The organism is Siminovitchia sp. FSL W7-1587 (assembly GCF_037963795.1).
GTDB classification, from domain to species: domain Bacteria; phylum Bacillota; class Bacilli; order Bacillales; family Bacillaceae_C; genus Siminovitchia; species Siminovitchia thermophila.
On the sequence record NZ_CP150169.1, the window covers coordinates 1,614,800 to 1,672,470 of the forward strand.

Here is a 57,671-nt window from a genome sequence, read left to right on the forward strand (position 1 = left end):
GTAATCCGTAGTTCTTGGTCTTCAAGCCAATAAGTAAAACGAAGCCATTTTATAAAGCCGGAAACGATCATCGTCACGATTAAAAGGATAAAAATAAAAAGCGGCACTTTATTCCAAAAAGAGTCATCACCTGAATTTCCAATGATAACAAATAAAATAAAGGGAATGATCAATTCTTTTAAGGCACTCATGATTTCGTAAAAAATAGTAATGGGATGGAGACGTTTTGGTTCAGACATCATCTTTTGCCACCCTTGCCAAAGCCGAAATCAAACGGCGTAATTCCTCCGCTTCCCCTACATCGACTGCCGGTATTTCATGTGTGGTCGCCGCAGTCGAAATAGAAACGGTCGCTAAATCGTATTTTTTTAAGAGCGGTCCTTGTGAGGTATCGACATGTTGAACCCTCACCATCGGAACAAGCGTCCGGTGTACAAAAATGACGCCGTGCTGCAGCTCCAATTCATGCTCATTTACCTCATACCTCCAGCGTTTCCAACGGATTGAAGGAATGATCCAAACGGCGCTGACTGTTTCTATCAAAGCCAGCAGGCCGGTTACTACAACGATCCAAACAGGCCAATCCAAGAAATAAGCCGCTACTCCCACACCAATTGCAATCGCCCATGCGATAAGCGAAAAAATGACGCCCATCATCCTCCATACTTTTAATCCGCGCTTCGATATTCGTTTTGCCGGTATAGTGATCTCCATGAAATTCTCCCCTCAGTTTGCATCAATACATACGAAATGATCGTACCATGTCATTGCCTATTTTACATCTTGCACAATAAAAATGTAGCTAATTTCCAACAAAAAAACAATCGGAAGATTCAAACCCTCCGATTGTTTATAACATATGTTGACCGCCTACGCTTTTTGAGCGTGTTCTTATATGCCGCCTCTTGCACGGACGGTTATAAGCGAGTAAATATTGCGTTTCTTACTTAATAAGATGTTCTGCGGCCGCTAGGACGGCGCTGCGGTTTCCGGTGGCCCTTGTATGATTGCTGCCCCGGCTTTCCGCGTCTGCTTCGCCCTCCGCCGCCAAAATGCTCCCTTTTAGAAGGAAGCGGACGTTCTTCCGAAATATGGACCGGCGTTTTGTCCGGTTCCTTTGTGATGACTTTGAGCGCAGCAGCAATGATTTCAACAGGATCATCATGCTCAGTCAATAAATCTTTGGCACTCGTTTTATACTCATCCAAATCGCCTTCCTGAATTGCTTCGCTCAGTCTTTCCATCGCGATGCGCTGCTGTCCTTCGAGCGCCTCATCCCAGGTTGGCGGGCGCATCGGCTGCATCCGTTTTTTCGTTGTCTGTTCGACAATACGCAAATAACCCATTTCCCGCGGGCTGACGAATGTAACAGCCATCCCTTCTTTTCCGGCCCGCCCTGTCCGGCCGATCCGGTGAACATAGCTTTCCGGATCTTGCGGGATGTCATAGTTATAAACATGCGTGACACCCGAAATATCCAGGCCCCTGGCGGCAACGTCGGTCGCGACCAGGACGTCGACTCTGCCTTCTTTAAATTTTTTCAAAACGGATATGCGCTTCGCCTGGCTTAAATCACCGTGAATTCCTTCTGCTGTATAGCCTCTGACTGTCAAGGCGTTCGCCAGCTCATCCACACGGCGTTTCGTCCGGCCAAAGACGATGGCCAATTCGGGTGATTGCACGTCAAGAAGCCGGGAAAGAACGTCAAATTTTTCCCTTTCAGGCACCTTAATAAAATATTGTTCAATTAAAGGCACCGTCATCTCGCGGGCTTGAACCCGAACTGTTTCAGGCGATTTCATAAACCGTTCGGCAATCCGGCGGATCGGGTCCGGCATCGTTGCTGAAAAAAGCAACGTTTGCCTTTCATCCGGAACGGTTTTCAATATGGCTTCAATATCATCAATAAAGCCCATATTCAACATTTCATCTGCTTCATCCAAAATAAGCGTATGCACATTGTTCAGTTTGAGTGTTCTCCGGTTGATATGGTCAAGAATACGCCCCGGAGTTCCAACGATAATATGCGGGCCTTTTTTCAATGCGCGGATTTGGCGTTGAATATCCGAGCCACCGTAAACGGCAAGGACTCTTGCACGGGAATCCATACCGATTTTATATAGCTCTTCCGATACTTGAATCGCGAGTTCACGTGTCGGAGCGATAATGATCCCTTGAACCGTCGGGTTTTTTGTATCGATTTTTTCAATAAGGGGAATACCAAATGCGGCCGTTTTTCCCGTACCTGTTTGGGCTTGGCCGATCAAATCTTTCCCTTCCTTGCTGAGAGGAATTGTTTTTGCCTGTATCGGTGTCGCTTCTTCAAAGCCCATTCTATTGACTGCTTTTAAAATAGCCGGGCTTAAATTCAAATCTGAAAACTTCGTCAAAGCTTCTCAATCTCCTTTAAAAAGTATGAGGCAAAATGCCCCACTCACTTTAAGAACCGCTGCAAAAAATTGTAAACGATGTGCTTATTCTATCATTAAAACGAGTCGATTACAATTTTTTGCGACAAAGCCTTTCAGGCATTTTACCATGATTTGTATAATGTTATTCGTCAACTTCCAGCGTCAAAGCTTCCACAACTTTTTCCATTTTCATGCCTCTGGAAGCTTTTACCGCTATGATTTCTCCTCCTGTTAGCTTCTCTTGAAGGGCGGCAGCCAGCTCGTCTTGATCTTGGAAAGAAAATACCCGCTCTTCCGGGAAGTTTTCTTCTGCCCCCTTCGCAATACTTTTCCCTAACCTTCCGTATGTATAAACATACGTTATTTTTTCGGGACTGATTTCTTCGCCTATTTCCCGATGGAATTTTTCTTCATCTTCCCCGAGTTCCAACATATCGCCCAACACGAGTATTTTCCTTCTTTTTTCATCCATTGATTCAATTAATCCAATCACCGCACGGAGTGCTGTTGGGCTAGAGTTGTAGACGTCATTTAAAATGGTGGAACCTTTCGGGCCTTTTCTCCATTCCATTCTCATCGTAGACAGTTTTACAGATTTCAAACCCTCTTTTATATCAGAAAATGGGACAGAGAATTCTCTAGCCGCATGCAGGGCAGCCATGGCGTTCATCATATTATGCTTTCCTGCTATCGGAAGAAACAATGGTTCATCTGGATAACTGGAAACGACAAAAGTGCTTCCTCTTTCTTCCATTTGTATATGTAGCGGATAAAGATCATTGTCCGGCGTTTCTCCAAACGTTTTGAGCCTTGTCTGTTTTAACCTGCTTGCTCTTTGCACAAGCAGCGGTTCATTTCCCGGATAAACGAACAGACTGTCTTCTTTCAGTCCTTCCGTAATTTCAAACTTTGCATCAGCAATGGCTTCCCTTGACCCAAGATCTAGCAAGTGAGCTTCTCCGATATTGGTAATAATCGCCACATCCGGTTTGGCAATATCCGTTAAAAGGGAAATTTCCCCTCTTCCACTCATGCCCATTTCAAGGATGGCAATCTCCGTATCTTCTCTCAAAGATAGAATCGTAAGTGGCAAACCGATATGATTATTCAAATTTCCTGCTGTTTTTTGCACACGGTATGTTTCGCCCATCACAGATGCCGCTATATCTTTTGTCGTTGTTTTTCCATTGCTGCCGGTAATACCGACGACCTTGGCAGGCAGTTCGTTCCGGTAGGCCTTGGCCAGATCCTGCAGCGCTTTTAAAACATCTTTTACCACAATCAGCGGATATCCTTCCGGGGGATGGGGAACGTCCTCTTGCCATAGGGAAGCGGCGGCTCCTTGTTCAAAAGCTTTTTCAACAAATTGGTGGCCGTCCGAATTATCGCCTTTCAAAGGAACGAAAAGGTTGCCGGGAATGATTTTTCTGGAATCAATGGAAGCTCCTTTCAACATAACATGGGCATATGGCGAAAGGTCGTTCATTACATTGATCATGGTGGAGATCTGTCCTATCGTTCTTTCGATCAACGGAATACCTCCTTAAAAAGTATGGGTAATCTTTTGTTTTTCCTCAAAACGCTCTATGCCCAAGTCAATGAGACGCTCAATCAGTTCAGCATATGGAAGACCAGTGTGTTTCCAAAGCAGCGGGAACATGCTGAACGGTGTAAATCCGGGCATTGTATTCACCTCATTGATCAGTACCTGGCCATCTTCTGTTATAAAAAAGTCAACCCGCGCCAGCCCTGAACAATCCAATTCTTTATATGCGGCAATCGCCATTTCACGGAGCTCCGCATACTGCTCTTCGGAAATATCGGCCGGAATGACAAGTTCGGTCGATCCGTCCTGATATTTTGCCTCATAATCGTAAAATGCTTTTTTAGGAACAATCTCCCCCGCAACCGAGCAGGAAACTTCATCATTTCCAAGCAGGCCAATCTCAATTTCGCGTGCCGTTACCCCCTGCTCAATGATGATTTTGCGATCATAGCGAAAGGCCTCTTCAAATGCCGCAACCAATTCTTCCCGGTTTTCACATTTGCTAATGCCGACACTCGATCCGAGATTGGCCGGTTTTACAAAACACGGATACCCAAACCGGGCTTCCACTTCATTATAAGCGGTATCGCGGTCTGCTTCCCAAACGCTGCGAATATACGAAACATATTTTACTTGCCGCAGCCCCGCCTGTGCGAACAAATTTTTCATCGTCACTTTATCCATCCCGGCAGACGATGCAAGCACGCCATTTCCCACATATGGAATATTCAACACTTCCAGTAATCCTTGAATCGTGCCGTCCTCTCCATTCGGACCGTGCAAAAGCGGAAAAACAACATCGTAACCAGACTGAAGAGAAGATGGAATCATATCTGTAGATTTATGTGAAAGCTGATCTTCACCAGTGCTGCTCAGCCCTTCGTTAGAATTGTTATTTAAAAGCTGCAGTTGGGCAACATCTGTGATTGTGTCTGTAATTTTCGATCCTTCGGCCCACTGCCCTTGCTTGGAAATATAAATAGGATAAATATCAAACTTGTTTTTATCAAGCGCTCCGATCACCGCTTTGGCTGTTTGCAGTGAAACCTCATGCTCTGCGGATTTTCCTCCATATAATAAACACAATTTCATTGCTTCTTACATCCCCTATCTTCATGACATGTCTTTTATTTTAACATGATTTGCCGAAAAACAAATGGTTTTCATCAGCCCAGTTTAAAATATGCATTTGGGCAAGCAGGCGTGCAAAGCCTTGGTGTTCAAGAAGGGATTCACTATCATTTTTCCAAAATTTAAAACTAATCGAAATCCTCAAAAATTATGCTATAATAATGCAGACGCCACTCTCACGTTCCCTTAAAAAAAGATTTTTATAAAGGAGGTTTATCTTGAAAAAGATTGGTTTATTGCCCAGAATTATCATCGCGATTGTCCTCGGCATTTTGATTGGTCTTGTTTCTCCCGAATGGCTTGTGCGTATATTTGCAACATTCAACGGACTCTTTGGAAACTTTCTTAACTTTATTATCCCATTATTAATCATTGGATTTATCGTTCCCGGAATTGCGTCCGTTGGAAAAGGCTCGGGAAAACTGCTGGGGTTTACGGCTGGGATTGCTTATCTTTCCACCATTGGAGCCGGACTGCTCGCCTTTCTTACAGCTAAAATACTATATCCCAACTTGTTGAACAATCAATCTGTCAAAGAGTTCACCAACCCGGAGGAAGCACTGGCATCACCCATGTTCACCGTTGAAATGGCACCAGTGATGGGAGTCATGTCGGCATTGCTATTCTCATTTGTAATAGGAATCGGTATTGCCGCTCTCAAACTCGAAACCATGTTAAAGTTCTCCGAGGATTTTCGATCCATCATTCAATTAACGATTGAAAAGGTCATTATCCCATTACTACCTGTCCATATATTCGGCATCTTCGCCAATATGACGCATGCAGGACAAGTTGGAGCTATTTTAAGCGTCTTTATAAAAGTATTTATCATGATTATCCTGCTTCACCTAACGTACCTAATGATTCAATACACGGTTGCGGGCACGACAAGCAGGCAAAATCCGTTTTCGATGTTAAAAACGATGGTCCCCGCCTACTTTACAGCCCTGGGAACACAATCATCTGCAGCAACGATTCCGGTGACATTAAAACAAGGCAAAAAAATTGTAAAACGAGAGCGCATTGCTGATTTCGCCATTCCACTGTGTGCTACGATCCACCTGTCGGGAAGCACGATCACCATTGTCAGTTGTGCCATGGCTGTCATGTTTATGCAGGGTCATACCTACACATTAGCATCTTTAATGCCGTTCATTTTGATGCTTGGAATCACAATGGTTGCCGCTCCCGGCGTTCCAGGCGGAGCCGTGATGGCAGCGGTTGGCCTGCTGGAATCAATGCTTGGATTCGGACCGGCAATGACCGCCTTGATGATCGCCCTTTACATCACGCAAGACAGTTTTGGAACTGCGTGTAATGTTACAGGGGATGGAGCTATCGCAGTGCTCCTTGACAGTACGGTAGACAAAAAAGCAACGGCTTAAAGCCGTGTAAAAGAGGAAAAATGGGCGGAGAAATGCGACTTCCCGCCCATTTTTTAATAGATGATCGCCTGCCATTCACTGTTTCTTCGGTCAAGGACAAGCCTTCCCGCAGGTGCTCTCCTGCTTCGAACCTCAAATTCCTCCATCATTTCATCCATGTCCTGAAAGTCACCCATCACCCAAATCGGAATAACGGCTCTTTGCCTGTCAACGGTGACTTTTTCAAGGGAAAAAGCGAGCCCTTCACACATGAAGTCAGTATATACTTGTAACACTTCAAACGGGACCGGAGGAATGGATCGGCTCCGCAATCTTCCAAAAAATGAACGCTCTCTTTTCGGACTGATCTTGGTGGACAACACACCCCCAAGCATGCCGTAAAAGTGCTCCCAGTGTTTATAATAAGTTCTATTGAAGAAGCCGTCTTCCTGGGTAAGATAGGCATACTGGTTTCCAAGAATTCGATAAAATGGCGGCCTGAGCGGAGCTTTCATATGGCTTAAATACAAAAGCTCCGCCAATGATTGGCTTTCCATTTCATTTAAATCATCCTCATCCGTAAAATCAATCCAGCAAAAATCACCATATCGATCGACATGATCATTCATCAGTTGCTGAATGCTATCTTCCGATGCGTAATGAAGAAGTGTATGCATATTAAAATATCCGTCCTCAAATTTATGCTTCAATAGCAAAAGATTCGCAGGCTTAAATGGAATGCTGTCCATAAACTCTGGAAACTCAATCCCATATGACAATACATACTTGTGCGTATAGTTCATATGTACGTATATTACATTTTTACCGCCAGAATGATTTCTCAACGATACATCCTCCACATCAGATTAACGATGAACCTATTGGTATATCTATATAATAGCAAAAATAACTTGTTGTAGTATTACATATTTACTACAAATTTCACCAATTCAAAAACCAATAGTTTACAGGCGTTCCATTTGGGGACATGTCAACATTGAATACGTGTATATCAATTAAATGGAAATGGGGCGTTTTTTATCACAAACAACTTCTTCCAGGAAACAAATTCCTTTTTGTGGAAAATAACTAAAAAATCTGCCGGAATCATGATAAGAATCTCCATTTAGAGGGTAAAGTAGGGATACAACGAACAGACTTTTCCAATAGGAGGTGAAGTCCCATCCGGATGAAAAAAGAATCCGGTAGTGGGATGCTCCATTGCTTGTTATCAACATTTTACTCGTCATCTTACTCATTGGTTTAACAGCATTTTTCGTAGCATCAGAGTTTGCCATCGTAAAAGTCAGGAGTTCACGCCTCGATCAATTGATGGCGGAAGGAAATAAAAAGGCCGCTATAGCCAAGCGCCTTGTGGCAAATTTAGACGGTTATTTATCAGCAACCCAGCTGGGCATTACCGTAACTGCCCTTGGACTTGGTTGGCTTGGAGAGCCAACGGTTCAAGTCATCGTAACACCTATCTTTGAGAGCCTGAATATACCTGAGCCATTGTCAGGAGTCCTTTCTTTTGTCATTGCCTTCAGCCTGGTCACATTTCTCCATGTCGTAATCGGAGAACTCGCTCCAAAAACATTTGCCATCCACAAGGCAGAAGAAATTACTCTTGCGGTGGCGATACCGCTTATCTGGTTTTATAAAATCATGTTTCCCTTCATTTGGCTGTTGAATGGAGCGGCACGCCTAATAGTGGGGTTATTTGGAGTCAAGCCCGCTTCGGAAGGAGATATTGCCCATTCCGAAGAAGAACTCAGGATTATTTTATCGGACAGTTTAAAAAGCGGGGAAATCAATCAGTCGGAATATCAGTATGTGAATCGGATTTTTGAATTCGATAACCGGGTAGCAAAAGAAATCATGGTTCCAAGAACAGAGATCTTGACAATTGATAAATCAGCCACTGTTAGTGAAATGATGAAAATCATTAAGAAGCAGCGTTTTACCCGCTATCCTGTTATTGACGGAGATAAAGACAACATAATTGGGGTCGTCAACATCAAAGAATTTCTAACCGACTGCATGGAAGACAATTGCACTGACAACCAGCCGATTTTACCATATGTAAAGCCGGCCATCCGTGTCATTGAGACAATCCCGATCCAACAGCTCCTTGTTAAAATGCAAAAAGAACGAAACCATATAGCTGTTTTATTTGATGAGTACGGAGGAACCGCAGGCATTGTGACGGTTGAAGATATACTAGAAGAGATTGTTGGAGAAATCAGAGATGAATTTGATGAAGATGAAATGCCATACATTCGCAAACAGGGGGAAAAACATTACCTGCTTGATGCCAAAGTTTTAATAGAAGAAGTGAACGATCTTTTGGCGACCCATATCGAATGTGAAGATATTGACACCATTGGCGGCTGGCTTTTAACACAAAAATACGATTTGCAGGAAGGGGATGTAATCGAAGCGGAAGGATATCAATTTCATGTAAAATCCATGGACGCTAAACATATTCATGTGATTGAGGTAACTCCTTCTGGATGACCATTTTATTACCCAGGAAATGATGCATTTCGACAAAATGATTATATAATATTAATGTGGAAAGCACCAAAAAACGCATGAATAAGGGGCTGGGACAAACCCTGTAAAATGAAATAAATCGCATGGAATCAAGTTTAAAAACCTTGATTTCACGCGGTTTTATTCTCACGATCTTTACGAATATGAATCAGCTTTTAATTTATGTCCCGGCCCCTATTGTGTTAAAAAATCCCTATCATCGCTACATCAACATATTTCGCTTTCCGCAGGTCTCTTCAGCTTTCTCGGATAGCAAAGGCCGCTTTCCTGCGGGATCTTCAGCTCGAACTATTCCCGCAGGAGTCTACCTATTTTGACTACGCTAAAAGCTTACGCATTATACACTGGGACAATTTATCCCGCTTGTAAGGTGCCGCAAGACTTCCACTTCAAAATCTTGAGTGAATACAAGAGAAAACGGCACCTAAATGCCCGATTGGTTCAACTAACATTCAGTAGGAGCCCTACTGAATGAAGTTTCACTTTATTGTTCGTTTTTTCATCAGCTGATTTTGTTGTGTCCCAGTCTCTACTACTCTATATCTAAAATTGGCATTCAGTATAACCTGGCATTGTCTCGATTTCAGCAAAGACTTCCATTAGTTCAAGCCTTGACTTCGTCTTTGAAATGTTCACTCCCATCTCCATAAGACTATTGATCATTTGTTCCAATTGCTCATGATCTCTTTGCAAAAAGACCACCTCATTTAGAATTTCCACTAATGACATTTTACCTTAAATTTTATGTAGTGTGTATCGCTTACAAAATAATTCACAAAATTTCTATCAAATGTTAAAAGTTTTCTTTATATATCCCCTATTTTTTATCGAATAAACCTGTTTTTTTGAAAAAGGGCTATTCCATCAATATGCTGGAATAGCCCTCCCTTTTATTCGCTTGGGTTCATATCCGAAAAGCGGTCTTTTGCTTCTTCATATTTTTTCTTTGCTTCTCCTTTTGCCTTGTCCCATTTTCCTTCCGCCTGAAGCCGCTTGTTATCCGTCGCTTCACCAAAAGTATCTTTCGCTTCGCCTTTCACTTTATCCCAAGTTCCTTCTATTTTTCTATTCTTGCTCATAAGGTTTCCTCCTTTTAAAAAAGAATTATATTTTATACGTACCCGCTGTAAAAAACGCAAAACCAAATAGAGCAAACGAATCCGTTTGCTCTATTTACGGAGATATTTTTTTTCCGAGAAGGTCATGAATGAACGAAAAAACGCAATGGCTCTTCTTTTCTTTTTATTTCGGCTTGCTTCTAAACGTTCAAGCAAAAGCTGGTCACGTTCTCGATCCTTTATTTTTTCGGCCAGTTTTTCTACTTTCATTGTCAGCTTTTCATTAATATTTGCCAGTTCGGCTTGTTTTTCTTCTAAATAATGGATTTTTTCCGTCAACTTTCCAATTGTTATTTCTTTTTCTGCACTAGGGAGAACCTGCTCACCCCGGCTGGCCACCTGTGCTGCTGTAGCTTCTGCCGCCTGCTCCACTGTCCAGCCTTCCTTGGAAATGCTGTCGATCATTTCTTTTATGTTATCCAAATCCTTTTTCCGAAAAATCCGTCCGTTATTTGCTCCACGTTGAAAACCGTAACCCTTTGACTCCAGAATGACTGCATAATTTCTGAGGGTGCTGACCCCAATTCCCAATGCCTTGGCTGCCTCGGAAGTAAATACTTCTTTTTCCACAACAGACCCTCCCCGATTTTCACTTGTACTAATACATATTCTTCATTCGGAAAGATTGTCCTCTCTCTAATAATGTAGATTGGAAGGAAGTTTTGTCACGCCCTTTTTCAAAAAAAGACAAGGAGAGCACTTTTTTTACATAAGAGTCAACAGCGATAAAAACCAAACTGCATGGTTCTGCTCATCTGCGGCGGCCCTTCGAAACACATGCCTCATATATGGGTGGTTTGCCCGATCCGCGACATGAAGATAAAAATCAACGGTGTCTTGTTCATCTTCAAAAGCGAACCTTAATCCCTCACGATATCGATCCGGACATGGTTCGCTTATCTCTGGTACTGGTTGACGTTTGATAAGGAACATATACAGTGCAGAAAACTCATGAAAATGCCGAATTTCATCTTCCCGAATCTCCGTTATGATCTTTTTTTCTTTCTTTGTCGGTGCCATCTCGATCAGTTTCGTATAACACTGTATGGCGCTGTACTCCCCATTGACAGCTCTTGCAACCTCCTTCAAAAGTCCTTGGTCGACCGTAAAACTTTTCAACGGCTATCTTCCTCTCTTTTTTTCTGTTGTATCATATGCCGTCGCTGTACCAAGGTGCTTGCCCGAAGCACAAGGAGCTATATGCGCCAACATTTTGCCGCTATCTACAAGTAAGCAAGAAACATCAGCCACTATTCGTCTTTTTGCTGAATGAGGAATTTGTTAGGAGCGCCAAGGTGGCAGAGCTGATAACAGTCCCAAAATGAAATACAGGCATCCGTTTCGATCCTTCATGGAACAATACACAAGGCGTCAGAGCTCGTTTGTGAAATGTTAATGGGCGCTTTTTAGTATAAAGATCAATGAATGAAAATAAGTTGAAGCAGATCAGTTTTTCTGATAAAGCTTTTTAGAAGACAATAGTTGCACCATTATAATAACGATGCTTCGTTATAAATAGTGAAGGGAGACGGTGGAAGGCGTTAGGCGTTAATAAGTTTATGAGGTTGAGAAACATACAATCCAAAGGACATATCCAGAACATTAAATTTTCAGATTTTACTCATCATCATTACTCACTTTGATTTTATGCTAGTGGAGTCAAAGGAGAGTGTCCATGTCGGCCTTTGAACGCTCTCCTCTTGCATTTAAAACTTTGACATCATCTTCTGATCCTTACTTATGATGATGGAACTGGTTCCAGTAAAAAACAGCTGATTGCTTTATCCTTCTTATTCTCACCCTGAACGAGTAAATTCAAGTCTATGGCATGTACATTCTGCCCGCATACTCTCTCATTTTTTCTCCCAGAGTGCTATTTTGAATACAAGATAAGATATCTTACTGCAACTAAAAGGGATTGCATGAGAATAATGATTTTTAGGAGTTCAAGCCGTTTAACACTTTATGTAGCAAGCGACGGTTCCCGCCATAAACAGATAGGAGCGATGGTCACTACATTCCAACGCTCCTCTGGACTACCTTGTTTGGCCACGGTGAAAATACCCGATCATCCCATTATCAAACCTGCCAAGGGCGATTGATGGATGGCGTCCTTTTTCTTGGGATGCTCGGGCCAAGTTCTTTTCGACTCATCCGCCTTGGTTCCATGCCATTTTCAATTCTCGTTTTCAAAACTTGCGGCATGGAATACAAGTTTGGCGGTAAAAATACCCGTTTTGCCAGCATTCCGCATTCCGGACATCCGGCACTCCCCCGGTTCCCCTCCATGTTCCGAAAAACCAATGTAAACTCCCCGCAATCATTGCAACGAAATGTATAGCTTGGCAAAATATTTCCTCCTGTTATTTCGGCATGATGTCTTTTTCAAATATTTGCGTTGGTATCGCAACCGTACAACAAGCGTTCGGAATATCGACAATGCCGGCGACATGGCCTTCAACCGGTGCCGAACTGAGCAGCATGTATGCCTGCTCACCTGTATATCCAAGTGTTTTTAAGTAGTCAATCGCGTTTAGGCATGCCCTCCGATAAGCGATGTTGGCATCCAAATAGTGTTGTTTTCCATCTTTTTCATCAACAGAAACGCCTTCAAAGACGAGAAAGTCGGTGTAAAGAGGATCGACAGGCCCCGGTTTGAAAACAGGGTTGTTTTTAATCATATATTTTTCCATTCCACCTTTGATGACATCGACCTTCAGGTCGATCCATCCCGACATTTCAATTCCGCCGCAGAATGTAATTTCCCCGTCCCCTTGCGAGAAATGGAGGTCTCCCACCGACAACTTTGCTCCGTCCACAAACACCGGGAAGAAAATTCTGGATCCTTTCGACAAGTTTTTGATATCACAGTTTCCGCCGTTTTCCCTTGGAGGCACGGTCCGTGCACCTTCCTTGGCTACCCGGTCAAAATCGGCACCTTTGAGTGTTCCTAAAACGGCGCTTTCAGGTGTTGGCAAATTGGCAAGCGGCGGCTCCCGATCGGGATTTGTTGCCTTTAATGCTTCCTCTCTCCTGTTCCACTCGTTCAGCAGTTCCAGCGATGGCGCCACTCCGATGAGACCCGGATGAATGATTCCTGCAAACTTAACCCCAGGCACATGGCGTGAAGTTGTATAAATCCCTTCGAAATCCCAAATGGATTTTTGCGCTTCCGGAAAATGGTCGACGAGAAAGCTGCCACCGTTTTCTTTTGCAAAAATCCCATTAAATCCCCATTCATATTCCTGAAAAGCGCCTATATCCAAAATATCAACGACCAACAAATCTCCCGGCTTTGCCCCATTTACGTAAACTGGCCCGCTCAACACATGAACGCGTTCCAGATTTACGTCCCTTACATCGTTAGGACTGTCATTATTTTGAATTTGACCATCCGTCCACTCCTTGCACTCCATCCGAAATGCCGTTCCCGGATTGACCGAAAAAGCGGCCGGGATATCAGGGTGCCACCGATTATGTCCCGGGTGAGCCTGTCCCTCCATTGGTTTGCTAAGATCCAGCTTAAACATTGTCTTGGGCATGCTTACTTTCCTCCCTACATAATTTTCAACATCTTTAAGAAAAAATTGTGCAACTACATTATATTATAAAGTTTCAAAAAATTATATCGTTTTCAAAAACACTTCCCCATGACGATAACCCGGGACCGCTTAAACGTCTTTTGCTCGACTATGACACTTCGTTAAAAAATGGGGATATAAAATCAATCATTGCCTATCGACGAAACCCATACCTTTCAACTGCCTGTATAAAGTGCTTCCCGCTATTCCCAAGTGTTTTGCGGCCAAGCTGTAATCGCCGTTGCAAAGCTGGATGGAGCGAATCAGCGCCTGTTTTTTAATCTGTTCCTTTAATGGGACCTCCCCATTATACTGGGGCATCAGTCTTCCAAATAAAGTGAAACTTCATTCAGTAGGCGTTTTCTTCCATCTCCTACTGAATGTTAGTTGAACCAATCGGGCAGTTAGGTGCCGTTTCTCCCACTTGGACATTTTGTATTCACTCAAGATTTTAATGTGGGAGTCTTACGGCACCTTATATGCGGGATAAATCTGCCGGCAACACTTCCATGCCAAGCTCACATCCGCTCATTCTGACCAAGGCCATCTCCAATATATGTTGGAGCTCACGAATATTGCCGGGCCACTCGTATAGCTGAAGCGTATCGTAAAATGAAGGAGATACCTTGATAAAAGGCTTGCCCCATCTCTCTGCCCATTTTTCAATAAAATGGGCGGCCAGTAATGGAATATCTTCCCTTATTTCCCGGAGAGGCGGAAGATGAATCGGGATGACGTTCAGATGGAAAAATAGATCTTCCCGAAAATTCCCTTTCTCTACTTCCTCATGCAAATTTTTATTTGTCGCTGCGATAATTCGAACATCGATTGGAATCATCTTATGGCCGCCAATCCGGACAACTTCTTTTTCTTGTAAAATCCTTAGCAGAACCACTTGCATTTCCAAAGACATTTCACCAATTTCATTTAAAAAAGCCGTTCCCCCGTCCGCAAGTTCGAACTTTCCCGAACTGCCGACTCTCCGTGTACCCGTAAAAGCGCCATCCTCATAGCCGAAAAGCTCACTGCCGAGCAAATCACGTGGAACGCCGCCGCAATTGATCACAATAAATGGTTTATGTTTTCGCTTGCTTTCGTTATGGATCGACTGCGCAAAAATGTCTTTGCCTGTCCCACTTTCGCCAATGAGCAGCACGTTGGAATCAGAACGGGCGGCCTTTTTGCCTTCCAGCTTACTTTTCCGGATGATTTTGCTTTTACCAACAATATCTCGAAATGTCACTTTCTCCTGGCTGCCTGAAAGCGGATCGATGAATGGCCTTGCTCTTTGAATTTCTTTTATCGTTAATAATTTCCCGATTTTTTGACTATGTTGAAAGATCGTTTTGGAGGTAAGCAACACATGAGTCTGTTTTAGATTGTTTAACAATTTTAGTTTTATTTCTTGATGCAGGTCATTTGGAATAGCTGGCAAATCATAGAAGATGCGATTTATAAAAATGTCCGTAACATGCTTTCCGAGCAATTCATGTTCTTTCTTTTGGATGATCCGCTGCAACACTCGATTCGTCTTGATAATTTTCCCATATGTATCAATGATGATCATTCCCTCAGCAAACGTATCCGTCGTGACTTCCAAAAGTCGGTTCTTCACTTCGTTGCCTCTTGATTTTTCTAACATTTGTAATTGCTTCTCGATGGCCTCTGCAGAAGGAACAACCAAACCAAGCGTGTGGGGATGAGCTTTCCCTCCCAGCCCCGACATATTCAAAACGCCAACCATATTTCCCGCAGAATTGCGGATCGGAGCTGCGGAACACGTCCATGGATGGCTTGCTTGTATATAATGTTCGAACTCCCAAATTTGTGTAGGTTTTCCTCTTGCGATACAAGTGCCAATCCCGTTGGCCCCCTTTGCCTCTTCGCTCCATAACGCCCCTTCCAGAAATTGAACTTTCTCGGCCAATCGTAACGGCTCCTTATCACCCAGCATTTTGATAAGACGGCCATGTTCGTCACACAGAATAACAAGAAAACCCGAGCCTTTGACAATGGAAAAAAGATGTTCCATAAGCGGGAGAGAAATGCTGATAAATTCCTTTTTCTTCAACTGCAGACTTTTCAATTCACTAGGCGACATCACATTTGTTCCCCTATGGATATACGGATCCACACCATAAGCTTTTGAACGCAGCCATGCCTCCCGTACCTCTTTTTTGACAGCTCTATGGAGCTGTCCATGCCAAACAAAGTCCTCCCAAAGCTCCTGCATCAACTTTCTTTTTATCAAATAGATCACCTCAAAGATATCTTATTTTCATTATAGATTGATCTTTAAGAAAATTGAAACTTCTTTTTATGGCCAAAAAGAACTAAAAGTGCGCTAGGTCTTTTATCATGGTTTCATTTTATCATTAAAGAAGCGAAAAAAGTAGCTATTCTGTATGGAACAGTCCATCCAAGCCATAATAACGTAAAAAGGAGAGAATCTTTCATGAATATATTTGAACCCCCGTATTCTCCCGGAGACATTGTTTATGTCCTGTACCGCAACCCCCATACGCAAAACGTTGCCATGATTCAAGAGGCGGCCATTGTCAGCGATCCCGATCACCCGGGCCAACTTGCCGTTTTCCTGTACGAAACGTACTATCCGATCACGGAGGATATGGCAATTTACCGTACGGAGGAAGAGGCTGAAAAAGCTTATAACTACTACTTTGGCTCAGTTGAATAATTTTTCATACAAACCTAAAGGAGGGATAGCAAATGGTGAAGCCATTTATGCCGCAACTTGTATACTTCGAACCAAAAGCAATGGAATATCCACTTGGGGAACAACTGTTTCAAAAATTTACCGACTTGGGAACAGAAATCCGGTATACGACCTCACACAACCAAATCCGTAATTTGCCGGGAGAGAATGATTTTCAAAGGTACCGGATTGCCAAATCAACACTCGTTGTCGGGTTGAGAAAGACGCTAAAATTTGACACATCCAAACCATCTGCCGAATATGCCATTCCATTTGCAACGGGTTGCATGGGCCACTGTCATTATTGTTATTTACAAACGACGATGGGCAGCAAACCTTATATTCGAACGTATGTCAATGTCGATGAAATTTTACAGGCGGCACAACAGTATATTGATGAACGAACCCCTGAAATTACAAGGTTTGAAGCATCCTGCACATCAGATATCGTCGGGATTGACCATTTGACGCATACGTTAAAAAGAGCAATCGAATATTTCGGACAATCGGATTTTGGCAGGCTTCGGTTCGTGACAAAATTTAACACCGTTGACCATTTGCTTGATGCCAAACATAACGGGCGGACCCGTTTTCGCTTTAGCATGAACGCGGAATACGTGATCAAATATTTTGAACCGGGGACATCCCGGTTACACGAGCGGATTGAAGCCGCCGCAAAGGTCGCCCACGCCGGGTATCCCCTTGGCTTCATCATTGCGCCGATTTATTTGCACGAAGGTTGGCAGGAAGGTTACAGGCAGCTTTTCGAACAACTGAGTGCCGAACTGCCTGATGAGGCGAAAAATGGAGTGACGTTCGAATTGATCCAGCATCGCTTTACAAAACCGGCCAAGAGAGTAATTCAAAAAAATTACCCGATGACCAAACTCGAACTGGATGAAGAAAGACGCCGTTATAAATGGGGTAAATACGGCATTGGTAAATATATTTATCCGAAAGAAGAAGAGACAGAAATGAAAGAAACATTGTTCAAGTATATCGAAACATATTTCCCGGAAGGAAAAATTGAATACTTTACGTAATCACTTGTACCGGGTGAAAGAGTCGCCCGGCGCGCATCCGAATGTTGTCTTCTGCCGCAGCGTCATATACGACAATAAAACAAGTCGATGGACCCGCTGTTTTTTCCATGTTCAATGGAGAGGAAAACTGTAAAGATTGGGCCGCAAAAAGCTCCCTCAATTCATATAAAATGCCTTTGGAACCGACGGGAACGATGGCAAGCACCTTTTTTTGACGTGAAAACCATTGAAAAAGACGTAGCGGCGCCACATCTCCGTTACATTCAATGACCTCATTCCCGACTAGCGGTTTCCCTATGACTGCCACTTTCATCTGTTCCGTCAAACACAAGGGAGCTTCCTTCCGTTTCTCTCTTTTACCCAGGACAGAAATGCCAACAGCTGACTGACTTAAGGAAAAATTTGTTTCCGTACTTCCGGTTATAGAAAGCTCCTCCAAACCCAATTCTCGAATCCCTTTTGTAATCCCCTCCTTAAGAGAAAACCAGGCACAATCTCCGCAAAAGTTGTAAAGAACAACAGAAAACGGGACAGCTCCTGCCGACACGCACTCCATAAAAGCGACGCGAAAACTGTAATAGGACACAATCTCATAGGGAACAGCCACTTGATCGTCCGGCTTCATTCCGATCGCCCCGCTGTTGTCACAAGCCACAACAAGTTCCAGCCTGTCATTAAACGGAATGATAGCAACATCTCTCTTCATCTTGCTGATCCCCAAATCCTTTTTTGGAAAATGCCTTCAAACCTTGGAATAATGAGAAGCGCCGCAATAGTGTTGCATGCCGCACCAAGGAGCAAAGAAGGAACAATGGCTACGTAAAATGCTGTGTTGAAAAGAAAAATCATAGGCAAAGGAGCGATCAGGCTGTTGCTTAGGATAAAAAGGATGGCCGCCGTTTTCCTTTTGCCGCTCCGGTATACCCATGAAAACATCCAGACGATCACTGCCATTTCTAGAGCAATGATAAAATGCACCGGTCCCAACGGCATCCCGGCAATTAATGCAGATAACAGGTGGCCGAAACCCGCCACAAAACCGCCCGCCCTTCCGCCAAGCAATGCGGCCGCAAGGAGTGCCGGGAAGGAATCCAAAGCAATGCTTCCAACAAAGGAAGGAATTTTAATCGAAGCCCCGATGACTGACAGAGCCAGAAACAACGCGAGCAAGCTGATCTTTTTAACGCTCATCCTTCTTCCCCTTGCGCTTTCCGTCACGGAATACGTTCGCGCTTCTGACATACTCGACATCTGGCACATTCAACCGGAAATTAATAACCCGGGCCAGCGCGAAAAAATAATCGGAAAGCCTGTTCAAATATTGCAAAGTGACCAGAGAAAGAGACTCGTCTTGCTTCATTAACTTCACAACAAGCCGTTCCGCCCTTCTCGTCACAGTTCGAGCGATATGAATGGATGCGGCAGGCTTCGTGCCCCCCGGTAAAATAAACCGCTCCAATTTTGGTGCTTCTTCAACAAGCTTGTCGATCCTCTCTTCTAAGTATGTGATCGCCTCTTCCGTTAACTTCAAAGGCCGTTTTTTCGAAACACTGGCCAAATCCCCGCCACAATCAAACAGTTCATGCTGAATTTTTTCCAGATCATCCAGAACATCCGCAAATTGGTTACGATCAAGCTCCGCCATTGCCTGCCCGACAAAACCATTCAACTCATCGACCGTTCCATACGCCTCCACCCGAATATCGTCTTTATCAACCCGGCCGCCAATAATGCTCGTTTTTCCTTTGTCACCCGTTCTCGTATAAATTTTCAACACTTTCCCCTCCCCAAAATGGTTAATCGTCTTTCCCACATTTCCGACCAGAATGATTCTGGATGCGAGCCAATATGAACATACTCGCTACTTTTACCAAATACTAGCTACTTTACGATAATACTCACTACTTTCCACAAATACTTGCCGCTTTACGATAATACTCGCTAACTTCCATAAACACTTACCACTTTACAGAATTACTCGCTAATTTTCATAAATACTTGCCGCTTTACGCAAATACTCGCTAACTTCCACAAATACTTACCGCTTTACGCAAACACTCGCTAATTTCCATAAACACTTACCACTTTACAGAATTACTCGCTAATTTTCATAAATACTAGCCGCTTTACGCAAATACTCGCTACTTTCCACAAATACTAGCCGCTTTACGCAAACACTCGTCGCTGATCACGACATGCTCCCCACTCTCCTGAACTCGCGATTACGAGCCGCCGATCACCAAAATACTAGCAATCTCTTATACGGACTACGATCAAGATGCTTATTTCAAGCGCTTTGCCACACCGTACCAGATCGAATCAAACCGGTCACAGCATTTGACCGCATCTTGGTAAAACCAGCCCGTCAAATCACGCCACTCTCTTACTTCTCTTTCCATCGGCACAATTCCTTTAGAAATATCCGTTCCTATTAAAACAATTGTTCGCTCACCGCTTCTTTCCCAATCAAGCCAGGCTTCGATCCATTTTCTTCCCGTATCCTGGGTAAAGGCGGAGCCCATTTGCAAAATCCATTGCTCAACACCTTCCAACACGACGATGCGGCTTTCAGGAAGATCATTCGGAAGGGCATCCTCCCGATAAGCGGAAAACCAATTGAATGAACTTTCTTTATGAAGTTTGTAAAACGACCTCACCCACTCGGCCTTTCCATTAAAGGCACCTCCTGTAACGAAATGCATGTGTCACCCCTCCTAAATCCTTCCTTTGTCCAAACGAGTTCGTATCCAGAAGCCAACGGGACATGCCATTCAAAAAAAGCTTTGCTTTCCGGCGCCACCTTCGATAACAAAAAGCGAATCACTCCTCCGTGAGTAATGACGGCAGCGCTGTTAACTTGAACTGCTTCGATGTGCGCTTTTATGAAATCCCAGCCAGTTTGCACTCGTGCGGTAAACTGGTCAAACGATTCTCCACTGTCAGGTCCCTTAGAAAAAGGGGCATCAAGCCACGCTTGGTAAGTTTTCAATTGCCGTAAGTCCTCATAAGTTTTTCCTTCCCAATCACCAAAGTGCATCTCCTTTAATTCGGTGAGCGCCATCACAGTTTGCCTAGGAAATAAGATACCGGCTGTTTCCAAACAGCGAGCAGCGCTACTTGAAAAAATAACACCGGGCGATATCACATGACTGGAAAGCGCCCGCACCATTTCCCGGCCTTTTTTATTCAGGGGAGAATCTGTCCAGCCAATGTAGGCAGACCGCTCATTCTCATCCGTCATCCCATGGCGTAATAATGTAATAACCAAACGATCATCCATAATCCGGCTTCCGTCCCCTCAGTAGCGGCCCCGACGATATCACCTGTGATCCCGCCAAATGCTGTTTTGGCCACTTTTTTCCACATAACGAACAACAAAATGGCAGCAATGATCATCAAGAGAGCTTCTGTATTCCATAAAAAAACGAGAAGATAAATAGGATATACCCATCCTGTTTGCCGCCTGCATGCTTGTTGAAAAAAATGGGCCAGCCCGTCGTTTTTCGCAGCCGGTACAAATAAAAGCATCAGCCCGGCAACCATTTTACCTAAAGCAGGAATCAGCATGATCCATAAATATGTAACATCTTCAGCCTTTTGAACAATCTCATAAATAAAAAGGAATTTCGCTGCTAGTAGCACGATGATACTGATGACGCCAAACGCTCCCACTCGCGGATCAACCATGATTTCCAGACGTTTTACCCGGTCCCGATAGGAAAAATAGGCATCGCTGCTGTCGATCCAGCCATCCAGGTGAATCCCGCCGGTAACCACAATCATCAAAAACCAGATCATAAATGACACGGCAAGATCGGAAAACGGCGACCATTCCAATAACATGTATAAGCATCCGGAATAGACCAAACCTTGAAGCATGCCCAAGAACGGCAAAAATCGAACAGCACGCTCAACGTACACCGAAGTCATCGGTATTTCTTTACGAATCGGAATCGTGCTAAAAAACTGAAGAGCGATAAGGAAACCGAACCAATAGCTTCTCATCGTTTTTTCCACCGAACCATGATCTCTTTTATCCGCGGCCAATCAAGATGCTCTTTGACGTTTTCTGCCAAATCTCCCATAGACCCGTTATTCATAAAGGGGACGACCCCTACAACTGGAACGCCGGTTTTTTCCTCAATCCAGCGCACACCGTCTTGGAACAGCAAAACATCGCCGCGAAACTTATTAATAATAATGCCTTTTATCCGTCTGCTTTCTTCAGGAGCGAGCAGTTCGAGTGTTCCCACAATGCTTGCAAACACCCCACCGCGGTCAATATCGGCCACGAGCAGGGCTGGAGCCTCCGCGATCTTTGCCACTCTCATATTGACAAGCTCTTTTTCTCTTAAATTGACTTCAACAGGACTTCCAGCGCCTTCCAGCACGATGGCATCGTAACGCTTTGCCAATTCGTTTAATGATTCTTTAATCGCAGCCAATCCCATTTCATATGAAAACGAATCCGTCTTTTTCCCGCATAAAATCACCTCTGTCCGGCCATCCACAGGCTTTAATAAAATCGGGTTCATGAAAGCGGATGGTTCGATTCCTGCCGCTTTCGCCTGAATCGCTTGCGACAGACCGATTTCATCGCCCTCTTTTGTTAAAAACGTGTTGTTTGTCATATTCTGGGATTTAAATGGGGCGACCTTCCATCCTTCGTTTTTCAACAATCGGCAAAGCGCTGAAGTGATGAAACTTTTTCCGGCATCTGAAGCTGTCCCCAATATCATCACTCTCATGATTTTATCCCCTTCATCAAAACAGGAATTCCCGCTTCCACCAAATATGCTGCCGATGCTCTTTTCACAAGCTCCCGGTGCAGCTTCCCAAGCAAATGCCCATACGTCAGCGTGAGCCGATCATTATTCAGCGGAGCGTTGAGCACTTCATTCGAAACAACGACCAATGCCCGACAATGTTTTTTCAAGTCATCTATGGGACGCAAAATCGCTTCCAGCACCCGGTCTTGTTTTCCATCCAATCGTAACTCGTTCGCCAACAAAATCGTTAAACAATCCAGCAACACAATATCCTCCGGACCAAAATGAGCAACGATGGCCCCCAAACGATCGTGACATTCCCACGTTCTCCATGGAAAGCCTCCTTCTTTTCTTTGCTCCTTATGCCGGCGGATCCGCAGCCGCATTTCCTCATCCGACGGTTTGCCCGTGGCGATATAATGAAGTTTGCCCCCTTCGTTTAGTGCCAACCGAGCCGCTGTCTGCTCCGCGAACGTGCTTTTCCCGCTTCTTGCGCCGCCTGTAATAAAAGTCAACCCTGTTTCCATTTCCCTAAAGCCTCCAAAAGAACATCATTTTCCTTTGCCTGTCTCACTCCAAACCGGAGCCAGCGGCCGTCAAGACCAGGATAATTCATCGTGTGTCTCGGCACAATTCCTTTTGCAAGTAAAAAGGTCACAAGCGGAAGTTGGTCAGCAAGCAACGGGTCTTTCAACAAATAAAAATTCACTTGGCTGGCGGACAAGATGTAACCCATTGACCGCAAAGCTTCATGAATACGAAGCCGTTCCTTTGCTACCCACCGGCGCGTTTTCCGAGCATATCCTTCTTCTTGCAAGCAACACTCACCGGCCAATAATGCGAGCGAATTGACCGCCCAATATGGCTGAAAACTTCTTAGTCTTGCCACTACTTCTGGGGAAGCCAGCAAAAACCCAAGTCTCAGACCCGCGATAGCATACATTTTTGTTAACGAACGGACAACAATGAGTCGGGAATATTCCTTTACACAAAATGCGAGCGTATGCCTTTCCTCAAGAAAATCTTCAAATGCTTCATCCACAATGAAAAAGCAGTCATGCTCTTGACAAGCCGCCAATATTTCCAACAAAACAGATTGTGGATAAGTCGTCCCCGTCGGATTATTCGGATGACATAAAAACAACGCATCGGCCTCTTTGATTTGTTCCAGTAAAAGATCAGTATCAAGCGTCCAGCCACTTTCTTCACTCAGTTGAAAAAAAGAAACGATGCAGCCATTCGCCCGGCATATTTTTTCATATTCCGTAAACGTTGGCTGAACGATGATAATCTTTTGTTTCGCCAACAGTTGCCCCAATAATGTGAAAAGCTCCGCTCCGCCGTTCCCCAAAAGAACCGCGTCATTCGACAGCCGCTCCTTTGCGGCAATCAATTCAACAAGCCTTTCACCTTTCGGATCAGGATAATCGACGATATGATCCAGCCAGCTCCCCCAATGTTCCTTTATGGCAGGGGGTGGTCCAAATGGATTGAGATTCACACTAAAATCAAGCACATGCCCGGGTTTTAATACATCCAGTGATTCGTATAGATACTTTGGATTAGATCCATGTAAAGGCCAGTTCACATGCGACTCCCCCTATCATCATCAGCAGCAGGAACACCAGGGAAGTCCTTTTCATGATCGTAACCGTCTGCATAATATGGTCGATGTTCAAGTTTTCCAGACCCTCCCCCATTTCCATCCGGTATGATTTTTTTCCCTGATACACATTCACTCCGCCCAAGCGAATACCGAGCAGAGCAGCGACAGCCGCTTCTCCCCAGCCACTGTTTGGACTCGGGTGTTTTTTGGCATCCCGGAGTAATACGGACCATGCGTGGCGATACGTTGTTTTTACCGGCTTCATGACACACATCATCATGATAGCCGTAAGCCTCGCCGGAATCCAATTGAACAGATCGTCCAATTTGGCGGAAGCCCAACCATATTCCCGATAACGCTCGTTTTGATAGCCGACCATGGAATCACATGTATTGACCGCCCGATAAACGAGGGCAAGCGGCGCTCCCCCGATAAGCCCCCAAAAAAGCGGCGCCGTAATTCCATCACTCGTATTTTCAGCAACCGTCTCGACCGTCCCCCTGACGATTTCTGCCTCCGGAAGCCCCAGTGTATCGCGGCCTACAATATAAGACAGTTTTTTCCGGGCTTCCGGGAGGTCTCCGTCCCGTAAAGGCTCGTATACTTCACGAGCGGCTTCACCCAAGCTTTTTTGAGCAATCGTTGTTGATATGATGACTGCTTCAACGAGGATTCCCGCAACAGGATGGATGTGATAACAAAGCGAGACAAGAAAAAATCCCGTAATATAGACCATGCCGATAACAGCCAAGACCATGGCTGTTCCTTTTAACTTCCGATGCGATCCCCGATTCCAGCGGCGGTCTAAGAAAGAAATCATTTTCCCTATCCATTTAACAGGATGAGGCCAATCGGGCGGGTCCCCAATGGCCAAATCAAGCAAAAACGCGAGGGCAATGGCTGTTAAATGGGCGGTCAACGAAGGCCGTTCCTTTGTAAATGATTATGCAACGCTTCTTTTGTACATAGAAAGACACCTTTGCCGACCAGCCGGCCAAGTAGCGTGATCGAACCGCCAAAAGGAAGAAACGGCCCTTCCTGCGTTGCCGCAATTAATATACTATCTGTCGATGTTCCAGTCGCAAGGGTGCCTGTCGAAGAATCGACGACTTGACATTCGTGCAGCGCTTTTACCTTTGCTTCAGTTGCCGTCATAATGCTTTGTATAAAAGCTTCCTCCGTTAACTTACCGTTTACGAATACCCATGTGTTAATGGTTCCGGGGGACACGAGAACCCGGTGTCTTTCACCCAATGATGCATCGACGGCATTCCCGGCACCCGCGGTCACGACAACAAGCACAGACAAACCAGCTTCCTCAAACACCTGGTGGGAAACATCGTGCAGATTCACCGCCGTCATCATCCCGACTGTTTCATTCGGGTCATATCCATGATCTTTTAAATAAAGGATCATCTCTTCCTTAAAATTGTCGCATTGATAGTTTTTGTCCACATGCCGGTTGACAAAAGAGCGGTGCCAGCCCACGCCTGATCCGGTAACCCCCGATGACATCGTCCGCAGCGGGACCGGTGATTCAAATGTAATGGTCTCATTCGATACTTTCAGCATGCTTTCTTTCAGCAATAACGGATTATGCCCACTTGGCCATTGATGCGGAACGAGCATCATTTGTGGTTTCGGCACTTTTGGGTGCGGATATTTTTCAATGTCCGCTTTATAAATACACTGAATTCTTTCTTCTTTTAACACCTCAGCAGGCGCATCGCATATTTGCTTTTTTCCTTCATGCAAAAGCAGCAAGCGGTCACAGTACAGACCAGCCAAGTTCAAATCGTGAAACACGGAAACGACTGTGAGATTCTCTTCTTTTGTCCACTTTTTTAATAGATCGAGCAGTTCTTTTTGGTAGGCCAAATCCAAGTGATTCGTCGGCTCATCTAAAAGAAGAATTTTCGGCTTTTGTGCCAACGCCTGTGCCAAAAAGACGCGCTGTCTTTCCCCGCCCGAGAGCTCTTCCAACGGACTTTCGGCATATTGGAGAATGCCTGTCTGCTCCATCACTTCGTGAATGATCTTTTCATCTGCCTCATCAAAAGAATGAAACAAGCTTTTTTGATGGGCATACCTCCCTAAAGAAACGGTTTCTTTCACTGTGTAATTAAAAGCCAAAGATGACATTTGCGGGAGGACAGCCGTTAACCGGGCAAATTCTTTCGAGGAAAAAGATGAGATGGGACGGCCGGCCAGCCTCATTTCACCCGACTGAAGCGGCATCGTATTGCTCATCATCTTTAAAAGCGTTGTTTTTCCGCTCCCGTTTGGACCGATGATGCCGAAAAACTCCCCTTTTTGTACTTGAAAAGATATATCTTGAACGACAGGCTTACGCCGATAGCCACCCGAAGCTTGAATAACTTCAATCATGGGAATCTCTTCTTTCATGCTTAATATGGTAATGAATCGTGCCTCGTAAGGATGTTTCCTTCTAAAAAATGGCGTTCGGCGAGAATCCCCGCCCTATCCGCCAATTATTGAAATGCATCGGGATACACTGCTTTTGCCAGTTCTTCAACCCCTTCCGCCAGACGGGGACCGGGACGATTGATGAGATCGGAGTGCACATCAAAAACCTGTTTTTCCTTAATGGCCGTAATATCAGTCCAGCCTTCACGCTTTAACACTTGTTCCACCGGATTATCCACATAGTTGCTATATGTAGTAATGATGACATCCGGATTCATCTTGATAACAGCTTCATCATTTACCTTCTGCCAGCCGTCAATTTCTTTAGAGGCGTTTTCTGCATGAATAATCGTGAGGAGTGTATCCATAAACGTATTGTTACCTGCTGTATAGATTTCCGGTTCGGGAGATATTTCCATAAAAACCTTTTTCTTGTCTTCTTCTTTTATCCCCTTGACCTTAGCTTCAACATCGGCGATTTTTTTCCGCATATCCTCTATGACCTTTTCCGCTTCATCCACTGTATTTGTCGCTTTTCCGATTAACTCAATCGACTTATACACATCATCCAAACTTTCCGAGCTGTTGACAACAAGCACCGGAATGTCTGCCGCTTTTAATTGCTCTACAGCTTTTTGATCATTGGAAGGGTCAACCAGCACAAGCTGGGGGTCTAAGGAGAGGATTTTTTCTATATTCAACTCAAGGCCGCCGATTTTTTCCTTCTGGGCCGCTTCTTCTGGATAATTGTCATGGTCGGATACGCCGACAATTTTATCACCCAATCCAAGGGCAAACGCAATTTCAGTGTTGCTTGGGAGGGCGGATACAATTCTTTCGGGTTCCTTTTCAATCGTTATCTCTTCTCCGTTACCGTCCGTTAATGTGACTGGAAAAGCCGCCTGTTCCGATTGTTTCGTTTGTTGTTCGGATGGTTGATCTGTTTTTCCACTTTTTTCAGCAGCCTGATTACAACCGGTCAACAGGCTGAACAGCATGAAAATGGATAGTAATAAAATGTGGAATTTTTTCAATGTTTCTCCCCCTGTAAATTGTTTTTTTTCTCAATAAAAAAACATCTCTTCGCAAGAGATGTGTGCAGTTTGGAACAGCCATCCAATATTAGATGGCGATTCCACCAGTACACCTCCCTATCCTCGTAGGTTCATGGCGTGAAGAATCAGGCAGGTCTCCTGGCTTATGGTCATCGTGATCGCTGTTCCTTCCCATGCAATGAAACACAGTGGATACTCAGCTCACTCCCATTCACAGTGGCGGGACCGCGTTGGATTTTCACCAACTTCCCTATTAAGTCTTTTCATAAGACACCCCATTCTTTCCATATGAAATTGTCAACTTGACTTTAGTATACATGATCGTCTCTTATTGTACAGTTGGATTTTTCAATGAAAGATGGCTCAAATCCCCTTCCGAGAGAATTTCAATTTGGCTGCCGGCTCTTTTTAAAGCCGTTACACTCGTTCCTTCGATATAAGGAGTTTTCCAAAGCTGGTCCATGTCAAGCTGGCGGAAAATAAGCTGCACCATTTTCACGACAACACCATGGGTAATGATACAAACATGGCCAGATTCATAGGTGGATAGCAATTCTTTGACTAACGCCTCGACTCTATCTTTTACTTCGTAAAAGTTTTCCCCAGACGTATGAACATATTTACTTGGTTGATGCCAGTAATGATGATATTGCTCAGGATAAAGCTCCTTAATTTCTTCCATTGTCTTTCCTTCCAGATCTCCAAGATCCATCTCCATCAGTCGCCCATCAACGGTATAGGAAGAAAAGCTTTCTCCATGAATCAACTCCAGCGTCCTCACGGCACGCTTGCTCGGACTCGTGTAAACCGCTTGCCAATCTATCTCTTTGAACTTTTCTCCAAGCAGTCGCGCATCTTCCACTCCTTTTTCAGTTAAACCGGAATCCCTCCGGCCTTGAACTTTTCCCGCAACATTCCATTCTGTCTGCGCATGTCTTATAAAATATAAATACAGCATAAGTACCCTCTTTCTATACGGTGATTCGTTTTCATTTTTCGTATCATACTGAAATGTAATGATAGTTATAGCGCCTTAACAAACAACACTCTATCTTGTTCAACACCATCATAATCACTATGTACATCAATGCCATCCACCTGTTTATCTCCTTTTTCAATGACAAAACCCATTTTCGTATGGTAAGCGATAGAGCTTTGATTCACTGGAGATGTGACACAGCGAACTGTTTTAACCGCTTTTTTCTTTACATGATCAAAGAAGGTTTGATAAAGTTTGCGCCCGATACCGTGTTGGCGGTAATGGGGATGTATGCCAACAAAATGGATATAGGCTTCTTTCTTGCGTGATTGCGATAATAATCCAATCAGAAACCCGATTATTTCCCCCTTTTCTTCAATGATATAACTAGTGTCTTGAAAATGATCAAAGAATAGTTTGGGCAGCATATCCGTCATCGTACGACCATTCCACCACTCATTTAACACAGAAATAATGATCTTGTAATCTGAAGATTTCACGTTTCTTATATTCATTATCCTGCTCCTCTTTTTTAGGTATAAAAACAGCCCTATCCAAAGGGACAAAGCTTCGCAACTTTTTTGAAACAGACAATTTTATTGTAAATGACTCCTAAATACCGCATCTTACTTTTAAAACGGCATTTCGAGTAGTCTCTTTTTAAGAATAGCCCACTCCTTGCAAAAAGAAAATATCCTGCGGCAAAAAAAAATCCGGCCCCTACCTATGAATCACAACCCGCGTCCCAATCGGAATTCGGCGGGCAAGATCCAGCACATCACGATTATGCATTCTAATACAGCCATGTGAAACGTTTTTGCCAATGGAAGAAGGGTTATTTGTCCCATGAATTCCGTAATGGGGCTTTGATAACCCGATCCACATAACACCAAAAGGACCTCCGGGATTCCGCTGTTTGTTGATGACCGCAAAGTTTCCGTATGGTGTTGGCGTTAACATCTTGCCGACAGCAATCGGGTACGTCTTTATCAACTTGTTTCCGTCAAAAAGCTTGAGCTGGTGTTTCGTCGTTGAAACATCAATCCATTTCGCCACGATAAATCCCTCCAACATCTTTTGGGAATATCGTATGTAGAACATCAATAAAAAGCCCCTTCACGAGAGCTTTCTTTCTCTCCATCTCCCACCGCAGCTCTACCCGGACGCGGATGGACTTCCGGAAAATAGGCGAGGGGACCGTCTTCGATATCGCCGTTCCCGATTTAGCGGGATCAACTCCCGCTTCGCCAGCTTTGGCGATCATCATTTGTTTGGCCAGCGGCCCGGTTCATCTAAAGGAAACACCCTTTGACTTACCGACGGAAGGCTTAGCCACAGCTTGATTGTTGAACAGAATAACCTCTGATACGACTTTTACCAAAATAACCGATAAGGACGGGATAGCACTTGGCAATCCCACCATGGATGTAAGCACCCTATTTCCCGGGCGATCCTTAAGCAGGCATATTTTCGGAAGCGGGGTCGCAAATCGCTTTTTTAGAAAAAAACTCCCCTTAAGGAAAACAGATTTTTATTTTTTATCTGTCTACCTTTAGGGGAGCATATCAGTTTCCTTTCGGGGGCTTTTAGTAGTGAACCATTAATAATATAATACATTCACCTTATTGCATTTGCTGCAGGTTTCATAATATGCATCGCCAATAAAATGATGGTCGCAGGCTTGTTGGATTTCATTTAACCGTACCTGCAATACCTCTATTTTCCTTTCCAACTGCTTAATTTCCTCTCTTATTTTTTGTACATTCATACGGAAAACCTCCAGAGAAAATTATTGGTATATACTGCTTCCGGCTTTTTGGAATTCAGCCGCTTTTTCCTGCATTCCTTTTTCAAATGCTTCCTGCGTGTTTAAGTTGTTTTTTTCCGCATATTTACGAATGTCATGAGAAATTCTCATGCTGCAAAATTTGGGTCCGCACATGGAGCAGAAATGCGCTGTTTTGGCCGCATCAGCCGGAAGAGTCTCGTCATGATATTCCATTGCCCGTTCCGGATCCAATGATAAGTTGAATTGGTCTTCCCAGCGAAATTCGAATCGGGCTTTGGAAAGTGCGTCATCTCTCATCTGCGCACCCGGATGGCCTTTCGCCAAATCTGCCGCATGTGCGGCGATTTTATAAGTGATGACCCCTTCCCGAACATCATCTTTATTCGGAAGTCCCAAATGTTCTTTTGGGGTGACATAGCAAAGCATGGAGGTTCCATACCAGCCAATCATTGCAGCGCCAATAGCGGAGGTAATGTGATCATACCCAGGAGCAATATCGGTTGTCAGTGGTCCTAGCGTGTAAAAGGGAGCTTCTTGGCAGGCTTCCATTTGCCTGTCCATATTTTCTTTAATAAGATGCATCGGCACATGCCCCGGCCCTTCCACCATCACTTGGACATCATGCTTCCAGGCTATTTTCGTCAGTTCACCAAGCGTCTCCAACTCCGCAAACTGCGCTTGATCATTTGCATCCGCAATCGACCCCGGACGCAAGCCATCCCCTAACGAAAAGGCGATATCATAAGTCTTCATGATGTCACATATTTCTTCAAAATGAGTATAAAGAAAGTTTTCTTTATGGTGATACAGACACCATTGGGCCATAATAGACCCGCCCCGGGAGACGATTCCTGTAACACGATTGGCTGTCAAAGGAACATATCGCAACAGAACGCCGGCATGAATGGTAAAATAATCGACCCCCTGCTCCGCCTGCTCCAGCAAAGTATCGCGATATACTTCCCATGTAAGATCCTCCGCAACTCCATTTACCTTTTCCAAGGCCTGGTAAATGGGAACTGTCCCAATCGGAACCGGAGAGTTTCTAATAATCCATTCACGGGTTGTATGGATATTTTTCCCTGTTGATAGATCCATGATTGTATCAGCGCCCCAGCGTGTTGCCCAAGTCATTTTCTCGACTTCTTCCTCGATGGAGGACGTTACCGCGGAATTCCCAATATTCGCATTGATTTTCACATGAAAGTTTCTCCCAATAATCATGGGCTCAGCCTCTGGGTGATTAATGTTTGCAGGAATGATCGCCCTGCCGCTTGCCACTTCATCCCGGACAAATTCTGGTTTCATATTCTCACGAATTGCAATAAATTCCATTTCAGGTGTAACAATCCCTTTTTTGGCGTAATGCAGCTGGGTAACGTTTGCGCCTTTTTTGGCGCGGAGTGGTTTACGCTTTAACCCGGGAAAAATATGACGATCGGCACGCGGGTCATGATTGGATTTAAAGCCATTGTCTTCCGGTTTCATTTCCCGGCCTTCATATTCTTCTACATCCCCTCGTTCTTGAATCCACTTGCTTCTAAGCGGAAGCAAGCCTTTGGCAATGTCTACGTTAACATCAGGATCCGTATATGGACCGCTTGTATCATATACTCGAACAGGAGAATTCGCTTCCACTTTGGCCTCCGTTTTCGTCTCACTCAACATAATTTCCCGCATGGGAACCCTGATATCAGGCCTTGACCCCTCTACATACACTTTTTTGCTTCCTGGAAATTGAAACATGACTGTACCATTTTTTTCATTTGTGAATGACATGGACATAAAAAAATCTCTCCTCTACAAAATAATTGAAAGGACGAGATCTGAATACACAGCTTGGAGGCAGATACATTAAAAAGCCGGGTCCACAAAGAAAGACTGGACCCGGCTTGCATATACTGTATCCCAAAACTGCCGACTAACTTCCCTACGCTGGCATTAACCAGATCAGGTCCAAAGGGTCAAGAAACTTCATCGTGTTTCTCCTCTCAGCCCAACTCATTGGGCACCCCCAGTTATTGCTATTAGATTTACTTAATATTATACAAATTTAGAATAAAAAAACAAGAGATATGACAAAAATGAACCTTTTGTCATGATGTGCCCTCAATCTATCTCCCTTCAGATGATACGTAAAATAGAGATTTCAATAAGATTTTCCATTCAATAAAACCTTCAATCCAATAAGATCCACTCAATAAAACCTTCAAGGAAAAAATACTGGATTCGGATGATAGTTAGAAACAAGAAGTTTGTGGGGCATAAAGAAAAGCCGTTCGCGATTGCCTAAAACTGCCTGTCTAAGAAACAAGCACTTATCCGGCATCCTCTATTATCCTATTGATTTTCGCCAAAAGCTCCATTATCATTAACCTAACACTTGTTAGGTGGTGTGGAATTTTTTGACAAAAGACAAGATTTTGCAAGCTGCCATTCGCGAATATTCCAAATTCAATTACCACGGTGCCACGATGCGGAATATTGCCAAAGAAGTCGGCATAAAACCAGCATCGATTTATTTTTTTTACAAAAATAAAGAAGCGCTGTTTTTGGCGGCTTTTCAAAAGCTATTAAAAGATCATTTCATAGAAATGCAGTCAATTCTTCAAAAAGTGCATGATCGGCCGATTTTTGACATTTTTGAAGCGCTTATCAAAGGAGCGGTCGCCTATCACCAAGAGAATAACGAGGAAACGAATGCCTACATTTCTCTTGTCACCGCACCGCCGCCGGAAATCCATGAGTATCTTCAGGAGCATATCCAACAGTTTGACGACTGGTTGATTAACTCTTTATTGACGCTGATTACACGGGACATCCCGTCTATAACTGAATATCAGGCGACAAGGCTCATCAAACAATTTGTCGTAATCATGGATGGGGTTTTTTGGGAAATAAATCTGTACGATCAAAAACAACTGCAACATCAAATAGAAGAAGCTCTTTACATCATGAGGATTTTGCTGGGAGGATATGAAAATGAAAAATGATTACGCCAGAGAAGCCGTTCCGATGAGCGAGAGGAAAGCATGGTTTTCCATCAGCCTCGTTTGGATCGCGGTTGGCATCGACTTATCCGCGATGCTGTTCGGGGCGGAACTCGGAAAAGGCATGGCCTTTCAAGACGCTTTGTGGGCGGTCTTGATCGGTTCTGCCATTTTAGGCATCTTAGCCGCTTTTTGCGCCTACGTCGGAGCGGTAACCGGATTATCCACATCAATGATTTCCAGATTTACATTCGGCATTTCGGGAGCAAAGCTTGTGTCCTTATTTATGGCGATTTCCTTACTGGGCTGGTTCGGTGTCCAAGCCGGATTCTTTGCCGAGAATGCGTATGCCGCCATTGAAGGTGCGCTCGGATTAAAAGCTCCTGTCCCGTTGTTGGCTGCAATCGGCGGAGTATTAATGATGACAACCGCGGTGATCGGCTATAAAGCGATTGAAAAATTAAGCTCATGGTCCGTTCCACTGCTACTCATCCTTGTCTTGGCGGCAGTGGGGCTGGCCATTCGGCAATTTGGCGCGAGCGAACTGAACGCCCCTGTAGAAAACACATTTACGTTTGGGATGGCCATCTCGCTCGTCATCAGCATTTTTGTTGTCGGGGCGACGATTTCACCGGACATTTCAAGATGGGCTCGAACAAAAAAAGATGCCGTCCTGGCATCCTTTTTCGGATTTTTCTTTGGAAACAGTTTTATGATCATTATCGCAATGATTTTGTCTCGCATTATGGATGAAAGCAGCTTAACAACGATAATGATTACAGTCGGCCTCGGTATTCCGGGCATTTTAGTGCTGATTCTGGCCCAATGGACAACGAATACGAGCAACGCCTATTCATCTGGATTGAGCCTTTCGGTTATTTTTACCAAAACGAGCAAAGTGACACTCACCCTGATCGCCGGAATTGTCGGCACACTACTTGCCGTCCTAGGTATTTATGATCACTTTATCGACTTTTTAACGATTATGACGATGTTTATCACCCCCATCGGCGGTGTTTATACAGCATCCTATTATATCGGGGGCATGCGGTTGTTCCGGGAAGAAAACGATAAACGCTTTAAGCTGTTGCCGCTTTTGGCCTGGGCGCTCGGAACTTTGATCAGCTGGCTGACAATGGAAGGCCCGATTGGATTGGCGCTGTTTACTTTAACAACCATTCCTTCTTTGGACAGCTTTTTGACCGCATTTATCTTCCAGTTGATTTTCATTCTGATTTTTTATAAAAAGGAGCGTTTTTAAATGAAATGGTTAACGGAAGAAGATATTGAATGTATTGCCGTCGGCGCAACCGTGCTCGGAACAGGCGGCGGCGGTGACCCCTATATCGGAAAAATGATGGCTTTATCCGCCATACAACAATACGGTCCCGTTGAAGTGATCACTGTTGATGAACTGAAGGATGATCAATGGATACTGCCGGCTTCCGGAATGGGCTCGCCAAGCGTTCTTGTCGAAAAAATTCCATCCTTCGAGCAACTGGCCGCTCCATTAAAAGCTTTTGAAAAAGCAAGCGGCAAAAAGACCGACGTCGTCATGCCGATTGAAATAGGCGGCGTCAATTCCCTCATCCCTGTGGCGGTGGCCGCCATGAACAATATTCCCATCCTGGATGGAGATGCGATGGGCCGCGCTTTTCCCGAAGCGCAAATGGTGACATTCCATTTAGACGGTCTCAAACCTGAACTCGTCACAGTGGGGGATGAACAAGGAAACGTTGTGACGATCGAACCGGCCGACGGCTATTGGAGTGAAAAAATCTCCCGTAACGTCACCATCTCCATGGGCGGCTCTTCGATTGTCTGCGACTATGGAATAACCGGAAAACAGGCGAAAGAAAGCGTCATTCCCGGAACTTTGACGCTTGCCAAAAATGTGGGTGGCCTTTTACGGGGAAAAAGAGAGTCGGCGGAGCATCCCATCTCACAAATCACCCGGCTTTTGAATGGCCACATTCTGTTTAAAGGAAAAGCCGCCCTCATTAAAAGAAAGATTGAAGGCGGATTTACAAGAGGCGAAGCCCATTTTGAAGGACTCGACAACTTTCAAGACAAGTCCGCGACATTATTTTTCCAAAACGAGCACCTGCTGGCAGAGGTGAACGGCAAGCCGGTTGCCATGACGCCGGACTTGATCGCCGTCCTTGATGAAGAAACCGGAATGCCTATCACAACCGAGGGGCTCAAATATGGCGCGCGCGTTGTCATCACCGCCTTCCCCGCGCACGAAAAGTGGCGGACTGACATGGGAATCGAAACGGCTGGACCAAGATATTTCAAATATCCATATGACTATATTCCGCTCGAAACATTAGTAAAGGAGCGATTGGACAAATGATCAGATTGGGAATTGATGTAGGAGGAACGAACACGGACGGCGTCCTGTTGGATAATGACAATCAAGTGCTTGGCAGCACAAAATCCCCTACAACAAAAGATGTATTTACGGGAATCCAAAAAACGATCAAAAAGCTGTTGGCAGAAACGAACGTGAATGTAAAAAAAATACAAATCGCCACGCTTGGAACGACTCATTGCACAAACGCGATTGTGGAACGAAAATCACTGAACAAAGTCGGTATTGTCCGTCTTTGTTTGCCAAGCGGGACAACCGTCCCGCCCCTGCTGGATTGGCCACCAGATTTAGTGGAAAAAGTACAGGCGGAAACCGTCTTGATCCATGGGGGATATGAATATAACGGCTCCCCTATCTCAAACCTGGATGCGGAAGAGCTAAAAGTCGCGGCGGACCGCTTCCGGGGCAAAGTCGATTCGATCGCGATTTCCGGCGTCTTCTCTCCTGTACTAAGTGATCAAGAAAAAGAGGCCGCGGCTTTTTTTGAAAAAGAACTGCCCGGAATCCCCATTTCGTTATCAAGCGAAATTGGCTCGATCGGATTAATTGAACGCGAAAATGCGACCGTTTTAAACGCCGCTTTGATGACTGTCATCAGCCGCGTGTCCACAGATTTCGAACGAGCTTTAAAAGACGAAGGAATTGATGCCCATATTTATCTGGGACAAAATGATGGCACATTGATGACAAACAGCTACGCACAAAAATATCCAATCTACACGATCGCTTGCGGCCCGACCAACTCCATCCGCGGAGCGGCCCATTTATCAAAAGAAGATGATGCAATCGTAGTAGATATCGGCGGTACCACGACAGATATTGGTGTGCTCGCAAACAGCTTTCCCCGCCAAACTTCACTAGCGGTAGAAGTGGGCGGAGTCCGGACTAATTATCGCATGCCAGACATATACTCTATCGGCTTTGGCGGCGGTACACGGGTGTATTTGAAGGAAGGCTCGTGGAAAATCGGACCGGAAAGCGTTGGATATCAATTGCCGGAAAAAGCAATCGTCTTCGGCGGTGATGAACTAACAGCAACAGATGTGGCAATTGGCACCGGCCAAATGGAAATCGAGGGAACAGATGCATCAAGAGTTGATGATGTTCCCTGCGAATTGATTTATAAAGACTTCGTTCGCATGGTCGAAGATGCCATCGACCGGATGAAAACGAGCGCAGAAGACCTCCCGGTCGTTTTGGTAGGCGGCGGAGCAGCACTTATGCCTAAAACACTCAAAGGAGCAAGCCGTGTCATCCGCCCGGCCCACGCCAGTGTCGCTAACGCCATCGGCGCTGCCCTTGGCGATATTAGCGGGACCGTAGAAAGAATCTACTCACTCGAAAATCAAGACTATAAAACGGTCATTGAAGAAGCAAGGAAGGAAGCCATCCTGGAAGCCATTCAAGCCGGGGCTGATCCCGCCAAGGTGGACATCATCCAACTCGAAGATTTCCCGCTTGCCTACCTCCCAGGCAACGCCATAATGGTCAGAGTAAAAGCCGCGGGTCCCTTAAAGATTACATTGTGAATATGAACAACGCCGGTCCGTGAGTGGGCCGGCTTTTTTTTGGTTGGAATTAGGGTGTGCTTAACGGAAGTGATGGAGATACACATTATTTGTTCCCCGTACTTTAGTATGATCGTGTTCACCGTCTAGTGTTCAGTCTGGATTCACTGAAGACAAGCTCTCCCCTACTCCATAGCTTGTAATATAGTTTCTTCTCATTTCTATAGCAGCCGCCTCTACTGCATGATCACTCCATTAACAATGAGACAATAAAAGCTTCATATGATAGACCCCCTTGACATAACAGGTATTAATACCATATTATAAGCTGTAATATATAGATGATGAACAATCTAGATAAAAAAGTATTGTAGTTAATATAAACGGAGTCAATAGCTAATCTTGCAAAAAGTAGTTTAGAAGTACAAGCGGTCAGAATAAGGCTCCTTCCATATATCCGCAATATTTTATGATCACAAATGAACTGTCTGAATAGTTTGCGAAAGGAACGAACTATATGGAAGATTACATCCATTCACCTCTACGCCATTCATTTACCGCTTGATCAACCTTTTACTGTCAGTTACAATACTTATCATGAAATGCCTTCCATCATCATTAAGATTGAAGCCTGACCAAGGAATTTCGGGTTTTGGTGAAGCGGTTCCAGATGAATTCGTAACAGGTGAAACGTTTGAAAGTACATACCAACTGTTAAAGCAGACCTTTGCCCAGGTCATAATAGGACAAAATCCCATGGCATCTTACTAGAACACCCCGGCTTAGGTGTTGATATAGACGAACAAACTCTGCAAAGAGTAACAAAGTTTCAAGATGTGATTACATAATAAAAGGAGCGAGTACATGGTGGCTTATTTTTATAAAGGGGTAATGGCTACAAATAATAAGCAATATAAAGTCCGTCACCTGACTATGAACGATATAGAGCATATATTGCAACTTCAAGAATTGGTTGTGCAAACACTTGACAACCAGGATATATTGCAGCCGCTTTCTTATGATGAATATCAATACATTATGGATGGCAAGGGGATGATCATTGGTGCTTTCGCCGACGACAGGCTGATTGCTTTCCGCGCCCTTTTGATTCCTCCAAGCGATGACGCAGAACATTTGGGGCTTGATGTCGGATTGAAAGAAGAAGAATTGCCAACTGTTATTTATCAAGAAATATCCAACGTTCACCCTGACTATCGCGGTAACCGCTTGCAGCAAAAACTGGCCCAGCTGATCATGAACGAACTGTCGGCTCTTGATCACTCATTTAAATACGTCTGCTGTACGGTCATGCCCTCGAACATTCCCAGTTTGAAAGACAAACTAGCACAGGGCATGGTGATTGCTGCCTTAAAAGAAAAATATCAAGGACGGCTACGCTATGTACTTGTAAAAAAACTACATGAGAACACCTGCGAAAATTGGACTGATACCACGGCTCTTCCAATAAATAAGATCAAAGAACAACAAACATTACTGAAGGAGGGCTGGCTCGGATTTACATTACAAAAGGACGAGGAACATTATAAAGTTGTGTACGGCAAAATATAAAGTAAATTAGTTATGGGATATTACCTTTAATGTGGGTTCCAAGCACCTCCACAAATTGAATCAAGAAAATCTTTTGATGACCTTTTAATTGAAGAGAATCTGAAAAAGACATCGATCACCTAAAGTACAAACAAGCCTTTCGCTCGTTCCTAAAAGCTGTAAAAAGAGGCCGTCCAAAAAGTAACATCGCAGCTTGAAAACTAAAAAACAAAACCCAAGTTTCCGTAAAATCAACATTCTTGGGTTTTATATTTTAGTGCATTTGCTCTAAATTGGACTTTTTAGACAGCCCCAACCTTCTCCTTTAAAATTGCTTTTAAGGCAATATAAAAAATGGCATGAAGCTGCTCTTCCCTGTAGCAAAATGATCGTTTTTTGACCCAACGATATATCGGCCTCATCAGCTCTTACCTTTAATGGTGGAAATAGAGTAGCCCGTATATACTTTTTTTCCCGGGCGCACTTCACGGCAGGTTCCCTCGGCCTGGGCGATGGCCAGCCAGTCTTCTGCAGTTTCTTTTCGCGGGTTTCGCTTGATGATAAAGTCTACTTCGTTCTGGAAGCAAACTTTCATATTGTCAGCACTGTCACACCCCGAATCCATCCGGACAAGCAGCGGTTGATCTGTCATTTGTCTTGCAAGTTCAATCGTCTTTTGAAGAAATTCCGGGGTGCCATTTTGTGAATGAACATTGCCTTCACGCAACTCTACATTGACACAATACCCTTCTTGTCCCAGATAGGCAAGTATGGGGGCATAGCCGTCACAGCCCTTATACGTTCTTTCCACTCCTTCTTTCCTGGTATTGGAGTTGTCAAAGGGAGAGACATCCACATCTAAAGGGACATATGGCGTATCGTTCGCATAGACAGGCGAAATGGATGTATTTAAACGCTGGACAAGGTCTGCTGACTCTTCCAGCAAGATCTCTTTCCAATCGTCCGACAAGGCAGCCTGGTCCAGCCGTTGGCGAAGAGTGGGGCTTGAAGGGACGTTGTCGATATTCAGGGCGTAACGGAAAAATTCATCTTCCCGGAAATCCTCGATATCATCAAAATCACTCTTGCCCTGGCAGAGTAAGCCGATATAGGAAGAAGCGACATCTCCGTTAGAAATTGAAGGGTTTTCCGTTTTATCCAGTTTCGTATTATTTAATCGCTGCGAAAGATTGGTGTAATGTAAAAGGTCGCCAACAATGGCTAAACCGGTATGCGCTGTAATTCGTTCATCTGTAGTTTCAATAATAAACTTTTTCATAGAAATATCACCCGTTTGGTGAATTTACTAAATTCTTCTTTTTTGGGTATTATACCTGATTTCACCAGCTTTTGGATGCATTTTAGATAAAATTAGTCACGGATTAAGGATATATTTATTAAAATCGTGAGGTGATTTTATTAATATGTTAACTGTTAATATAAACTCTGCAGGATACGATAAAAAAAATATATATTTAAAAAATATAAAGTTTAAAATTAATAAAGGTGAAATTGTTGGTTTAATTGGAGCAAACGGTGCTGGAAAAAGTACAACTATTAAATCAATTATAGGTACTATCAATGAATTTGATGGTACTATTGAAATTCAAACAAATTTGCGCTTTTCTTATATCCCCGAAGAACCTATTATTTATGAAAATCTTACGTTATGGGAGCATTTATCACTTGCTTCATCCTCGTATCAATTAAAAGATTGTGTTTGGATTCCGAAAGCAAACGAGTTACTGCAATTATTTAAACTAGATGATAAAAAAGATGCATTTCCTGTGAATTTTTCAAAGGGGATGAAACAAAAAACACTTATCGTATTAAGCTTCATGACACAGTCTGATATTTATATAATTGACGAACCATTTATTGGTCTTGATCCGATAGCAACAAAAAATCTAATTTCACTTCTTATACTTGAAAAAAATCGAGGAGCTTCAATACTGATGTCTACACATGTCCTAGATACAGCAGAAAAACTATGTGATAGATTCATTCTTTTATCAAATGGTCAAATCTTATGTGAGGGGACTTTGAGTAAAGTTCGTAATCTATCCGGCCAATCAAAAGATTCATCATTACTTGATTGTTTCAATTATTTATTAGAAGGTGAAAGCAATAATGAGTAACTCTTATCAATTATTTTTGCAAAGACTGAAATTAGATTTATTAAATCTATATAAAGTATATAGAGTAATAGTTGATTGGACTATCGCTCTTTACATAATTATTCCTGGTTTAGTTATTGGTATTGCTTTTTATATGGAATGGTGGAGTGAATTGCCTTATGTCCTTCAAACTCTAACTTTTAATAAACTATTAATAATTACCTTTCTTACTTTCTTTCTAAACGACATTAAAATTTTTATATATTCTACTGATCAATTGTTTTTAATACAAAACATAAAGCTTCTCAAAAAGATTACATTATATGGACTAATTTATTCATTATTTGTAACATTCCTTACCTCAATCATTATTTTTATAATTTTACTACCTATTTTAGTTAATAAATTTCATTTAACCATTCAATTTATTATATATTTCTATTTTTACTACTTATCTTCAAATGTTTTGTTTTTGATTATTAGGAAAAAAATAAAAATTTACGGTGAATCTTTTTTATTTTATATACTCTTTTACATTCTTTCACTAACTCTTTATTTTATTTTATGGGATTACTTTTTAAGCTCTTTTTATATTATGATATCAGTAATAAGCATCTATATAATATTCACAATTATATTTTCTAAAAAGATCCTCTTTTCAGGAGTGAAGTTTACAAAATTAGTTAGCCTGGATGAAATTATTAGAAATAAATGGATTAGGCTCGTACTTTGGCAAGGTGGCCATACAAAGTTATTAAATAGTCAAGGTACATACAGACCTTGGATTTTAAAAAGCTCTAAACTTATTTTTAAACAAAGAACAGTTCCTAGTATATTAACAGATGCTTTTATTAAAACTTTTCTAAGAGATAAAAGCAGTATACTTACTTTTTTTCAGTTAATGGTACTATTTATAACTGCTTTATTTCTTGTTTCTAATTTTTGGACTAGATTTATTATCTGGGGATTTGCAATTTATATGATTTTGGATATCTTTAAAAATAATTGGTTAGCTTTCCGCTTTAGCTCATTTATATCTATGTTTCGTTGGGATTATAATGATTTAATTATTTCACTAAAAAAAAGTATGTACATCTTATCATTTCCCTTTATTTTCATTATAGGTGGAATCTTTGGTTACTTAAATTTTAATCCTTTAGGGATTATTATATTCTCATTTATTTCAATTGTTCTATCAATTTTGAAAATAAAATATAATATCCGAAATTTAAATAAGAATTATAAGATAACCTGAATCCGTGGTATAGATTGTTAAAACAATAGAAAACCGGTACTGTCCACGCTTATGAGTGTTTCTTTTGTAATAACATGAATACGAAAACGAAAAACAGGTCACTTCATTTGTTTTCAGCTTTTTTGCCTCCCTTTTGAAGGCATGCTTAAATAAGCCTTGGGATTAGGCTTTTTTAAAAAAGCTATTCTTTTTAACGATGAAGTTCAATAAAAAGCGTAGTGGAAGTTCAATAAAAAGCATAATAGATCCTTTCAAATACCGGAAGCCAGCGATGATGCCTGTGAATTTTTAACTTCCACTGCCTACTGTGATAGACAAGCTTCGAGGCCAAAGTAATCATATTTTGAATAACTGTTCGTATACGACGCCTTTTCACGTTTTTTCTTAATGGGGCATCGTCGGCTTTCAAGCTTTCCTGACCAATGATCCGTAGCAGATTGTATGCAAACAGGCCGAAGTGAAGTACGTAAGCGTAAAATAAAAAACACATAGGAATCCATGGTCATGCATGGAATAATCTTCTTAGAAATAACTTGGGAGGTTATGCGATGACCCTGAAAAATAAAAGAATAGAATGGAAAGAGCGATATACGACTTGGAAAGAGAGTGGCAAAAGTATTGCTGAATGGTGTCGTAACGAGGAAATCACGTTGCATCAAATGTATTATTGGGTGCGGCAATTTGAAGAAGAATCCGTTTCTTCCGAAGCAGATTCTCCCCAATGGCTTACTGTCCAATTAGGAGAAGAAGCTTTTCCTTCAAAACAAGGTGCGATCTTCGTTCATAAGGGAGACCTATCCGTGGAAGTTCGAACCGGAGCCGTTATGGCCTTACTATCTGATATTTTGCTTGTACTCCAACGCCCATGCTGACAAACGTATCGTTCGATAGGGTGTATCTAGCATGCGGGAGCACCGATCTACGCAAATCTATAGATGGGTTAGCCGTTATTGTGAGGGAATGCTTTGACCTAGACCCCTTTTCTCCTAGCCTGTTCGTATTCTGTAATCGAAAACGGGACAAGCTGAAAATCTTGCAGTGGGAACACAATGGTTTCTGGCTTCATTACCGTAGGTTGGAACGCGGAACCTTCCACTGGCCTTCCGAAAAAGACTCAGCTCCCATGCACATTAGCCCTCGTCAACTTCGTTGGCTATTGGATGGGTTGACTCTTGATCAGAAAAAAGCTCACCGTGAAGTGACAGCGCGTACCATTCTATAAAGTGAAACTTCATTCAGTAGGTCCTACTGAATGTTAGTTGAATAAATCGGGCATTTAGGTGCCGTTTTCTCCCACTTAGCAACTCAGGTCTTGAAGTAGGAGTATTACGGCACCTTACATGCGGGATAAATAAAGTGAAATATAGAATAAGGTTCTATGTCAAATGTTGGGGTGAAGTGAGATGGAATCTCACCTACCCAACATGACTTCCAATTTTTTTATACTTATGTAAAAGAAGTATTCTTGCCCTTGCCCTTAGGAAGTTCCTAAATCCAAAGGCGTTCCTCTTCATGACTTTCGTCAGGTTATTAATTCCCTCCAAAAAACCATTTGAGTAATCAAATAAAAAGCTGTTTAGTACCTCTGTCTGCCAGTTCTTGAATGTACGGATAGCCTTCACAAATTCAGGGATGCCCTCTTGTTCTACCTTCCTATAAAAATCCATTAATCCTTGCTTGGTTTCTTGGATCTTAGCCTGTCCATTTTCCTTGGCTTGCTTAAACCAACAGCAGTAGGACTCTTTCAACTCGTAAGCCCTGCGAAGCTCTTCGTCCATCCCAAGGTACCTGTCCAAATACCAGCGATCCTCTTCGGTCAGCTTTGCACTGTCTTTGTAAAACACATAGCGCATCCTTTTACATTTCTTCCGATCATAATCATTCCAATCAGACTGGATTCTTCTTCTGACCCCGTCAAGAGCCCAATAAATATAACGGCAAAAATGAAAACGATCTGCTACAATAACTGGCTTCCCCAACGCCTTTCGGACAGCTGCTTTAAAAGAAGGGCTCATATCCATAATGACCACTTCCACATTGGTTCCATGTTTTTGGAGATAATCCTTGATGGTCTTCTTTTTTCGGTTTGGCAAGATATCAATCGGTTCCTTTGTCTCCCCGTCAGCAATAATCAATTGATATTTTCCTTCCTTTGTATCTCCCTTGTACTCATCGATGGCGATCACCCTGGGCAGTTCTTGAACCTCTGTCATTTCCTTTACGGCCAAACGATCAAACCTGCGCATGACAGTTGATACGGAGACACCAAACTGCTGGGCAGTTTCCTTAAATGTCTTCGCTTGCACGATCCGAACGGATACTGCCTGATTCCACTCGATAGAAAGCCGTTGATATCGATGAACAAAAGGATTGTCCTCCGCAAATCTCTTCCCGCACGAACAGGCATAGCGGCGCTTTTTGTAGAAGAGGTACGTCAACCGTTCAAACCACTTTAAATGTTTGATCTTTTGGATCCGGTAATCATGAATTTTCTTAGTCCTTTCCCCACAGCTGGGACACTTATGTACCTTGACAGCCATTTCTACATGAAGCGCAATACGATCTTCCATTTTCTCCACTTTTGTGATCCATACATCTTCAAGGCCGGGGATTTTTATGGTAAAATTCACTTGCACGCAACTCCAATCTTTTCTTGTTTCTAGGCAATTCAAGTATAAAAGAATTGGATGTTTGCGTGTATATTTTTATGTGCAAATTATGTGGAAACCCAACATTTAGTATAGAGCCCTGAAAAAATTATCCGGTGGAAAATGCCCCTTCCACCGGATTCATGTTTGATGCCTATGAAACAAGTAACTGGACGATCATTAGCGACTCAGAATTTTTCCCGGCAACTGACCAGTGTGTTTCCCACCTCGAATCACGATCTCTCCATTAACCAAAACATGGTCTATACCCTTAGAATATTGATGGGGGTCATCAAATGTTGATACATCAATAATCTCATCCTCGGCAAAAATGGTGATATCCGCGTAGTATCCCTCTTGGATGATTCCTCTTTTATTCATTTTCATTTTCGTCGCGGGCAAAAAGGTTATTCTTTTAATGGCTTCCTCTAAACTGATAATCTTCTTTTCACGAACATACCTTCCCAGTATGCGGGGAAATGTACCATAATACCGCGGGTGAACAGCTCCTCTTCCTAATATTCCATATGGTGCCACCGCCCTGCCATCACTGGAAAGCATGGCTCTTGGATGTTTCATAAAATCTCTTATGTCATCTTTACTCATTGCAAAATAAATTGATTTAATCCCGCCTTGCTCCTCGATCAAAAGGCGAATGACTGCTTCATAAGGAGATACTTCCATGTCACTCGCTATTTCATTAATATTTTTACCCTCGTACTTTCTATTTTTTTCCGTCTTTAGCAAAGCGGCTTTTACATGCTCCCAACTATTTCCTGCCATTGGATTGTCCCATTCAGCATGTTCTCTTTTCATATCTTCGATCACTTTTTCCCGGATCGCTTGATCCCTCAGAAGTTGTGCCATATGTATAGCGCCCTTTTCCTTGGCCCATGGTGGAATGACATCCATTAATCCACTGCCATAAGCGGAATAAGGATAAAGGTCGAAATCGACATTGACACCAGCGGCGCGAGCTTCATCTATCATTGCAAGCGCTTCTTGCGCCCTTCCCCAATCAGGCCGATGGGCAAGTTTCAGGTGAGTTATTAATAAAGAAACTCCCGTCTTCCTTGCTATTTCTATGGATTCTGCAATGCTCTTAAAAACATCTCTCCCTTCATTTCTCATGTGTGTCGTATAAATACCATCATATGCGGCGATCAAACTGCAAAGCTCTAACAATTCTTTTTCACTCGTATAAAATCCGGGCTCATACTGTAAGCCCGATGACATTCCGAATAAACCTTGTTCAAGTTCATATTTTAATAAATCCAACATCTGTTTCATTGGACTTGGCGGTGGGTGATGTTTATCAAACCCCATTACACCAACTTTAATGGTCCCATGTCCTACAAGAGGAGCTATATTAAAAGGAATTCCATTCGCGCCAATCTTTTGGTTTATAAACTCATGTTGGCTAGGCCAATTCCATTCCTGCTTGGCTTTTTCGTCAAGTATCGCCGTATTGGATAAGTAACTCAGCAAATTGTCGCGGTTTTTTTCTAACACTGGAGCAGCACTAAAGCCGCAATGCCCTTGCACCTCTGTTGTTACTCCCTGTCTTATCTTGCTCTCACCTTTATTATTTTCAGGCAATGTCCATTCCGAATTGCCATGTATATCAATAAAGCCCGGAGCTACGATGCGACCCGAAGCATTGATTGTGATTCCGGCTTTTTGAGTTATATTAAAGCCAAGTTCAACGATTTTGTCCTGAACGATTCCAATATCGGCTTTATATCTCTTTTTACCGGTTCCATCAATTATCTCCCCATTCTTGATCAATACATCCAGCATAACGGCCTCCCGTTAAGAGTGATTTAGTCTTTTAACCGTGGATCTAAAGCATCCCTCAAAGCATCTCCAAATAAATTAAAGCCCAGTACTAATATCGCAAGAATAAAACCAGGAAAGAATATAATCCAAGGTGCTTCTAAAATGTAAGACCGTCCTCCGCTAATGATAGCTCCCCAGCTCGGGGTGGGTGGTTGGGCTCCAAGCCCCAGAAAGCTTAAGGAAGCCTCAGCAATAATGGCGATAGGGAACTCCATCGTCGTTAAAACAATAATAGGTGCCAGCGCATTAGGTAACATATGTTTAAAAATAATCCTTGCATGACCCATTCCCAATACTCTTGTCGCTTCAATAAACTCTTGCTCCCGTAAAGACAGAAACTCGCCTCTAATCAAGCGTGTATATTTCGACCAACTCACCAAAGCCATCGCAATGATCAAGTTTGTCAAGCTGGGCCCTAATGCCGCGATAATGGCAATTGCCAACAGTGTTACAGGAAAAGACCAAGCAATATCTGTCATGCCCATAATGATGGAATCAATGCGGCCCCCAAAATAACCTGAGATCGCTCCGAGGATCACCCCAATCAAAAGCGAAATGGCGATGACACCAAAGCCTACGACTAAGGAAATTCTGGTTCCATAGATAACTCTGCTAAAAATATCCCTGCCCAAATCATCCGTCCCAAAAAGATGTTGTGCGCTGGGTGATTGTAACATATTAGGCAAATCTATATAGTCGTAAGGGTAAGGAGCAATGACAGGTGCAAATATGGCCGTAATGACCACAATGAATATAACGGCTGTTCCAAATATAGCTGATTTATTTGAAAATAGTCTTTTCACAAACTCTATATTATTATTTGTTTCGAAATGAGTTTCGACGTGCGCAATCTTACTGTCGTCTTGAAAAACATAGTTCTCTTTCATCTATCTCCCACCCCCCATTAATATTTTATTCTCGGATCAAAAACAGCATATAAAATGTCGGTTATGAGATTTCCGATCAACACTAAAGCGGCCAAAATAAGCATCGAGCCTTGCACGATTGGATAATCTCTGGAAAATATTGCGTCAACCATTAACTTTCCAATCCCCGGGATGCTGAACACCGTTTCAATGATGACAGAGCCTCCAAAAATTAATCCAAGTCTCATTCCGAATAAAGTGATAATCGGGATGATCGCATTTTTTAATGCATGCTTAAAGATGACGCTTTTCTCTTCCAATCCCTTTGCCCTTGCCGTTCTGATATAATCCTGCCTAATCACCTCTAACATGCTGGATCTCACCATTCTCGCAGTGATTGCGGCATCTGTTAGTCCGACAGTAAGTACTGGAAGAACAAGATGCTTGTATGTTCCATAGCCAGATAGAGGAAACCAGCCAAGTTTATAAGCGAAAAAGTATAAAAGCAATAAGCCAAACAGAAAAGTCGGTAATGATAAGCCAATTAATGCACCGGTCATGGATGCATAATCTGCCAGTGTATTCCTCTTAATGGCCGCGATAACGCCAATGGGAATGGAGACAACAAAGGAAAAGATCAAGGCATAAATTCCGATCTCAAAGGTTACTAAGAGCCGTTCGCCAATAATGTCCGCAACCGGCCTATTTTGGAGAATTGAAACTCCTAAGTCACCTTTAAATAGATGACCGATAAAAGTAAAGTATTGAACATAAAGGGGCTGATCTAACCCCAGGTCTTTCTTAATGTTTTCATGCACCTCTGCTGGCGCATTCGGTCCCGCAATTAAATCGACAGGGTCGCCGGGAGATAAATGCAATATCATAAAAACGATAATCGTTAAACCAAATAAGGCGGGTATCATTAAAAAAGTTTTTCTGACGATGTAATTAACCATTGTTTCACCTCAACTGATAAGAGAGATGACCGAATACAAATTGATTCGGTCATATCCATATTGTCGCTCTACTCCATATAGACGCCATCGTTATAGTCGGGGGCTATAGGATCAAACTTGAAGTTCTGTACTTCTTTTCTGACAGCTATGCTATTACTTGGAATGTAAATCGGAACCCAAACGGCTTGTTCGATTAAATATTTTTGTACTTCGTGATAGCCTTTCACTCTTTCTTCCCATGTCGGTACTTGTTCAGCAGCCTGTATCAGATCATCCGTTTTCTGATCCTGCCATCTGGAATGATTGGGAAAAGGGAATTGTTTTGATGATAAAAACCAATCTAGGATATCGGCATTTTGCCAACCATACATTCTTAGGAAGAGTTCCTGCTTCCCTTCCTTTAATATATCTGTGTAGCTTGAACTTTCGTACAATTGAATGTCTGTTTTAATTCCGACTTCCAATAGCTGAGCCTGCAGAACCTCGGCAAGCCTGCCGTAATTGCTGGCATTTTCAGCAGCGAGATTTAATGTTAAACCATCCCCATAGCCAGCTTCTTTCAGTAATTGTTTTGCTTTTTCGACATTATATTCGTACCCATCTTTTTCACTGCCTTCGTAATATTCTTCTTTTAAGATGGGAGGTAAATAACCGTGAGCTACCTCGGCATGTCCTCTAAAAACATGATCAATAATTTCTTTTTTATTAATAGCATGATTTAAGGCGCGACGAACTTTTACATCATTAAATGGTTCTTTATCTGTTGGAAAGGCAAGATATCCAAGTCTTGGGGCTCCACCGGTAAATATCTCGATATCGGCGTTTTTTTCGATACTTCCCATCATCGTTGGTGTTAAGTCCCGCACAATATGAACATTACCTGCTTCAAGCTCCATCATCCGGAGATTCTCTTCCGGGATCATTTTCATAACAATTTCACCTATCAATGGTTTGCCGTTATTCTCCATCCATTCTGGACCCCACTCATAATCGGGGTTTTTTTCCAGAACAATTTTATCGCCTTTGATCCATTCTTTTAATTTATACGGACCCGTTCCGATCGCATATTTACTGCCATACTCATCGCCGTATTTTTCGTAGGCGTCCTTACTGATAATTCCGGCTGCTGTACTGGAAAGTCTAAACAACAGATTTGGATAAGGCTTATCTAGTAAAATCGACAAAGTATGGTCGTCTTCGACCACAATTTCCTTTATGGGTTCGAATTCACTTTGAGCAGGGGATGCCGTTTCAGGATCTTTTATCGTATCAATGGTCCATTTAACATCATGTGCGGTAAGTTTGCTTCCATCATGGAAGGTAACGTTCTTTTTCAAATAAAATGTCCACTTTAAACCATCTTCTGACGTTTCCCATTTTTCGGCTAACCCAGGATGAAAATTAAAATCATTATCTCTACTAACCAATTTTTCAAATATATAAGTTAAGGCATTATGATAATCACTTGTTTTTATATGATTTAATGTTTCGGCATCCCGATCATAAGCGATTACTAATGCTTTCTTTTCGTCTTTACTTTTGGTATCTTTGTTTGCCTTACTTGAGCACCCCGATATGAATACGATGAGCACAGCAACCAGCAATGGATACATCCATTTATTCATTTTTAGTACCTCCCGTCTTATATTTTTGATAATATTAAAAAAATTCAGTCTAAATCGAAGTGACAAGCTACAAAGTGATGGTCATTAACCTTTCTTGTTAGAGGTTCCTCTTGCGCGCATTTTTCAGTAGCGAATTTACAGCGTGTATGGAACCTGCACCCCGAAGGTGGATACAAAGGGCTTGGAATTTCTCCTTCTATTACCGATAAATCTTGCATTAATTCTGGATCTGGCAGTAGTACCGCAGATAGAAGAGCTCTTGTGTAAGGATGGCGAGGATTTTCAAACAACTCATTACTTTCGGCCATTTCTACGATTTTTCCTAAATACATGACAGCGATTTTATCGCTAAAATGATTCACGACACTTAAGTCATGCCCGATAAACAGATACGTCAGATTCAGCTCGTCTTGAAGTTGCTCCAGCAAATTAATAATTTGAGATTGGACGGAGACATCCAATGCAGATACAGACTCATCACAAACGATAAATTTTGGATTAACGGCGAGGGCCCTTGCTATGACAATTCTTTGACGTTGTCCACCACTAAACTCGTGAGGGTAGCTGGACAAATGATGTTTATTTAGGCCTACCATCTCCATTAATTCTTCTACCCTTGCTTTCCTTCTTTCTTTATTTCCCATTTTATGGACGATCAAGACTTCTTCAAGAGCATCTCCTATCTTCAGCCTAGGGTTTAGAGATGCATAGGGATCTTGAAAAATGAGTTGCATATCTTTTCGTACTGTTTTTAAGCCGTTTTTTTTCATCGTTAATAATTGCTTACCTTCAAACAATACCTCCCCTTTACTTTCTTTTAATAACCCCAAAATGGCTCGTCCTGTAGTAGATTTGCCACATCCACTTTCACCGACTAACCCCAATGTTTCACCATACTTTATATCAAAACTAATCCCATCAACCGCTTTCAAATAATTCCCTTGCTTGGGTAGTAATCCTTTGGCTATCCGAAAATGAACTTTTAAATCTTTCACTTCCAACATGTTAGAACTCACACCGTACCACCTGCTCTCATATTTGCCAACACCTTACCAAGCTGCCATTTTTCTCAATTAACGGGGGTTCTTCCAATCTGCATTGCTCTGTTACTAACTCACATCTCGATTGAAACCTGCATCCTTTCTTTATTTGCCCCGGAGCAGGGACAGAACCTTTAATTGAAAACAACTTTTTTTGAGGTTCGGCGATTTTGGGGATAGACTTTAACAATCCAATTGTGTAAGGATGCTTCGGATTCTTAAATATGGTTTTCGCATCCGAACATTCCACAATCCTGCCGCAATACATAACAATGACTTTATCTGCTGTGGCGGCAACCACGCCCATGTTATGCGTAATAAACAGAACAGCAGTCTCCGTTTGTGATTTTAGATCATTCATAAGCTTTAAAATTTGGGCTTGTGTTGTTACATCTAAAGCGGTTGTAGGCTCGTCGGCTACTAACAACTCCGGCTTGCACACAAGCGCCATCGCAATCACAACTCGCTGTCTCATCCCTCCACTAAGTTGATGAGGATACTGTTGCAGCCTTTGTGCTGGAGAAGGTATATTGACCTTTTTCAACATTTCCAGCGCTTTTTCCATGGCCTCTTTTTTCGTCACATTTTGATGCATCATAATCGTTTCCATTAACTGATTCCCGATGGTAAACACGGGGTTCAATGTAGTCATCGGTTCCTGAAAAACCATGGAAACCCTGTTCCCGCGAACAGCCCGCATATCTTTATCGGAGAGCTTCAAGAGATCCTTGCCCTTAAAGACGATTTCCCCGCCTGTAATTTTCCCGGCATGCTCTGGAATCAATCTCATGATGGATAAAGCTGTTACACTTTTACCTGATCCCGACTCTCCCACCACACATACGGTTTGCCCCTTTGAAATGCTGAAGCTTACATGATCTACTGCTGGTACAAGTTCTTTTTTTCGATAAAAAGAAGTCGTTAAATTCGTTATTTCCAAAATTGGTTCTTCCATTTTCATCCCTACTTAACTCAGGTTATTTTTGTCTATCGTCGTTTAACAAACCAAAATAACAAAAATATCAAATAATTTACTTGTGAATCGACTGTTTCTTCATTGCCTCGTTTTTAGCTTCATTTATAAAACGTTGAAATAAACTGACCGAATTGTTATCACGGCTTATTAATTGTTCCGGATGGAACTGTACACCGACAAAAAATGTCTTGTCATGAGCTTCCACAGCTTCAATGATGCCATCAGTCTGATTAGTTGCCGAAACTTTTAATGATGCAGGCAGTTTTTTTGCCGCTTGGGTATGGTAGCTATTTACTTTCCATTCCTTACTTTCAGTAATTTCATCCAATAAGGTATTCGGCATTATTTCGACGGTGTCCCAGTCACTTATACCATCTTTGCCTGAATGGTTTTTGATTGGTTGGTTTGTAATTTCGCCGCCAAGAACTTCCACAATCATCTGATGGCCCCGGCAAACCCCCATTACTGGCAGGTCCTTTAGCCAAGCTTCCTTTATGAGTGCAGATTCAAATTCATACCGATGTCTCTGTTGCTCAATCAAATAGGGCACATATTCATCAGTAGGGTTGATGCCAATGTCGCCGCCGCCTGACAACAAAAACCCGTCTAATTGATTCACTATTTGATTGATGACGCCCTCTTCTTCATGAACACTCTGAGGAGGCATAACAAAAGGAATGCCCCCCAATTGGCAAATCGCATGGATGTATGAGCGTCCTATGTAATAAAAATCGGGTATAAAATCTTGCTCATGCTTCTTCTTTGGCCATGTTTCATTACTCCAGGCCGCGCTTACTCCAATAACTGGTCTCATCTTAATTCTCCTTTATTTTGGAATGGAATGTATAAGTAACCCCTTACATTACTTCCCGAGCTATTTTCGATCATGCATTTGGCTTTTCTTGCATTAGATTCCGGAGCATGTTTGATAAAATAGTCAAAATATATAAACTTATTACTAAAGCAATCTATTAGAAGAAGAGAGAATAAAAGTTGTTATATCCCGTAATAACAAAAATTCACTTAATAATATGTGGTTATTACCTCTATTAAACCATATTCTATTTATTGGAGTCAATTATTTTTTCGAACGATCTCCAAGATCACTAAAACGATAATATCGTAAATATGAATGGGTTGAAGTCATATGTGAACCTCCAACCCAACCTAGCCCTATTTTTAACGCTTTAACACTTTTCCAGGCAAACTCCCAGTATGCTTCCCATTTTCCACTACGACTTCCCCGTTTACGATCACGTAATCTATCCCCTGCGGGTATTGATGTGAATCTTCAAATGTGGCAGTATCTATGATCGTATCTTTGTTAAAAATACATATATCGGCATAATATCCTTCTTTTAATTGTCCCCGTTTTTGTATTTGCATTTTTTGTGCCGGAAGAGACGTGCATTTCCTTATGGCCTCTTCTAAACTCAGGATTTGTTTTTCTCGAACATAATGACCCAGAATTTTGGGATAAGTCCCATAGTACCGCGGGTGTACCGCCCCTCTTCCTAGTTCCCCATACGGAGCAACAGCTCTACCGTCACTAGATAGCATTGCCCTTTCATGTTGCATGAAAGCTTCTACATCTGCCTCACTCATGGCAAAGTATATGGCCTTTATTCCGCCCTCTTCCTCTATCAATAAGTTAACAATGGCGTCGTATGGCGTGACTTCCATGTCTTCCGCAACTTGAGCGAGATTCTGACCTTCATACTTTTGATTCTTTTCTGATTTTAAGAGCGCGATCCTCATATCTTTCCAACTACTTCCAATGAGCGGATTATCCCAATCGCCATGTTCTGATTTCATGTCTTGTACGACTCGTTTGCGAAAATCAGCATCTTTGAGCTGCTGAGCCATCTTGACAGCCCCCTGTTCCTTCGCCCATGGAGGAATTAAATCAATTAATCCACTTCCAAAAGCAGCATAAGGATATATGTCAAAATCCACGAGAACTCCTGAATTCCTCGCTTCATCAATCATTTGCAAGGCTTCCTTCGACTTTCCCCAATTAGGCCGATATGCCGCTTTCAAGTGAGTAATCAGCAACGAAACCTGCGATTGTCTTGCAACTGAAATAGATTCAGAGATACTTTCTAAAACATCTCTTCCTTCATTTCTCATGTGGGTGGAGTATACACCGTCAAACTCACTTACTACTTTGCAAAGCTCAATGAGTTCACCTTTACTTGTATACAGCCCCGGGGCATACTCCAGCCCTGAAGATAATCCAAAGATACCGCTTTCTAATTCCTGTCTTAAAAGCCGAAGCATTTCATCCAGTTCTTCCCTTGTAGGCTCTCGTTTTTCAAAGCCCATTATCGACACTTTTAAAGTGCCATGCCCCACCAAAGGCGCAATATTAAACGGAATCCCCTGCTTTTCTATGGCACACTTCATAAAATCCGCTTGACTTTCCCAATTCCAGTTTTCCTTCGTCTTTTCATCCAACAATACTGTATTCGACAAATAACTCATCAGATCATTTTTACGTGCAGCAATGACAGGTCCGGCAGAAAAACCACAATTTCCCTGTACCTCCGTTGTGACTCCTTGCCTGATTTTACTTTCTCCCTTGTTATTAATAAACAATGTCCAATCTGAATTTCCGTGGATGTCAATAAAACCGGGAGAAATAATATGTCCCCGCGCATCAATCGTTTCTTTTGCATCAGCTTGTAAGTCCAAAGCTATTTTAACAATCTTACTATCTTTTATTCCTAAATCGGATACATAGCCTTTTGTCCCAGTGCCGTCAATAATGATCCCATTTTTAATCACTAAATCAAACAATCTTGTGACCTCCTCTTTACATCGTATTTGGGTAGTCATTTTGATACTCTTTACATCCAACGCGAGAAAAATTTAATACCACTATTCAATCACATTATAACAAGTAGGTCAACAACAACTTTTTTGATGTACAAATATATTGCTAAAATAAAGAATTCCCGTCTAATTCACCTGTTATTCATAGCAATAAAACGTAAATTCACCGTATTATTTACATAAATTAATTAAAATTTGACAAATAAAAGACAAATGCTTATGCTGTATTCCAGAGGTTATAACAAGTTGAGCTAAAAGGAGGAATTGCATTGAAAAAAGAATTAAGAATTGTCAGCCCAAATGGGCATCTTGGGTTTGCCCCCACCAAAAAAGAAAGTTTTGAGCTGGCGGTGGAAACTTGCCCCGACTATTATTGCGCAGATTCCGGAAGTGACGATATCGGTGCATCCGCATTAGGAGCGGACAAATCGGTAAGTATGTATAAATGGCAGAAACATGACCTCGAATTAATGCTGTTGGCCGCTAGAAAACAGGGGGTTCCCATGATCATTGGGTCCGCTGGCGATACTGGAGCCAACAGCCGGGTGGATATGTATGTGCAAATCATTAAAGATTTGGCAAAAGAGCATCATTTGCCGCCATTCAAAATCGGCTATTTTTATTCCGAAGTTGAAAAGCCTTACTTATACAATAAGCTTGCTAGTGAAGTGACAATTGAAGGGTTGGATGGGCGTCCCCACTTAACGGAAAAAGATATTGATCAAACAGACAGAATTGTAGCAGTAGCCGGCATTCACCCGTTCATTAAAGCATTAGATATGGGAGCGGATGTCGTGATTGGCGGACGTTCAAGCGATGTCGCTGTATTTGCGGCACCGGTCATTCGCGAAGGCTTTCCGGAATCACACGCATATTACTTGGGTAAAGTGTTGGAGTGTGCGTCTTTTTGCGCCGAACCATATGGAGCAAAAGAAAGTGTCATAGGGACGATCACGCATGATGACGTGAAAGTAACAGCCATGCACCCCGATCAAAGATGTACGATTGCTTCTGTCGCCGGCCATGCGATGTATGAACGCTCCAATCCGTATTTTGAATATTTTGCCGGTGGCATGTTAGACATGACCAATTGCCAATATGAACAGTTTGACGAAAAGACTTGCCGGATTACCGGTTCAAAATACATACCTATTGAAGGCGACATCAAAGTAAAATTGGAAGGAAGCGGCCTTGTGGGAGAAAAATTTATCGGTATTGCCGGAGTCCGCGATCCTTATACAATCAAAAATATCAATCAAGTCATTGAGTTTGCCCATGAACAAACAGCCAAAGAGTTTGCCGATATTCCTTACCACTTGAATTTCCGGATTTTTGGAAAAAATGGGGTAATGGGTGATCTGGAACCCGTTAAAGAAATAAAATCACATGAGTTAGGTATTGTTGTGGAAGGAATCACTGATTCAAAAGTGGTGGCTGAAGAGCTTACATTATTTGCAACACGGCAAATATTTTATGCAAAACTGCCTGAAGTGAAAGGGACTGCAGGAACAGCGGCCTATTTAATAGACGATGTCCTTTATGCGGGAAGAACGTATGAATGGACGATGAATCATACAGTTCCTGTTGCAGATCCACTGGAACTTTTTAAAGTTGAAATCACAGAAGTAAACGCAAGTATAAACGTATAGGAGTGATTAGCGTGAAAACAAAGCCATTGCAGGAGTTGGCTAAAACCATACGGTCTAAAAACGCGGGAACCGATAAAATTACATTCGATATTATTTTTGATGATCCCGCTCTATACAAACAAGTTTGTAACAGCAACGTCATTACGAAAAAAAATATCGCGGAATTATACGCGATCCCGGAACATATCATTACTGACTTCGTCCAATACGATCCGGCCAACGCCATTAAATTTACCATTTTAAGAAAACAACCGAGCGGCAGCCCTGGTGATGGAGACATTTTTGGTTCTCAACAATATCCGCCTCTGCTTGATTTACAAATACCTGTAGAACAATAAATTGAAGATAGCCCGGGTTCATCAAAGTACAGCAAGAGCCTTTGATTGTCTTGCTGTACTTATTTTCATTTGATACATCACCACTTTCGGGTGATAAAAAATCTATATTTATCGCCTCTATAATATGATTCTTTATACTCCAAAGGCAGTGTGTCTTGAAATACAATTGAAGTGATGCGCAAAAGAGGAAACCCCGTCTCAACATGTAAAATGTCAGATACATGTTCATTAGCCGCCACCGATTCAAATGTTTGTTCTACATGCGTGGGGGTAAGTTCTACATTATCATAAAGATCCAAAGTAGAAAAAGGGATATTTTTTTCAATGGCCACGTCTGCGGACTCCTTGATTTTCATGCCAATATTGTACTCAAAGTAGCTGTTATAAAAAACAATGGGACTGTCATCACCCAACCCGACCAATTGCAGGTTTAACACTTTATCCATTACGTCTATGTGCAATAATCGGGATAGCTGGAAGTCACTCGAAATGACCTTTGAGTCGTGATATTTAGTAGAAGCTAAAAGTCCTTGCTTTTCTAATGTGGATTTAAAGTTATTGATAGTGGTCAACTCTTGTTGAATTTTTGGTTTGGCCACAAACGTCCCAACACCATGAAGACGTTGAACCAACCCCTCTTTTTCCGCAAGCGAAATCGCTTGTCTAACGGTTATTCGACTGACATTAAATTGCTGGCAAAGTTCCCTTTCAGAGGGAATTTGATCATTATACTGCAACTTGCCATTCTTTATATCATCTTCAATAATACTTTTTAACTGTTCGTAAAGAGGTATTGGATCGTTCCGGTTTAACATAACCTCTGCTCCCATCTTTTATATTATTTACAATACCTATTATAACCAGATCCTTTTTAAAAAACACTTCAAAAGATTTATCATCAATGATCTTCAATGATTCCATGTAACTTCCATATTCACTTTATAGAAAATATAAGTTGTGAAATAGCCGCCCGCTGCTTCTGAAATGCAGGATACATTCTAAAAGAAGTTGTATTA

General features: G+C 42.6%; 57 protein-coding genes, 2 pseudogenes and 2 riboswitches (1 of these 61 cut by a window edge). Of the genes and pseudogenes, 15 read left to right on the forward strand and 44 right to left on the reverse strand.

The annotated features are described in order from the left end of the window. From NST31_RS07545 to NST31_RS07565, 5 genes are all read right to left on the reverse strand, one after another. Positions 1-242: the beginning of a PH domain-containing protein gene (locus NST31_RS07545; protein WP_339164810.1), read on the reverse strand. 1,216 nt of this gene lie to the left of the window's left edge; the window shows 242 of its 1,458 coding nt (coding positions 1-242); the start codon lies at positions 240-242; its stop codon lies off the left edge, out of view. Further along, entirely contained in the window at positions 232-714 is a 483-nt protein-coding gene (locus tag NST31_RS07550; protein WP_077111426.1) for a PH domain-containing protein, read from the reverse strand. The genes NST31_RS07545 and NST31_RS07550 overlap by 11 nt, the downstream gene beginning before the upstream one ends. Before the next feature lie 233 nt (positions 715-947). Continuing rightward, positions 948-2,390, reverse strand: coding sequence for a DEAD/DEAH box helicase (locus NST31_RS07555; RefSeq protein ID WP_077111427.1), 1,443 nt, complete (start codon positions 2,388-2,390; stop codon positions 948-950). 163 nt (positions 2,391-2,553) lie between these two features. Then, entirely contained in the window at positions 2,554-3,942 is a 1,389-nt protein-coding gene (murF, locus tag NST31_RS07560; RefSeq protein WP_205179581.1) for a UDP-N-acetylmuramoyl-tripeptide--D-alanyl-D-alanine ligase, read from the reverse strand. 12 nt (positions 3,943-3,954) lie between these two features. Beyond that, a complete protein-coding gene (locus NST31_RS07565; RefSeq protein WP_077111429.1) occupies positions 3,955-5,049 on the reverse strand; it encodes a D-alanine--D-alanine ligase in 1,095 nt (364 codons plus the stop codon). A gap of 257 nt (positions 5,050-5,306) precedes the next feature. Here NST31_RS07565 and NST31_RS07570 point away from each other — a divergent pair, with 257 nt between their 5' ends. Next, positions 5,307-6,473 (forward strand): dicarboxylate/amino acid:cation symporter, encoded by a 1,167-nt coding sequence (locus NST31_RS07570; protein ID WP_339164813.1) that lies wholly within the window; start codon positions 5,307-5,309, stop codon positions 6,471-6,473. A 53-nt stretch (positions 6,474-6,526) separates the two neighbouring features. Here the strand turns inward: NST31_RS07570 and NST31_RS07575 are convergent, their stop codons facing one another. Next, positions 6,527-7,297, reverse strand: a complete 771-nt coding sequence (locus tag NST31_RS07575) for a hypothetical protein (RefSeq protein ID WP_339164815.1) — start codon at positions 7,295-7,297, stop codon at positions 6,527-6,529. A gap of 376 nt (positions 7,298-7,673) precedes the next feature. Here NST31_RS07575 and NST31_RS07580 point away from each other — a divergent pair, with 376 nt between their 5' ends. Next, positions 7,674-8,969 (forward strand): hemolysin family protein, encoded by a 1,296-nt coding sequence (locus NST31_RS07580; protein ID WP_205179577.1) that lies wholly within the window; start codon positions 7,674-7,676, stop codon positions 8,967-8,969. Positions 8,970-9,551: 582 nt separating this feature from the next. Here the strand turns inward: NST31_RS07580 and NST31_RS07585 are convergent. The 8 genes from NST31_RS07585 to NST31_RS07620 form a co-directional block, all read right to left on the reverse strand. Further along, positions 9,552-9,701 carry an Lmo0850 family protein gene (locus NST31_RS07585; RefSeq protein WP_205179575.1) on the reverse strand — a complete coding sequence of 50 codons (150 nt, stop codon included), beginning with the start codon at positions 9,699-9,701 and terminating at the stop codon, positions 9,552-9,554. 197 nt (positions 9,702-9,898) lie between these two features. Beyond that, entirely contained in the window at positions 9,899-10,087 is a 189-nt protein-coding gene (locus NST31_RS07590; RefSeq protein ID WP_077111434.1) for a CsbD family protein, read from the reverse strand. A gap of 90 nt (positions 10,088-10,177) precedes the next feature. Next, positions 10,178-10,696, reverse strand: coding sequence for a hypothetical protein (locus tag NST31_RS07595; RefSeq protein ID WP_339164817.1), 519 nt, complete (start codon positions 10,694-10,696; stop codon positions 10,178-10,180). A 135-nt stretch (positions 10,697-10,831) separates the two neighbouring features. Continuing rightward, positions 10,832-11,245 carry a ferritin-like domain-containing protein gene (locus tag NST31_RS07600; protein WP_077111436.1) on the reverse strand — a complete coding sequence of 138 codons (414 nt, stop codon included), beginning with the start codon at positions 11,243-11,245 and terminating at the stop codon, positions 10,832-10,834. Between the two features lie 960 nt (positions 11,246-12,205). Next, entirely contained in the window at positions 12,206-12,475 is a 270-nt protein-coding gene (locus tag NST31_RS07605; RefSeq protein WP_077111437.1) for a zinc ribbon domain-containing protein, read from the reverse strand. A gap of 14 nt (positions 12,476-12,489) precedes the next feature. Continuing rightward, positions 12,490-13,668, reverse strand: coding sequence for a formamidase (fmdA, locus tag NST31_RS07610; RefSeq protein WP_077111438.1), 1,179 nt, complete (start codon positions 13,666-13,668; stop codon positions 12,490-12,492). 186 nt (positions 13,669-13,854) lie between these two features. Then, positions 13,855-14,028, reverse strand: a complete 174-nt coding sequence (locus NST31_RS07615; RefSeq protein ID WP_205179568.1) for a helix-turn-helix domain-containing protein — start codon at positions 14,026-14,028, stop codon at positions 13,855-13,857. Positions 14,029-14,182: 154 nt separating this feature from the next. Next, positions 14,183-15,958 carry a sigma-54-dependent Fis family transcriptional regulator gene (locus tag NST31_RS07620; protein WP_339164820.1) on the reverse strand — a complete coding sequence of 592 codons (1,776 nt, stop codon included), beginning with the start codon at positions 15,956-15,958 and terminating at the stop codon, positions 14,183-14,185. A gap of 204 nt (positions 15,959-16,162) precedes the next feature. On the opposite strand from NST31_RS07620, the gene NST31_RS07625 reads away from it, so the two are divergent. Continuing rightward, positions 16,163-16,405 carry a transcriptional regulator SplA domain-containing protein gene (locus NST31_RS07625; RefSeq protein WP_205179564.1) on the forward strand — a complete coding sequence of 81 codons (243 nt, stop codon included), beginning with the start codon at positions 16,163-16,165 and terminating at the stop codon, positions 16,403-16,405. 32 nt (positions 16,406-16,437) lie between these two features. Further along, positions 16,438-17,466, forward strand: a complete 1,029-nt coding sequence (gene splB / locus NST31_RS07630) for a spore photoproduct lyase (RefSeq protein ID WP_077111441.1) — start codon at positions 16,438-16,440, stop codon at positions 17,464-17,466. Here splB and NST31_RS07635 read toward each other — a convergent pair. From NST31_RS07635 to thiC, 18 genes are all read right to left on the reverse strand, one after another. After that, positions 17,459-18,172 carry an ATP-binding protein gene (locus NST31_RS07635; RefSeq protein ID WP_339164822.1) on the reverse strand — a complete coding sequence of 238 codons (714 nt, stop codon included), beginning with the start codon at positions 18,170-18,172 and terminating at the stop codon, positions 17,459-17,461. The genes splB and NST31_RS07635 overlap by 8 nt on opposite strands. Further along, on the reverse strand, positions 18,169-18,657 hold the full coding sequence (locus NST31_RS07640) for an ECF transporter S component (protein ID WP_339164823.1): 489 nt from the start codon (positions 18,655-18,657) through the stop codon (positions 18,169-18,171). The genes NST31_RS07635 and NST31_RS07640 overlap by 4 nt, the downstream gene beginning before the upstream one ends. Further along, entirely contained in the window at positions 18,647-19,240 is a 594-nt protein-coding gene (locus NST31_RS07645) for a cob(I)yrinic acid a,c-diamide adenosyltransferase (protein ID WP_077111444.1), read from the reverse strand. Before NST31_RS07645 ends, NST31_RS07640 begins: the two co-directional genes overlap by 11 nt. A gap of 508 nt (positions 19,241-19,748) precedes the next feature. Beyond that, positions 19,749-20,168 carry a bifunctional adenosylcobinamide kinase/adenosylcobinamide-phosphate guanylyltransferase gene (locus NST31_RS07650; RefSeq protein ID WP_339164824.1) on the reverse strand — a complete coding sequence of 140 codons (420 nt, stop codon included), beginning with the start codon at positions 20,166-20,168 and terminating at the stop codon, positions 19,749-19,751. Further along, complete coding sequence (locus NST31_RS07655) at positions 20,120-20,746, reverse strand: histidine phosphatase family protein (protein WP_339164825.1); 627 nt, start codon at positions 20,744-20,746, stop codon at positions 20,120-20,122. The genes NST31_RS07650 and NST31_RS07655 overlap by 49 nt, the downstream gene beginning before the upstream one ends. Further along, a complete protein-coding gene (gene cobS / locus NST31_RS07660) occupies positions 20,704-21,471 on the reverse strand; it encodes an adenosylcobinamide-GDP ribazoletransferase (RefSeq protein ID WP_077111507.1) in 768 nt (255 codons plus the stop codon). The genes NST31_RS07655 and cobS overlap by 43 nt, the downstream gene beginning before the upstream one ends. Beyond that, complete coding sequence (locus NST31_RS07665; RefSeq protein ID WP_077111447.1) at positions 21,468-22,214, reverse strand: cobyric acid synthase; 747 nt, start codon at positions 22,212-22,214, stop codon at positions 21,468-21,470. The genes cobS and NST31_RS07665 overlap by 4 nt, the downstream gene beginning before the upstream one ends. Further along, on the reverse strand, positions 22,211-22,762 hold the full coding sequence (locus tag NST31_RS07670) for a bifunctional adenosylcobinamide kinase/adenosylcobinamide-phosphate guanylyltransferase (protein ID WP_339164826.1): 552 nt from the start codon (positions 22,760-22,762) through the stop codon (positions 22,211-22,213). The genes NST31_RS07665 and NST31_RS07670 overlap by 4 nt, the downstream gene beginning before the upstream one ends. Continuing rightward, positions 22,747-23,823: a threonine-phosphate decarboxylase CobD gene (gene cobD / locus NST31_RS07675; protein WP_339164828.1), complete on the reverse strand. Its 1,077-nt coding sequence runs from the start codon at positions 23,821-23,823 to the stop codon at positions 22,747-22,749. The genes NST31_RS07670 and cobD overlap by 16 nt, the downstream gene beginning before the upstream one ends. Then, positions 23,798-24,760, reverse strand: coding sequence for an adenosylcobinamide-phosphate synthase CbiB (gene cbiB / locus NST31_RS07680; protein WP_339164830.1), 963 nt, complete (start codon positions 24,758-24,760; stop codon positions 23,798-23,800). The genes cobD and cbiB overlap by 26 nt, the downstream gene beginning before the upstream one ends. Then, a complete protein-coding gene (locus NST31_RS07685) occupies positions 24,757-26,229 on the reverse strand; it encodes an adenosylcobinamide amidohydrolase (RefSeq protein WP_339164832.1) in 1,473 nt (490 codons plus the stop codon). Before NST31_RS07685 ends, cbiB begins: the two co-directional genes overlap by 4 nt. Before the next feature lie 104 nt (positions 26,230-26,333). Further along, on the reverse strand, positions 26,334-27,302 hold the full coding sequence (locus NST31_RS07690; protein WP_077111452.1) for an ABC transporter substrate-binding protein: 969 nt from the start codon (positions 27,300-27,302) through the stop codon (positions 26,334-26,336). Positions 27,303-27,433: 131 nt separating this feature from the next. Then, positions 27,434-27,616, reverse strand: a riboswitch (cobalamin riboswitch). A 35-nt stretch (positions 27,617-27,651) separates the two neighbouring features. Next, complete coding sequence (locus NST31_RS07695) at positions 27,652-28,281, reverse strand: histidine phosphatase family protein (protein WP_339164833.1); 630 nt, start codon at positions 28,279-28,281, stop codon at positions 27,652-27,654. Positions 28,282-28,346: 65 nt separating this feature from the next. After that, positions 28,347-28,817, reverse strand: a complete 471-nt coding sequence (locus tag NST31_RS07700; RefSeq protein ID WP_339164835.1) for a GNAT family N-acetyltransferase — start codon at positions 28,815-28,817, stop codon at positions 28,347-28,349. Positions 28,818-29,022: 205 nt separating this feature from the next. Further along, positions 29,023-29,358 carry a L,D-transpeptidase gene (locus NST31_RS07705; protein ID WP_077111455.1) on the reverse strand — a complete coding sequence of 112 codons (336 nt, stop codon included), beginning with the start codon at positions 29,356-29,358 and terminating at the stop codon, positions 29,023-29,025. Continuing rightward, complete coding sequence (locus NST31_RS07710) at positions 29,342-29,569, reverse strand: hypothetical protein (RefSeq protein WP_339164836.1); 228 nt, start codon at positions 29,567-29,569, stop codon at positions 29,342-29,344. The genes NST31_RS07705 and NST31_RS07710 overlap by 17 nt, the downstream gene beginning before the upstream one ends. A gap of 333 nt (positions 29,570-29,902) precedes the next feature. Further along, entirely contained in the window at positions 29,903-30,070 is a 168-nt protein-coding gene (locus tag NST31_RS07715) for a serine protease (protein ID WP_339164837.1), read from the reverse strand. Between the two features lie 21 nt (positions 30,071-30,091). Beyond that, positions 30,092-31,876, reverse strand: coding sequence for a phosphomethylpyrimidine synthase ThiC (gene thiC, locus NST31_RS07720; protein ID WP_339164839.1), 1,785 nt, complete (start codon positions 31,874-31,876; stop codon positions 30,092-30,094). A gap of 125 nt (positions 31,877-32,001) precedes the next feature. Next, positions 32,002-32,117, reverse strand: a riboswitch (TPP riboswitch). Positions 32,118-32,496: 379 nt separating this feature from the next. Here thiC and NST31_RS07725 point away from each other — a divergent pair. The 6 genes and pseudogenes from NST31_RS07725 to NST31_RS07750 all read left to right on the forward strand — a co-directional run bounded on the left by NST31_RS07725 (position 32,497) and on the right by NST31_RS07750 (position 38,532). Continuing rightward, complete coding sequence (locus NST31_RS07725) at positions 32,497-33,084, forward strand: TetR/AcrR family transcriptional regulator (protein WP_339164841.1); 588 nt, start codon at positions 32,497-32,499, stop codon at positions 33,082-33,084. Continuing rightward, entirely contained in the window at positions 33,074-34,342 is a 1,269-nt protein-coding gene (locus NST31_RS07730; protein WP_339164842.1) for a cytosine permease, read from the forward strand. Before NST31_RS07725 ends, NST31_RS07730 begins: the two co-directional genes overlap by 11 nt. Continuing rightward, complete coding sequence (locus NST31_RS07735; RefSeq protein ID WP_339164843.1) at positions 34,343-35,437, forward strand: DUF917 domain-containing protein; 1,095 nt, start codon at positions 34,343-34,345, stop codon at positions 35,435-35,437. It abuts the gene before it with no gap. Further along, positions 35,434-36,984 carry a hydantoinase/oxoprolinase family protein gene (locus NST31_RS07740; protein ID WP_339164845.1) on the forward strand — a complete coding sequence of 517 codons (1,551 nt, stop codon included), beginning with the start codon at positions 35,434-35,436 and terminating at the stop codon, positions 36,982-36,984. Before NST31_RS07735 ends, NST31_RS07740 begins: the two co-directional genes overlap by 4 nt. Positions 36,985-37,442: 458 nt before the next feature. Beyond that, positions 37,443-37,722 (forward strand): annotated as a pseudogene (locus tag NST31_RS07745) (hypothetical protein); the annotation flags it as partial. A 108-nt stretch (positions 37,723-37,830) separates the two neighbouring features. After that, positions 37,831-38,532, forward strand: coding sequence for a GNAT family N-acetyltransferase (locus NST31_RS07750; protein ID WP_339165500.1), 702 nt, complete (start codon positions 37,831-37,833; stop codon positions 38,530-38,532). 400 nt (positions 38,533-38,932) lie between these two features. On the opposite strand, the gene NST31_RS07755 is transcribed toward NST31_RS07750, so the two are convergent. Continuing rightward, positions 38,933-39,790, reverse strand: a complete 858-nt coding sequence (locus NST31_RS07755; RefSeq protein WP_339164847.1) for an IS1380 family transposase — start codon at positions 39,788-39,790, stop codon at positions 38,933-38,935. 145 nt (positions 39,791-39,935) lie between these two features. Here NST31_RS07755 and NST31_RS07760 point away from each other — a divergent pair, with 145 nt between their 5' ends. Then, positions 39,936-40,649 carry an ABC transporter ATP-binding protein gene (locus NST31_RS07760; RefSeq protein ID WP_339164849.1) on the forward strand — a complete coding sequence of 238 codons (714 nt, stop codon included), beginning with the start codon at positions 39,936-39,938 and terminating at the stop codon, positions 40,647-40,649. Continuing rightward, complete coding sequence (locus tag NST31_RS07765) at positions 40,642-41,883, forward strand: ABC transporter permease (protein ID WP_339164851.1); 1,242 nt, start codon at positions 40,642-40,644, stop codon at positions 41,881-41,883. Before NST31_RS07760 ends, NST31_RS07765 begins: the two co-directional genes overlap by 8 nt. Positions 41,884-42,109: 226 nt before the next feature. On the opposite strand, the pseudogene NST31_RS07770 reads toward NST31_RS07765, so the two are convergent. Next, positions 42,110-42,349: pseudogene (locus NST31_RS07770) on the reverse strand (IS1380 family transposase); the annotation flags it as partial. 82 nt (positions 42,350-42,431) lie between these two features. Here NST31_RS07770 and NST31_RS07775 point away from each other — a divergent pair. After that, positions 42,432-42,755, forward strand: coding sequence for an IS66 family insertion sequence element accessory protein TnpB (locus tag NST31_RS07775; protein WP_339164852.1), 324 nt, complete (start codon positions 42,432-42,434; stop codon positions 42,753-42,755). Between the two features lie 543 nt (positions 42,756-43,298). Here the strand turns inward: NST31_RS07775 and NST31_RS07780 are convergent. From NST31_RS07780 to NST31_RS07820, 9 genes are all read right to left on the reverse strand, one after another. Continuing rightward, entirely contained in the window at positions 43,299-44,453 is a 1,155-nt protein-coding gene (locus NST31_RS07780) for an ISL3 family transposase (RefSeq protein ID WP_253191846.1), read from the reverse strand. A 258-nt stretch (positions 44,454-44,711) separates the two neighbouring features. Next, positions 44,712-46,331, reverse strand: coding sequence for a D-aminoacylase (locus NST31_RS07785; protein WP_339164854.1), 1,620 nt, complete (start codon positions 46,329-46,331; stop codon positions 44,712-44,714). A 23-nt stretch (positions 46,332-46,354) separates the two neighbouring features. Then, a complete protein-coding gene (locus tag NST31_RS07790) occupies positions 46,355-47,257 on the reverse strand; it encodes an ABC transporter permease (protein ID WP_339164856.1) in 903 nt (300 codons plus the stop codon). 17 nt (positions 47,258-47,274) lie between these two features. Next, on the reverse strand, positions 47,275-48,192 hold the full coding sequence (locus NST31_RS07795; protein WP_339164858.1) for an ABC transporter permease: 918 nt from the start codon (positions 48,190-48,192) through the stop codon (positions 47,275-47,277). A gap of 68 nt (positions 48,193-48,260) precedes the next feature. Further along, positions 48,261-49,817, reverse strand: coding sequence for an ABC transporter substrate-binding protein (locus NST31_RS07800; RefSeq protein WP_339164860.1), 1,557 nt, complete (start codon positions 49,815-49,817; stop codon positions 48,261-48,263). Positions 49,818-49,861: 44 nt separating this feature from the next. Next, entirely contained in the window at positions 49,862-50,821 is a 960-nt protein-coding gene (locus NST31_RS07805) for an oligopeptide/dipeptide ABC transporter ATP-binding protein (RefSeq protein WP_339164862.1), read from the reverse strand. A 28-nt stretch (positions 50,822-50,849) separates the two neighbouring features. Then, positions 50,850-51,812, reverse strand: coding sequence for an ABC transporter ATP-binding protein (locus NST31_RS07810; RefSeq protein WP_339164864.1), 963 nt, complete (start codon positions 51,810-51,812; stop codon positions 50,850-50,852). A 76-nt stretch (positions 51,813-51,888) separates the two neighbouring features. Continuing rightward, positions 51,889-52,647: a gamma-glutamyl-gamma-aminobutyrate hydrolase family protein gene (locus tag NST31_RS07815; protein ID WP_339164866.1), complete on the reverse strand. Its 759-nt coding sequence runs from the start codon at positions 52,645-52,647 to the stop codon at positions 51,889-51,891. 365 nt (positions 52,648-53,012) lie between these two features. Then, positions 53,013-54,632: a D-aminoacylase gene (locus NST31_RS07820; protein WP_339164869.1), complete on the reverse strand. Its 1,620-nt coding sequence runs from the start codon at positions 54,630-54,632 to the stop codon at positions 53,013-53,015. 305 nt (positions 54,633-54,937) lie between these two features. Here NST31_RS07820 and NST31_RS07825 point away from each other — a divergent pair, with 305 nt between their 5' ends. Together NST31_RS07825 and NST31_RS07830 are read left to right on the forward strand one after the other, a co-directional pair. After that, positions 54,938-56,317, forward strand: coding sequence for an acyclic terpene utilization AtuA family protein (locus NST31_RS07825; protein WP_339164870.1), 1,380 nt, complete (start codon positions 54,938-54,940; stop codon positions 56,315-56,317). Between the two features lie 11 nt (positions 56,318-56,328). Next, positions 56,329-56,655: a DUF4387 domain-containing protein gene (locus tag NST31_RS07830; protein ID WP_077111473.1), complete on the forward strand. Its 327-nt coding sequence runs from the start codon at positions 56,329-56,331 to the stop codon at positions 56,653-56,655. Between the two features lie 77 nt (positions 56,656-56,732). Here NST31_RS07830 and NST31_RS07835 read toward each other — a convergent pair whose 3' ends face one another. Then, positions 56,733-57,470 carry a GntR family transcriptional regulator gene (locus tag NST31_RS07835; RefSeq protein WP_339164872.1) on the reverse strand — a complete coding sequence of 246 codons (738 nt, stop codon included), beginning with the start codon at positions 57,468-57,470 and terminating at the stop codon, positions 56,733-56,735. Positions 57,471-57,671 lie beyond the last annotated feature (201 nt).

Excerpts from the sequence above, each read along its gene's own strand:
- NST31_RS07695 (WP_339164833.1), bottom strand. The coding sequence starts at position 28,281 with ATGCTGTATTTATATTTTATAAGACATGCGCAGACAGAATGGAATGTT.
- NST31_RS07740 (WP_339164845.1), top strand. The coding sequence starts at position 35,434 with ATGATCAGATTGGGAATTGATGTAGGAGGAACGAACACGGACGGCGTC.
- NST31_RS07650 (WP_339164824.1), bottom strand. The coding sequence starts at position 20,168 with ATGCATTTCGTTACAGGAGGTGCCTTTAATGGAAAGGCCGAGTGGGTG.
- NST31_RS07565 (WP_077111429.1), bottom strand. The coding sequence starts at position 5,049 with ATGAAATTGTGTTTATTATATGGAGGAAAATCCGCAGAGCATGAGGTT.
- NST31_RS07805 (WP_339164862.1), bottom strand. The coding sequence starts at position 50,821 with ATGTTGGAAGTGAAAGATTTAAAAGTTCATTTTCGGATAGCCAAAGGA.
- NST31_RS07775 (WP_339164852.1), top strand. The coding sequence starts at position 42,432 with ATGACCCTGAAAAATAAAAGAATAGAATGGAAAGAGCGATATACGACT.
- NST31_RS07685 (WP_339164832.1), bottom strand. The coding sequence starts at position 26,229 with ATGATTGAAGTTATTCAAGCTTCGGGTGGCTATCGGCGTAAGCCTGTC.
- NST31_RS07815 (WP_339164866.1), bottom strand. The coding sequence starts at position 52,647 with ATGAGACCAGTTATTGGAGTAAGCGCGGCCTGGAGTAATGAAACATGG.
- NST31_RS07765 (WP_339164851.1), top strand. The coding sequence starts at position 40,642 with ATGAGTAACTCTTATCAATTATTTTTGCAAAGACTGAAATTAGATTTA.
- thiC (WP_339164839.1), bottom strand. The coding sequence starts at position 31,876 with ATGTCCATGTCATTCACAAATGAAAAAAATGGTACAGTCATGTTTCAA.
- NST31_RS07665 (WP_077111447.1), bottom strand. The coding sequence starts at position 22,214 with ATGAGAGTGATGATATTGGGGACAGCTTCAGATGCCGGAAAAAGTTTC.
- NST31_RS07790 (WP_339164856.1), bottom strand. The coding sequence starts at position 47,257 with ATGAAAGAGAACTATGTTTTTCAAGACGACAGTAAGATTGCGCACGTC.
- NST31_RS07635 (WP_339164822.1), bottom strand. The coding sequence starts at position 18,172 with ATGAAGAGAGATGTTGCTATCATTCCGTTTAATGACAGGCTGGAACTT.
- NST31_RS07730 (WP_339164842.1), top strand. The coding sequence starts at position 33,074 with ATGAAAAATGATTACGCCAGAGAAGCCGTTCCGATGAGCGAGAGGAAA.
- cobS (WP_077111507.1), bottom strand. The coding sequence starts at position 21,471 with ATGAGAAGCTATTGGTTCGGTTTCCTTATCGCTCTTCAGTTTTTTAGC.
- NST31_RS07590 (WP_077111434.1), bottom strand. The coding sequence starts at position 10,087 with ATGAGCAAGAATAGAAAAATAGAAGGAACTTGGGATAAAGTGAAAGGC.
- NST31_RS07625 (WP_205179564.1), top strand. The coding sequence starts at position 16,163 with ATGAATATATTTGAACCCCCGTATTCTCCCGGAGACATTGTTTATGTC.
- NST31_RS07550 (WP_077111426.1), bottom strand. The coding sequence starts at position 714 with ATGGAGATCACTATACCGGCAAAACGAATATCGAAGCGCGGATTAAAA.
- fmdA (WP_077111438.1), bottom strand. The coding sequence starts at position 13,668 with ATGCCCAAGACAATGTTTAAGCTGGATCTTAGCAAACCAATGGAGGGA.
- NST31_RS07735 (WP_339164843.1), top strand. The coding sequence starts at position 34,343 with ATGAAATGGTTAACGGAAGAAGATATTGAATGTATTGCCGTCGGCGCA.
- NST31_RS07710 (WP_339164836.1), bottom strand. The coding sequence starts at position 29,569 with ATGATGATCGCCAAAGCTGGCGAAGCGGGAGTTGATCCCGCTAAATCG.
- NST31_RS07760 (WP_339164849.1), top strand. The coding sequence starts at position 39,936 with ATGTTAACTGTTAATATAAACTCTGCAGGATACGATAAAAAAAATATA.
- NST31_RS07835 (WP_339164872.1), bottom strand. The coding sequence starts at position 57,470 with ATGTTAAACCGGAACGATCCAATACCTCTTTACGAACAGTTAAAAAGT.
- NST31_RS07780 (WP_253191846.1), bottom strand. The coding sequence starts at position 44,453 with ATGGAAGATCGTATTGCGCTTCATGTAGAAATGGCTGTCAAGGTACAT.
- NST31_RS07810 (WP_339164864.1), bottom strand. The coding sequence starts at position 51,812 with ATGGAAGAACCAATTTTGGAAATAACGAATTTAACGACTTCTTTTTAT.
- NST31_RS07700 (WP_339164835.1), bottom strand. The coding sequence starts at position 28,817 with ATGAATATAAGAAACGTGAAATCTTCAGATTACAAGATCATTATTTCT.
- NST31_RS07615 (WP_205179568.1), bottom strand. The coding sequence starts at position 14,028 with ATGCCCCAGTATAATGGGGAGGTCCCATTAAAGGAACAGATTAAAAAA.
- NST31_RS07800 (WP_339164860.1), bottom strand. The coding sequence starts at position 49,817 with ATGAATAAATGGATGTATCCATTGCTGGTTGCTGTGCTCATCGTATTC.
- NST31_RS07795 (WP_339164858.1), bottom strand. The coding sequence starts at position 48,192 with ATGGTTAATTACATCGTCAGAAAAACTTTTTTAATGATACCCGCCTTA.
- splB (WP_077111441.1), top strand. The coding sequence starts at position 16,438 with ATGGTGAAGCCATTTATGCCGCAACTTGTATACTTCGAACCAAAAGCA.
- NST31_RS07640 (WP_339164823.1), bottom strand. The coding sequence starts at position 18,657 with ATGAGCGTTAAAAAGATCAGCTTGCTCGCGTTGTTTCTGGCTCTGTCA.
- NST31_RS07785 (WP_339164854.1), bottom strand. The coding sequence starts at position 46,331 with ATGCTGGATGTATTGATCAAGAATGGGGAGATAATTGATGGAACCGGT.
- NST31_RS07670 (WP_339164826.1), bottom strand. The coding sequence starts at position 22,762 with ATGGAAACAGGGTTGACTTTTATTACAGGCGGCGCAAGAAGCGGGAAA.
- NST31_RS07755 (WP_339164847.1), bottom strand. The coding sequence starts at position 39,790 with ATGAAAAAGTTTATTATTGAAACTACAGATGAACGAATTACAGCGCAT.
- NST31_RS07655 (WP_339164825.1), bottom strand. The coding sequence starts at position 20,746 with ATGGATGATCGTTTGGTTATTACATTATTACGCCATGGGATGACGGAT.
- NST31_RS07715 (WP_339164837.1), bottom strand. The coding sequence starts at position 30,070 with ATGAATGTACAAAAAATAAGAGAGGAAATTAAGCAGTTGGAAAGGAAA.